The sequence below is a fragment of the Photobacterium ganghwense genome (assembly GCF_003025595.1).
Lineage (GTDB): Bacteria > Pseudomonadota > Gammaproteobacteria > Enterobacterales > Vibrionaceae > Photobacterium > Photobacterium ganghwense.
Genome location: NZ_PYMI01000002.1, coordinates 1 through 57,671 on the forward strand (window position 1 = coordinate 1; position 57,671 = coordinate 57,671).

At 51.5% G+C, this 57,671-nt stretch carries 54 protein-coding genes, 2 tRNA genes and 2 pseudogenes (1 of these 58 running past the window's edge); 28 read left to right on the plus strand and 30 right to left on the minus strand.

The window, feature by feature from the left end:
• Positions 1-283: hypothetical protein (locus C9I92_RS25570; RefSeq protein ID WP_211320519.1), on the plus strand; the 283-nt coding region annotated here is incomplete at its 5' end.
• A 111-nt stretch (positions 284-394) separates the two neighbouring features.
• A complete protein-coding gene (locus C9I92_RS25240; protein ID WP_146149666.1) occupies positions 395-985 on the plus strand; it encodes a hypothetical protein in 591 nt (196 codons plus the stop codon).
• Positions 986-1,300: 315 nt separating this feature from the next.
• On the opposite strand, the gene C9I92_RS05860 is transcribed toward C9I92_RS25240, so the two are convergent.
• From C9I92_RS05860 to C9I92_RS05890, 7 genes are all read right to left on the minus strand, one after another.
• Positions 1,301-1,377: transfer RNA gene (locus tag C9I92_RS05860), tRNA-Asp, on the minus strand.
• Positions 1,378-1,418: 41 nt separating this feature from the next.
• Positions 1,419-1,509: transfer RNA gene (locus tag C9I92_RS05865), tRNA-Ser, on the minus strand.
• A 116-nt stretch (positions 1,510-1,625) separates the two neighbouring features.
• Positions 1,626-2,318, minus strand: a complete 693-nt coding sequence (locus tag C9I92_RS05870; RefSeq protein WP_047885138.1) for a DUF4336 domain-containing protein — start codon at positions 2,316-2,318, stop codon at positions 1,626-1,628.
• Between the two features lie 185 nt (positions 2,319-2,503).
• Complete coding sequence (locus C9I92_RS05875) at positions 2,504-2,929, minus strand: universal stress protein (protein WP_047885137.1); 426 nt, start codon at positions 2,927-2,929, stop codon at positions 2,504-2,506.
• A complete protein-coding gene (locus tag C9I92_RS05880) occupies positions 2,929-4,251 on the minus strand; it encodes a TRAP transporter large permease (RefSeq protein ID WP_047885136.1) in 1,323 nt (440 codons plus the stop codon). Before C9I92_RS05880 ends, C9I92_RS05875 begins: the two co-directional genes overlap by 1 nt.
• On the minus strand, positions 4,248-4,934 hold the full coding sequence (locus C9I92_RS05885; protein WP_084712545.1) for a TRAP transporter small permease subunit: 687 nt from the start codon (positions 4,932-4,934) through the stop codon (positions 4,248-4,250). Before C9I92_RS05885 ends, C9I92_RS05880 begins: the two co-directional genes overlap by 4 nt.
• A gap of 135 nt (positions 4,935-5,069) precedes the next feature.
• Positions 5,070-6,098, minus strand: a complete 1,029-nt coding sequence (locus C9I92_RS05890; RefSeq protein ID WP_047885135.1) for a TRAP transporter substrate-binding protein — start codon at positions 6,096-6,098, stop codon at positions 5,070-5,072.
• A 114-nt stretch (positions 6,099-6,212) separates the two neighbouring features.
• Between C9I92_RS05890 and C9I92_RS25375 the strand changes: the two genes are divergently transcribed.
• The gene (locus tag C9I92_RS25375) at positions 6,213-6,362 is read left to right on the plus strand and encodes a hypothetical protein (protein ID WP_157038318.1); all 150 of its coding nucleotides are present in this window, start codon (positions 6,213-6,215) and stop codon (positions 6,360-6,362) included.
• Between the two features lie 197 nt (positions 6,363-6,559).
• Here C9I92_RS25375 and C9I92_RS05895 read toward each other — a convergent pair whose 3' ends face one another.
• Positions 6,560-8,011, minus strand: coding sequence for an NAD-dependent succinate-semialdehyde dehydrogenase (locus C9I92_RS05895; protein ID WP_047885134.1), 1,452 nt, complete (start codon positions 8,009-8,011; stop codon positions 6,560-6,562).
• Positions 8,012-8,154: 143 nt separating this feature from the next.
• Here C9I92_RS05895 and C9I92_RS05900 point away from each other — a divergent pair, with 143 nt between their 5' ends.
• Positions 8,155-9,078 carry a LysR family transcriptional regulator gene (locus C9I92_RS05900; protein WP_047885133.1) on the plus strand — a complete coding sequence of 308 codons (924 nt, stop codon included), beginning with the start codon at positions 8,155-8,157 and terminating at the stop codon, positions 9,076-9,078.
• 321 nt (positions 9,079-9,399) lie between these two features.
• Here the strand turns inward: C9I92_RS05900 and lhgO are convergent, their stop codons facing one another.
• Both lhgO and glaH read right to left on the minus strand, forming a co-directional pair.
• Positions 9,400-10,650: an L-2-hydroxyglutarate oxidase gene (gene lhgO, locus C9I92_RS05905; RefSeq protein WP_047885132.1), complete on the minus strand. Its 1,251-nt coding sequence runs from the start codon at positions 10,648-10,650 to the stop codon at positions 9,400-9,402.
• A gap of 113 nt (positions 10,651-10,763) precedes the next feature.
• Complete coding sequence (gene glaH, locus C9I92_RS05910) at positions 10,764-11,723, minus strand: glutarate dioxygenase GlaH (RefSeq protein WP_047885131.1); 960 nt, start codon at positions 11,721-11,723, stop codon at positions 10,764-10,766.
• A 246-nt stretch (positions 11,724-11,969) separates the two neighbouring features.
• On the opposite strand from glaH, the gene C9I92_RS05915 reads away from it, so the two are divergent.
• Both C9I92_RS05915 and aptA read left to right on the plus strand, forming a co-directional pair.
• Positions 11,970-12,863 carry a LysR family transcriptional regulator gene (locus C9I92_RS05915; protein ID WP_047885179.1) on the plus strand — a complete coding sequence of 298 codons (894 nt, stop codon included), beginning with the start codon at positions 11,970-11,972 and terminating at the stop codon, positions 12,861-12,863.
• 256 nt (positions 12,864-13,119) lie between these two features.
• A complete protein-coding gene (gene aptA, locus C9I92_RS05920; RefSeq protein WP_047885130.1) occupies positions 13,120-14,439 on the plus strand; it encodes an omega-aminotransferase AptA in 1,320 nt (439 codons plus the stop codon).
• Positions 14,440-14,747: 308 nt separating this feature from the next.
• Here the strand turns inward: aptA and C9I92_RS05925 are convergent, their stop codons facing one another.
• Together C9I92_RS05925 and C9I92_RS05930 are read right to left on the minus strand one after the other, a co-directional pair.
• Positions 14,748-15,230 (minus strand): DM13 domain-containing protein, encoded by a 483-nt coding sequence (locus tag C9I92_RS05925; protein WP_047885129.1) that lies wholly within the window; start codon positions 15,228-15,230, stop codon positions 14,748-14,750.
• Positions 15,231-15,431: 201 nt separating this feature from the next.
• Positions 15,432-16,325, minus strand: coding sequence for a LysR family transcriptional regulator (locus C9I92_RS05930; protein WP_047885128.1), 894 nt, complete (start codon positions 16,323-16,325; stop codon positions 15,432-15,434).
• A gap of 187 nt (positions 16,326-16,512) precedes the next feature.
• Between C9I92_RS05930 and C9I92_RS05935 the strand changes: the two genes are divergently transcribed.
• The 3 genes from C9I92_RS05935 (at position 16,513) to C9I92_RS05945 (ending at position 18,958) form a co-directional block, all read left to right on the plus strand.
• Entirely contained in the window at positions 16,513-16,950 is a 438-nt protein-coding gene (locus C9I92_RS05935) for a PACE efflux transporter (protein ID WP_047885127.1), read from the plus strand.
• A 180-nt stretch (positions 16,951-17,130) separates the two neighbouring features.
• Positions 17,131-18,345, plus strand: a complete 1,215-nt coding sequence (gene tyrS, locus C9I92_RS05940) for a tyrosine--tRNA ligase (protein ID WP_047885126.1) — start codon at positions 17,131-17,133, stop codon at positions 18,343-18,345.
• Positions 18,346-18,718: 373 nt separating this feature from the next.
• Positions 18,719-18,958: a hypothetical protein gene (locus C9I92_RS05945; protein WP_047885125.1), complete on the plus strand. Its 240-nt coding sequence runs from the start codon at positions 18,719-18,721 to the stop codon at positions 18,956-18,958.
• Between the two features lie 294 nt (positions 18,959-19,252).
• Here C9I92_RS05945 and C9I92_RS05950 read toward each other — a convergent pair whose 3' ends face one another.
• Complete coding sequence (locus C9I92_RS05950) at positions 19,253-19,909, minus strand: QnrS family quinolone resistance pentapeptide repeat protein (protein ID WP_047885124.1); 657 nt, start codon at positions 19,907-19,909, stop codon at positions 19,253-19,255.
• Positions 19,910-20,643: 734 nt separating this feature from the next.
• Positions 20,644-21,123 (minus strand): YehS family protein, encoded by a 480-nt coding sequence (locus C9I92_RS05955; RefSeq protein WP_047885123.1) that lies wholly within the window; start codon positions 21,121-21,123, stop codon positions 20,644-20,646.
• 971 nt (positions 21,124-22,094) lie between these two features.
• On the opposite strand from C9I92_RS05955, the gene C9I92_RS05960 reads away from it, so the two are divergent.
• The 7 genes and pseudogenes from C9I92_RS05960 (at position 22,095) to C9I92_RS05985 (ending at position 29,039) form a co-directional block, all read left to right on the plus strand.
• Positions 22,095-22,748: a thermostable hemolysin gene (locus tag C9I92_RS05960; protein ID WP_047885122.1), complete on the plus strand. Its 654-nt coding sequence runs from the start codon at positions 22,095-22,097 to the stop codon at positions 22,746-22,748.
• 114 nt (positions 22,749-22,862) lie between these two features.
• Positions 22,863-24,584 (plus strand): annotated as a pseudogene (locus C9I92_RS25650) (AMP-binding protein); the annotation flags it as partial.
• Positions 24,585-24,671: 87 nt separating this feature from the next.
• Positions 24,672-25,394 (plus strand): iron-containing redox enzyme family protein, encoded by a 723-nt coding sequence (locus tag C9I92_RS25655; protein WP_242551987.1) that lies wholly within the window; start codon positions 24,672-24,674, stop codon positions 25,392-25,394.
• On the plus strand, positions 25,391-26,209 hold the full coding sequence (locus C9I92_RS05970; protein WP_047885121.1) for an SDR family oxidoreductase: 819 nt from the start codon (positions 25,391-25,393) through the stop codon (positions 26,207-26,209). Before C9I92_RS25655 ends, C9I92_RS05970 begins: the two co-directional genes overlap by 4 nt.
• Before the next feature lie 25 nt (positions 26,210-26,234).
• Entirely contained in the window at positions 26,235-26,891 is a 657-nt protein-coding gene (locus tag C9I92_RS05975; RefSeq protein WP_428838599.1) for a tetratricopeptide repeat protein, read from the plus strand.
• Between the two features lie 2 nt (positions 26,892-26,893).
• Positions 26,894-27,553, plus strand: coding sequence for a response regulator (locus C9I92_RS05980; protein WP_047885120.1), 660 nt, complete (start codon positions 26,894-26,896; stop codon positions 27,551-27,553).
• A complete protein-coding gene (locus C9I92_RS05985) occupies positions 27,540-29,039 on the plus strand; it encodes a sensor histidine kinase (protein ID WP_047885119.1) in 1,500 nt (499 codons plus the stop codon). The genes C9I92_RS05980 and C9I92_RS05985 overlap by 14 nt, the downstream gene beginning before the upstream one ends.
• A gap of 213 nt (positions 29,040-29,252) precedes the next feature.
• Here C9I92_RS05985 and C9I92_RS05990 read toward each other — a convergent pair whose 3' ends face one another.
• The 5 genes from C9I92_RS05990 to C9I92_RS06010 form a co-directional block, all read right to left on the minus strand.
• Positions 29,253-30,674, minus strand: a complete 1,422-nt coding sequence (locus C9I92_RS05990) for a DUF1835 domain-containing protein (protein WP_047885118.1) — start codon at positions 30,672-30,674, stop codon at positions 29,253-29,255.
• A 337-nt stretch (positions 30,675-31,011) separates the two neighbouring features.
• Positions 31,012-31,749, minus strand: a complete 738-nt coding sequence (locus tag C9I92_RS05995) for a GntR family transcriptional regulator (RefSeq protein WP_047885117.1) — start codon at positions 31,747-31,749, stop codon at positions 31,012-31,014.
• 161 nt (positions 31,750-31,910) lie between these two features.
• A complete protein-coding gene (locus C9I92_RS06000) occupies positions 31,911-32,195 on the minus strand; it encodes a DUF1330 domain-containing protein (RefSeq protein ID WP_047885116.1) in 285 nt (94 codons plus the stop codon).
• A 190-nt stretch (positions 32,196-32,385) separates the two neighbouring features.
• A complete protein-coding gene (locus tag C9I92_RS06005) occupies positions 32,386-33,417 on the minus strand; it encodes an LLM class flavin-dependent oxidoreductase (RefSeq protein WP_047885115.1) in 1,032 nt (343 codons plus the stop codon).
• A 76-nt stretch (positions 33,418-33,493) separates the two neighbouring features.
• Positions 33,494-35,107, minus strand: a complete 1,614-nt coding sequence (locus C9I92_RS06010; RefSeq protein ID WP_047885114.1) for a BCCT family transporter — start codon at positions 35,105-35,107, stop codon at positions 33,494-33,496.
• 504 nt (positions 35,108-35,611) lie between these two features.
• On the opposite strand from C9I92_RS06010, the gene C9I92_RS06015 reads away from it, so the two are divergent.
• From C9I92_RS06015 to ribB, 8 genes and pseudogenes are all read left to right on the plus strand, one after another.
• The gene (locus C9I92_RS06015) at positions 35,612-36,214 is read left to right on the plus strand and encodes an amino acid synthesis family protein (RefSeq protein WP_047885113.1); all 603 of its coding nucleotides are present in this window, start codon (positions 35,612-35,614) and stop codon (positions 36,212-36,214) included.
• A gap of 8 nt (positions 36,215-36,222) precedes the next feature.
• Positions 36,223-37,053, plus strand: coding sequence for an alpha/beta fold hydrolase (locus C9I92_RS06020; RefSeq protein ID WP_248827374.1), 831 nt, complete (start codon positions 36,223-36,225; stop codon positions 37,051-37,053).
• Entirely contained in the window at positions 37,043-38,521 is a 1,479-nt protein-coding gene (locus C9I92_RS06025; RefSeq protein ID WP_047885111.1) for an aldehyde dehydrogenase, read from the plus strand. Before C9I92_RS06020 ends, C9I92_RS06025 begins: the two co-directional genes overlap by 11 nt.
• Before the next feature lie 13 nt (positions 38,522-38,534).
• Positions 38,535-39,047: a flavin reductase family protein gene (locus C9I92_RS06030; protein WP_047885110.1), complete on the plus strand. Its 513-nt coding sequence runs from the start codon at positions 38,535-38,537 to the stop codon at positions 39,045-39,047.
• Positions 39,048-39,069: 22 nt separating this feature from the next.
• Entirely contained in the window at positions 39,070-40,527 is a 1,458-nt protein-coding gene (locus C9I92_RS06035; RefSeq protein ID WP_047885109.1) for an NAD-dependent succinate-semialdehyde dehydrogenase, read from the plus strand.
• A 67-nt stretch (positions 40,528-40,594) separates the two neighbouring features.
• Positions 40,595-40,981, plus strand: a complete 387-nt coding sequence (locus tag C9I92_RS06040; protein ID WP_047885108.1) for a carboxymuconolactone decarboxylase family protein — start codon at positions 40,595-40,597, stop codon at positions 40,979-40,981.
• Between the two features lie 33 nt (positions 40,982-41,014).
• Positions 41,015-41,605, plus strand: coding sequence for an NUDIX hydrolase (locus C9I92_RS06045; RefSeq protein ID WP_047885107.1), 591 nt, complete (start codon positions 41,015-41,017; stop codon positions 41,603-41,605).
• Positions 41,606-41,720: 115 nt separating this feature from the next.
• Positions 41,721-42,317, plus strand: a pseudogene (gene ribB, locus C9I92_RS06050) (3,4-dihydroxy-2-butanone-4-phosphate synthase); the annotation flags it as partial.
• A 144-nt stretch (positions 42,318-42,461) separates the two neighbouring features.
• On the opposite strand, the gene C9I92_RS06055 reads toward ribB, so the two are convergent.
• Positions 42,462-43,400, minus strand: coding sequence for an arginase family protein (locus C9I92_RS06055; protein ID WP_047885106.1), 939 nt, complete (start codon positions 43,398-43,400; stop codon positions 42,462-42,464).
• A complete protein-coding gene (locus C9I92_RS06060) occupies positions 43,387-43,989 on the minus strand; it encodes a hypothetical protein (RefSeq protein WP_047885105.1) in 603 nt (200 codons plus the stop codon). The genes C9I92_RS06055 and C9I92_RS06060 overlap by 14 nt, the downstream gene beginning before the upstream one ends.
• A gap of 434 nt (positions 43,990-44,423) precedes the next feature.
• On the opposite strand from C9I92_RS06060, the gene rnk reads away from it, so the two are divergent.
• Positions 44,424-44,837 (plus strand): nucleoside diphosphate kinase regulator, encoded by a 414-nt coding sequence (rnk, locus tag C9I92_RS06065; protein WP_047885104.1) that lies wholly within the window; start codon positions 44,424-44,426, stop codon positions 44,835-44,837.
• Between the two features lie 264 nt (positions 44,838-45,101).
• On the opposite strand, the gene C9I92_RS06070 is transcribed toward rnk, so the two are convergent.
• Complete coding sequence (locus C9I92_RS06070; RefSeq protein ID WP_047885103.1) at positions 45,102-46,214, minus strand: M28 family metallopeptidase; 1,113 nt, start codon at positions 46,212-46,214, stop codon at positions 45,102-45,104.
• A gap of 551 nt (positions 46,215-46,765) precedes the next feature.
• Here C9I92_RS06070 and trpS point away from each other — a divergent pair.
• Positions 46,766-47,848, plus strand: a complete 1,083-nt coding sequence (trpS, locus tag C9I92_RS06075) for a tryptophan--tRNA ligase (protein WP_084712542.1) — start codon at positions 46,766-46,768, stop codon at positions 47,846-47,848.
• A gap of 255 nt (positions 47,849-48,103) precedes the next feature.
• On the opposite strand, the gene fliJ is transcribed toward trpS, so the two are convergent.
• Genes fliJ through C9I92_RS06115 form a run of 8 tightly spaced genes read right to left on the minus strand, consistent with a single transcriptional unit; the run spans position 48,104 to position 56,097 of the window.
• Positions 48,104-48,547, minus strand: coding sequence for a flagellar export protein FliJ (fliJ, locus tag C9I92_RS06080; RefSeq protein WP_047885102.1), 444 nt, complete (start codon positions 48,545-48,547; stop codon positions 48,104-48,106).
• A 12-nt stretch (positions 48,548-48,559) separates the two neighbouring features.
• Positions 48,560-49,933 (minus strand): flagellar protein export ATPase FliI, encoded by a 1,374-nt coding sequence (gene fliI, locus C9I92_RS06085; RefSeq protein WP_047885101.1) that lies wholly within the window; start codon positions 49,931-49,933, stop codon positions 48,560-48,562.
• Between the two features lie 4 nt (positions 49,934-49,937).
• Positions 49,938-50,723 (minus strand): flagellar assembly protein FliH, encoded by a 786-nt coding sequence (gene fliH / locus C9I92_RS06090; RefSeq protein WP_047885100.1) that lies wholly within the window; start codon positions 50,721-50,723, stop codon positions 49,938-49,940.
• Positions 50,724-50,726: 3 nt separating this feature from the next.
• A complete protein-coding gene (locus C9I92_RS06095) occupies positions 50,727-51,752 on the minus strand; it encodes a flagellar motor switch protein FliG (RefSeq protein ID WP_047885174.1) in 1,026 nt (341 codons plus the stop codon).
• Entirely contained in the window at positions 51,724-53,442 is a 1,719-nt protein-coding gene (gene fliF / locus C9I92_RS06100; protein WP_047885099.1) for a flagellar basal-body MS-ring/collar protein FliF, read from the minus strand. Before fliF ends, C9I92_RS06095 begins: the two co-directional genes overlap by 29 nt.
• Before the next feature lie 3 nt (positions 53,443-53,445).
• A complete protein-coding gene (gene fliE / locus C9I92_RS06105) occupies positions 53,446-53,832 on the minus strand; it encodes a flagellar hook-basal body complex protein FliE (RefSeq protein ID WP_047885098.1) in 387 nt (128 codons plus the stop codon).
• A 13-nt stretch (positions 53,833-53,845) separates the two neighbouring features.
• On the minus strand, positions 53,846-55,207 hold the full coding sequence (locus tag C9I92_RS06110) for a sigma-54-dependent transcriptional regulator (protein ID WP_047885097.1): 1,362 nt from the start codon (positions 55,205-55,207) through the stop codon (positions 53,846-53,848).
• A complete protein-coding gene (locus tag C9I92_RS06115) occupies positions 55,207-56,097 on the minus strand; it encodes a MotY family protein (protein WP_084712541.1) in 891 nt (296 codons plus the stop codon). The genes C9I92_RS06110 and C9I92_RS06115 overlap by 1 nt, the downstream gene beginning before the upstream one ends.
• A gap of 493 nt (positions 56,098-56,590) precedes the next feature.
• On the opposite strand from C9I92_RS06115, the gene C9I92_RS06120 reads away from it, so the two are divergent.
• Positions 56,591-57,436, plus strand: a complete 846-nt coding sequence (locus C9I92_RS06120) for a FliM/FliN family flagellar motor switch protein (protein WP_053061813.1) — start codon at positions 56,591-56,593, stop codon at positions 57,434-57,436.
• On the plus strand, positions 57,433-57,671 hold the 5' portion of the coding sequence (fliN, locus tag C9I92_RS06125; protein ID WP_047885096.1) for a flagellar motor switch protein FliN. The gene runs 139 nt beyond the window's last position; 239 of the gene's 378 nt are visible here — the first part of the coding sequence; its start codon is at positions 57,433-57,435; the stop codon falls past the right edge of the window. The genes C9I92_RS06120 and fliN overlap by 4 nt, the downstream gene beginning before the upstream one ends.

The window sequence follows — 57,671 nt, forward strand, 5'->3', positions numbered from 1 at the left end:
GGGTTGGGTTGGGTATAAGTGTGTCATTGGTTTTGCTAATTTAGCAAGCCATGAATTAGCTCAAGTATCGCAACCCTTTAGTTTATTGACCCAATTCATCTTCCCAAGGCATTTTCAAACACACTTAAGCTGCGGTAAATCATTGCTTGTTCACGTTTTCAAACAAAAGTTAAATCCACACTTGGTGATTCATAAATCGCTCAAAATCAAATGTCCCCAAATACCGTTGTGGCCTTCTGAGGGACTAAAATCGCCAAAAATGAGCCTGTTCTGGCGCATTTAACTATTGGGCACTTCACGCACCGAGTTGTTGTAATCTCCACCTGTAAGTTTCTGGTAGCATATAGGTGCGCGATTTTATCGTGGAATTCAGTGTTAACCATCCGAGGGTAAGATGAAACAATATCTATGTAAAACATATACGGCTAACTCTGGCCGAGGGGATGGTGAGCAAAAAGTCATATCTTGCTTGCTAACTTCGCCTGATGATGTTTTGGAACCTGTCAATAACCATGTATTGGAGTCACTGAGATCAGAGGGGCTATCTCGCTCGATAGGTGTTTATTTTTACCGTTTTAAAAATGAAGCATATCCCTTTATTAAAATAGGGGAGTGTACGAGAAAGGATGGTATTGAAGTTCGATTTAAAAGGGGATGGCATGGAACATATAGCTACTCTGATAGCTATTTGGGGAAGAAAGTAAATGGTGACATTGTAGACAGTGACTTTCTTTCGCAAATTAAGAAAATTTCTCCTGAGAATCCCGCATATTTTGTTTTTTACGAACACTTAACTTCTCAATCTCATCCAAAAATTGATGAGGTGTACGCATATAGAATGCATAAGCGATTGTTCAAGTGCGGCACGCTTAGCCCTGAACGCATGAATGGGAACCCATTACTAGCTAGGAAATTGTTGTGGCATAAGCCTTCATTTTCAGAGGTGTGTCGATGTGAGTTTCCCGATGGAAGCACCTATGTCTAACAATGCGGGTTAAGTAGACTCACAACGGCTTTGTATTAAACATAACCCCCGCTCTATGCACCATACATGAAGGTCTGCCAATGGCAGACCTTCTGCGTTATCCGACTCAAAAAGCAACATTAGGAAATGTATAATAAAGCAGTATTAACGACTCATGAATGAGCTTCTGCTCTAAACGACTATGGGGCATTTCCGAACCAACAGTTCTCACTATCAGCAAAAGCAAATGCTAGCTGAGTCTATACAACAACCACGAAAACATAAGTCCAACACAAACAAAAAAGCCCCGTCATTTCTGACGGGGCTTCGTTGTAGTGGCGGAGCGGACGGGACTCGAACCCGCGACCCCCGGCGTGACAGGCCGGTATTCTAACCAACTGAACTACCGCTCCAATTCTTTATGAAACTCGGCTTTCGCCCAATTTCCAGAATGTGGCGGAGAGATAGGGATTTGAACCCTAGATACGCTATTAACGTATGCCGGTTTTCAAGACCGGTGCTTTCAACCACTCAGCCATCTCTCCGTAAGTGCGGCGAATAATACGGGGTTCCCTGATGGCTGTAAAGCTTTAAAATCAGGAAATTGACCGACCGCTCACTAAAGCATCAAAATCGGCATATTTTCACTAAAAATACGCCTTTACTGAAGAAATCTGGCTGTAAGGTCAGAAAAGATCGTTTTTGCATCGTCCTCGATAATATCGCCGTGGGTCACGACAATACGTTCAAAATCCCATTGCCGGATGTGATCGATAAAACGGGCGAACGCTTGTTTGTCTTTAATGGTGAGCCCCATTTTCAGCGGCGGTGCAACACAACAGCCTTTAAAACCTATGGGCTCAAACACATACTTGGTTAACAATCCCGCCATGCCTTCGGGTTCCTGTTCAGGGTAGTTCTGGATCATGTCGGTAACGATGAGCGAGCGGGAGGGCTGATGAAAAAAGACGGTTTCGTTGAAAAGCGGGACATGTGGCATGGTTTCCCAGAGTAAGTCCTCTTTCCAGACGTTTTCCATCCCCTTCTGGAGGATATGGTAGTTTGATAGCGGCACCTTACGCGGTATGCCGGCACTGACATAGGCATCGGCGTCAGGGTAGGCTTCGCACCACTCTTGCAACCACTTGCTGTGAGCGTTATTAGCCGCGACGATGTATTTGACCTGACCAATGCCGTCGACCTGATGCTTCAGATGATCGGACATGGCTGTTGGTGAATGTACCCACACCGCCCCGTCGGCCAGCCGGATAATGGTCATTCGCAATCCCAAGCGGGTGCCCATCATCGACATCGAATCTTCGTGTACCCAAAGGTTTTCCCCAATCTGACGCATCCTGACCTCGCTTCTTGATGACCTGACGATAAATGTATATTGCCAGAGGTCATCAAAGATACCTGCCGACCCGATCACATTGCGTGCTACATCCCTGAAGTGACGAAATTTTTCGCCACTTCAGGAACCGTTACCGCAGGAACCATTCAGCATGAGTGTACAATCAGCGCACACTTAGCGCTTAATCAGCGTGCCACCAGCACCGAGCAAGGAGCATGTCGCACAACCCGGGCAGCATTGGAGCCAAGCAGGTAAGAGCGGAACTTCGGCTTGGCCGATGCCATCACAATCGCATCCACCTTGCTTTCCCGTGCCTGCGCGACGATTTCATCAGCTACCACTCCGTTGCGGATCACGCATCGCCCACGATGGGGCTCAGGCACCAGGTTGGTCAGCATCAGTTGCAACGCCTCGCGGTGAGTTTTGGCATACCCGCCAAACGTGTCGCTGGACACGGTCGGCACCATGCTGTGATGGGCACGAGCATCTTCCACATACAGCATGTCGATTTTGCCGTCGTCATCAAGCAACCGCAGCGCCATGCCCAGCTCCCGCTCCACCACGGCGGAAAAGGCCAAATCAACCGGGATCAGGATGTATTTCAGTCTCATCAGTTTTCTCCCATTAATGTATTCGGCAGCCACAACACCACTTCAGGGAACAGCATGCACAGAATCAGCACACACAGTTTCAGCAGAATAAATGGGGTAATCGAGCGGTAGATATCCATCATGGTGACTCCCGGCGGCGCAATGCCTTTGAGGTAGAACAAGGCAAAGCCGTATGGAGGTGTCTGCACGGCTATTTCAATGTTCAGAATCATCAGAATACCGAACCAGATCGGGTCATAACCCAACGACACGGCGATTGGCGTAAACAGCGGCGCGCACATCAGGACGATGATCATCTCGTCGATGATAAAGCCCAGCAGCAGCATGACCACCTGAAGCAAGATGATGACAGCGATTGGCGGCAGCCCGAGATCGTGGGTAAAGTCGGCCACCATGTTCTGCACCCCACTGAGCATATGGAAGTTACTGAACAATGATGCCCCGAGAATAATCCACATCGACACGCTCACCAGCATGGCGGTTTCAAACCCGGAGGTTTTGAACATTTCCAGCCGGAATCGCTTAAAGGCAATGGCCAGCAGAATCGCCCCGAAGACACCAATGGCACCGGATTCCGTCGGTGTAGCAATCCCGGTAATGATGCTTCCCAGCACCGCGACAATCAGCAGCAGCGAGAAAAAACCGTCCCGCGCCGTACGAACCTTCTGTTTACGGGTCATCTTCGCTTCGCTGCCGGTATCCAGCGGAGCTTTAGCCGGATTGAGCTTACAGCTGATAATCACGTAAGCCACCATCAGGACGATGGAGATCAGCGCCGGTACAATGGCCGCAATAAACATCCGCCCGACCGAGTTCTGAGTAGTGGCGGAGTACATGATCATCGGAATACTCGGCGGGATCAGAATCCCCAGACCGCCGCCAGCCATGATCACACCAAGCGCCAGACGCTTGTCGTAGCCACGTTCCAGCATCGGTTTGAGTGCGATACTGCCGGAAGTCATGATACCGGCACCGATAATCCCCACCATGGCTCCAATCATGGAGCACACGCCGATAACACTGATCGCCAGCGAACCACGTACACGGCCGATCAGCATCTGGCTGGCGTTGAACATGGCATCACCAATCCCCGAACGGGTCAACAGTTGTCCCATGTAGATATACAGCGGAATCGCCAGCAGGATAAAGCTGAAGTAACTGCTTTCAATGGTGGTCGGGATCAGGTTGAAAATTCCCTCTCCCCAGGTCAGGTAACCAATGCCCATGGCGATCCCGCCCAGTGCCAGACCAACCGGAGCCCCCAGCGCAAAGCTGGCCAGAATACAGCCAATCAAAATCAGCGTCAGAACTTCAATGCTCATGCATCCTCCATCTTGGCTGATTGATATGTGGCAGCCGTTTCCGTATGTGAGTTGTCGCTCGGGCCTGCCGCTTTACGCTGACTTGCCTGATGATTTTCCGTATTCTCAAGGGCCTGCGGATGAATATCCGGCGCTTGCTCAGCGTCATTCTGGGTCGCATTGTCGGCGATCAGGGGTTTGCCGGTGAGCAGATAGCAGACATCCTGAATCCAGTCGCTGGTGAGCTGCATAATGAAGATCGCGCTGGCTCCCATCATCATCACCCAGAAGTGAGCCATGGTCGGCGCCCACTCAGACTGACGGCGATAATTGAACTCAATCGCTTCCTCAAATTTGCCGAAGCTCATTTGTAAAATGACGGCCAGAAAAAAGATGGCCAGCGAATAGGAAAACAGGTTGAACAACGACTTCATACGCGCCGATACCGTCAGGTACAGCACGTCCACATTGATATGGGCTTTTTTCTGCTGAGCCAGTGCGCCGCCGAGTGCTGCCACATAACCGAACAGGAACAGGGACACATCGTAGGCCCAGATTGTCGGGCTCCCCAGCACATAGCGGGAGAACACCTCAAACACCACCGTTGCCGCCAGCAGCGGCATCAGCAACGATGCCGTCCAGCCAACGCCGTAGACCAGACCATTCACACCGCGGCAATAAGCCGCCAATGTCATCCTTAACATTACTTCCTCCCCTTTAGCGCGTTCCCGGGCTTCATCTCATCAAGTCCGCGTCTAAAAGTACGCCTGAAAATTTCACGCAAATAAAACAGTGACGAGGGGCCGATCAGCCCCTCGCGATTACCTTGTAAAAACGCCTTATTGTTGCTTTTGCAGAATGTCGACCATTCGGCTGCTGTATTTATCGGATTTGGCGTATTCGCTCCACAAGGAGTTAGCGGCTTCGCTCCACTGACGTTTGTCAGCTTCGCTTGGCTCTGGGCTCCACTGCATGCCTTTGGCTGCCATATCGGCAATGGCCTGCTGCTCCCACAGGCGAGACTTGGTCATCTGCTCACGGGCATGCTGAGCACTGGCAGTGCGGACGATGGCTTTCAGATCGTCAGGCAGTTTGTTCCAGGCCATTTTGTTCACCACAATCGGCAGCACCTGGGCACCGGCAATCGGCAGCGGGTACATGTATTTCGCCACTTCGACGTGGTTACCGTCACGGTGGTCAATCAGGTTACTGCCGATAGAGCCATCGATAACGCCGGTCGCCAGGCTGGTGTAGATTTCGCTCCAAGCCATAGAAGCCGGTGAGGCCCCCAGCTTGCGCAGGAACTTACCGTACGCGCCCGGCGCACGAATCTTCAGCCCTTTGAAATCTTCAATTGATTTGATTGGCTCTTTGGTCAGCACGTAAACCGGTAGCTGAATGTAAGGTTCCAGCCAGACCAGATTCTGCTTGTCGTAGGCTTCGGTCAGTACTTCGCCCCAACCACGCTCATGGAACAGCGCACTCAGCTCACCAACATCGTCAGTCATGCCCGGCAGGCCCACTTCCACCACGCCCGGAGGGAACTCACCCGCGTGCATTGGCTGGAAAGGGGCACCCATGGTTACCAGACCGGATTTCACTGAACCCAGCACCCCGGTCTGACCCACGCCTTCTCCGGCATACATCATCTGAACCGCGATACGACCGCCTGACATAGCTTCAATGTTTTCTGCAAAATGTTTGTAGACTTCACCGTAGGCAGTCCCACGTGAATAAAGGTTCACAAAACGCCAGTTATGCTCAGCCGCCGCAGCCTGCGGAACAACAGATAAACCTGCTGCAAACGCAAGTACGCACCCTGCCAGTGTGCGCTTGAGGAAATGACGTCGTTTTGGGGATTGATACATCGGTTAGGCTCCTTGTCTTAGATGTCCATTTGCTGTGTGGTACAGCGTACGTGGCTTGTTTCACTGCCACTTCTTTTGTTTCCGCTTTGTTAAAATAATTACAAGTCATTTACTATGAATAAATATGTTTTTCTCTATCTAAAGTTTTACCGCGGTCAAACCTTCTGGTGGTTCTGTGCACAACAGTCTGAAAAAACAGATAAAAAAAAGGCAACACCTGAAGGTGTTGCCAACATGCCGGATGGGGCCCTGGCGCCCCAATGACATTTCTCAAAGGACGAAATTTTACAAAATTCCTTTCTCCGAGCAGCGCACGCCGTCACGGCACGGCAGCCCGGAATTCAGGAACACACATCTACACACTTACATTTACACTCACACTTGCATGTACAACCTGTGCTTACTGGTTGCACTTACAGAAAACATTTGTCTGTCTCTTCGCGACAACAGGCCACAAGGTGTTACACCCCCACACCCAAACACAGGTATTTGATTTCCAAATAATCTTCAATGCCATAGCGAGAGCCTTCACGGCCACAGCCGGACTCTTTCACCCCGCCAAACGGCGCAACTTCAGTCGAGATTATGCCTTCGTTGATGCCGACAATGCCGTACTCCAGCGCTTCACTCACCCGCCAGATACGACTGTTGCTTTCGGTGTAGAAATACGCGGCTAAGCCGTATGGCGTGGCGTTGGCACGTTCAATCACGTCCTGCTCGTTACTAAAGCGGAACACCGTGGTCACCGGGCCAAACAGCTCCTGATGGGCGATATCCATTGTTTCATTCACATCCACCAGTACCGTCGGCTGGAAGAATTGCGGACCAACATCAGACACAGCGCCACCGGCAGCCAGTACCGCGCCCTGCTCCAGCGCGCGGCTGACCAGACCTTCCACTTTACTGACGGCTCGGGCATTAATCAGCGGCCCGATATCCGTGCCTTTTTCCAGTCCGGCACCAATCTTCATCGCAGCAACAGCTTCCAGGTAACGGGCCATGAACTCGTCATAAATCGCGTCGTGAACATACAGACGGTTGGTACAGACACAGGTCTGCCCGGCATTACGGTACTTGGCAATGATGGCGCCCTGCACGGCTTTGCCAATGTCTGCGTCATCAAACACGATGAACGGAGCATTACCGCCCAGCTCCATCGACACTTTTTTAACCGTATCGGCGGCCTGCGCCAGAATGTGCTTACCCACTGGTGTCGAGCCAGTGAAAGACACCTTGCGCACTTTAGGATGGGTACACAGCACCTCACCCACCGTCACCGGTGCCGAAGTCGTCACGATATTAACCACCCCGGCCGGAATGCCCGCCAGCTCGGCCAGCTTAACCAGCGCCAACGCGCACAATGGCGTGTCTTCGCCCGGCTTGATCACAACGGTACAACCAGCCGCCAACGCCGGTCCCACTTTGCGGGTGATCATCGCAATCGGGAAATTCCACGGGGTGATCGCCGCCACCACGCCAACCGGCTGTTTGATGGTCAGGTAACGGTTTTCCGGACGGGCCGACGGGATATGATCGCCGTAAGTGCGTTTCGCTTCTTCGGCAAACCACTCGATGAAAGATGCCCCGTACAGCACTTCGCCATAGGCTTCAGAGTATGGTTTGCCTTGTTCGGTTGTCAGCAGGGTGGCCAGCTCATCAGCATGCTCAACAATCAGATCAAACCAGGCTTTCAGCAGACCGGCGCGATGTTTGGCCGTCGTTTTTTTCCACTGTCCGAACGCCTTGTCTGCCATCAGCACAGCGCGTTCCGCTTCTGCCGCGCCCATATCCGGCACGGTCGCAATCAACTCGCCATTGGCCGGATTAAACACCGGATGCGTTGCGCCGTTGTCTGCGTTAACCCATTGACCGTCAATAAAAGCCTGAGACTGAACTAACTTTAAATCTTCCATATACCTGCCCTTAACCGAGAACTCATACCCGGCTCATAGAATGATGTTGCGATTCCGTTCATAATGCGTGAACAGAATATTATCAATCGGGACAGCTGAATAAATTTTCACTGTTAAACCTGAAGTTTTACGGGCATAAAACTATGACAAGACCCTCTATGCCGGTAGGTCAAATCGGTGATTACGAGATCAAGCAACTGAAGATTTTCAAGACAGTTGCCGACTGCGGCGGTTTTTCGGCGGCAGAAACCGAACTGAATATCAGTCGCTCGACCATCAGCATTCACATTTCCAACCTGGAATCGCGCCTTAACTTGATCCTGTGCCGACGCGGGCGGGCGGGTTTTTCGCTCACGGAAGAAGGTGCAGTGGTGTATGACGCCACAGTTAAGCTGCTGGGCGAGCTGGAGAATTTCCGCAGCACCATCCACCACCTCGGCAGTCAGCTGACCGGTTCTCTGACCGTGCTGTTCAGCGATACCATCAGTCTGGATCCCCGCGCCGGCATGCCGCAGGTATTCCGCAAATTCGCCAAGCTGGCCAGCGAGGTATATCTGACTTCCGAAGTGGCACGCATGACAGAAATCGAGCGGCAGGTGCTGAGTGAAGAGGCCGATATCGGCTTTATTCCTTATCACCGCAGTCTGGACGGGCTGGACTATCAGCATATCTACTCAGATACCTGCTATCTGTACTGCAGCAAGGACAACCCGCTTTATAGCCTGGATGAAGAAGAACTGAGTGATGAGATTATTGACGGGTTTCCGGTCGCTTATGCCGGGATGAAAACCCAGGAGAACATCAGCGGCCATCTGGCGAACATGAACCTTAAGGCCACTGCCTATAACTATGAGTCACGACTGGCGCTGATTCTGTCATCGCGCTATATCGGTTATCTGCCCGAGCATTATGCCCGCCCTTACGTGGAAGACGGTGAGCTGAAACCCGTCGCTCTTGATCGCCGGTTCTACACACTGGAGATCATGGCGATCACCAAGAAAACGTGCAGCGTTAACAAGGTGCGCTCATTGTTTATCAAAACTATGCAGGATCATTACCGGCAGTAGTGCTGCCGGTGTTAAGTCGCTGGTGTTATTTCGTCGGTACCTGAGTTTCTGTCGTCATGCTTATGGGCACCGCCGCCCCAACTAAAAAGACCAATGTAACTCGACCAATACAGCTCAAAAAAACACAGCTCAAAAATACAACAAAACCACCACCGCCATTATCAATGGCAGTGGTGGTTTTGTTTTTTTGTTTGGAAACAGCGGTGTGTTGTCGGCGCAGATTTTCTTTATCTGTTTTATCGACTTCATGTCGCTGACAACTTCACGTCACAGGCAACTTCACGTCGCTGACAACTTTACGTCACAGGCACCTTCTGCCGTTTACGCCGCCTGAGAGGTGTCAGCAGATGGGGTATCCAGTCCCTGCTTTTCAACCACTTTTTGGCAGATGTAATCCCCTATCGGCATGGCCGAGGTAGCAGCCGGTGACGGTGCGTTACACACGTGCAGGCTGCGCGGACTGTCAGCGAACAGGAAGTCATGCACCAACGTACCATCTTTAAGTACCGCCTGAGCGCGGATCCCGGCCGGATAAGGCTGCAAGTCTTCCAGTTTGATTTGCGGACAATATTTGTTGACCAACTTGAGGTAGCCCGGTTTCCACCATGAGTTCAGCGTTTCACGCAAGCCGCTCTTCAGGTGCTGGCGCGTCACTTTCCAGAATCCGCCGAAACGCAGCATTTCCGCAGTGTCTTTCATACTGAAATTGATCCTGCCGTAGCCTTCCCGCTTCCAGCCCTGCACCGCATTCGGGCCGACAGTCACCGAACCGTCGATCATCCGGGTCAAGTGCACGCCAAGGAACGGTAAATCCGGATCCGGAATCGGGTAAATCAAGTGGTTGACGATATCGTTGTATTTTTCCGGCAGACGGTAATATTCACCACGGTACGGGATGATCTGGAAATCGGTTTTAATCCCCAGCATCTTCGTTGTGCGGTCAGCCATCAGGCCGGAACAGGTGATCAGGAACTTGGCCGACAACGTAAATTCGCTGCTGTCAGCACGACAGGTCACGCTCACTGCGTCAGCGCTTTCATTCAGTGCCGTCACACAGGTATTCATCAGCACCTCGCCGCCCAATGCGGTGAACTCTTCCGCCATTTTTTCGGTGACCCGGCGGTAGTTGACGATACTGGTGGTATGTACCAGCAAAGCACCCAGCCCAACGATGTTAGGCTCTTTGGCTTTCAGTTCATACTGATCAAGGCGCTCCACCTCGATTCCGTTTTCATGGCAACGCTGATACAGGGCTTCCATGCGCTCAAGCTCAACGGCGTTGGTCGCGACCAGCAGCTTGCCGCAGTTTTCCATTGCGATATCGTGCTTTTTGCAGAACGCGACAGTGGCTTCCAACCCGGCCTTACAGAACTTGGCCTTCAGGCTGCCGGGTGCGTAATACACCCCGGCATGAATCACGCCGCTGTTGTGGCCGGTCTGGTGGGTCGACAGCCCCCCTTCTTTTTCAATGACCAGCACCGATTTCTCTGGAAACCGCTGCTTCAGCTGCCACGCCGTAGACACGCCGACAATACCGCCGCCGACAATCACATAATCGTAAACCTTACTCAAAACTCATACTCCAGACAGACGAAAAAACTCGCCGCAAACCTGCGGCGAGTGCTCAACAGGGACCGTTAACAGCATAACTCGCGGTTAGCGGACTGTTCGCGGATAACGGGCTGTTAGCGGGTAAAATGACCGCGCTGACGCAGCAGTTCACGAGTAAGGCCAGGGTTAGAAACAAATTTGTCACGGCCATGTAGCCAGCGGTGGTTATGAACCACCAGCATCGCACCCACCTGAACACGTACATTGAAGCAGTTGGTGTCGTTTTCCAGTGACTCGCCCATTTCGTAAAGGTACAGACCCTGTTGCATGTTTTGTGGCTGAGCAAACTGATCGATAAACAGCATGTGCGGCTTACCTTCGCTGTCTTCTTCAAAGAAAACCGGGTGTTCGATGGAGTAGCCAATGTTCTTACTTGGCGGTGCGCTCCAAACAATGTTTTGTTTCGCCATCGGGTGGTGGTAGAAACGTTCCAGATCCTGCCATTCATCCACATGCAGCAGCAGCGAGTCACCCATTTCCATATTTTTCTCGTCCATCTTCATCATCAGGACAAAGTCGGTGCGCTCATTGACGTATGTACCGTCGTTGTGCAGTTCCATACGGCGGTGCGCCTGACGCAGGTAGCTGTCGCTGTTGTCTTCGTTACGCACGGTGAAACGAGCGTAGAACTTGCCGTACATGGCATCAAAGTTCGGCAGACCGATCAGGTGAGAGATGGCTGTTGACAGTTTTACGAAGAAATCGCGCTGCTCGTCGGTATCTTCAAATTGTGCCTGAGCCTGCTCGTCACCTTCCAGCAGGAATGCCCCCGTGGTGCGATCCAGCATGATCTGGTTCAGCATTTTGCCCAGCTGGTAGTCACAGCTTTTATCCAGCGCATCCGCAACCGCAAAACGCAGGAATGGCTTGTATTCGATCGACTGTACGCTCCAGTTCGCGGTCAGATCAACAAAACGATCCAGCGTGTGTTTGGCAAGAGTGACGACCTGAAGGCGGGCATTTACCGAATGCGGGGCCACAGTGAATCCCGAAAATTCCTGAGTCTTAAGATAGTTTGCAGAAGCAATGGTCATAGCTGTAATCCTTGTAATACGTGGCTGTTTGCCGGTTCCATTCACAGTGTGTCGCCGCCTCCTGGCAGGCAACAAAACATTAACAAGGTCGTGACGATATTAACAATATATGGTAGAGATAGTTTCCATATATATTTTAGATAGCAAACCAGATACCTTGCTTAATACATTGTCAGTAAAGGAAAAAATCTGGCAAGCGGAAGCCTGACCTCCCAACATTTCACCCGAAAAAAGGATTTCGTGATGATTGATCTCAAGCGACTGCACTACTTCAACGTGCTGGCCGAGACCGCCAACTTCACCCGCGCAGCGGATCAGCTTGGCATTGCACAATCGGCACTCAGCATCAGCATTCAGAAACTGGAACAGCAGCTCGGCCTGAAGCTGATTAACCGCAGCGACCGGCAAATGAGCCTGACCAGCGACGGCCAGGTGTTGCTGCGTCATACCCGCCAGATCCTTGAAAACGTCGAACAAGCCGAAAAGGAGCTCCAGGAACGAAAAGGGCTGGAAAGCGGCGTGATTACGTTTGGTGTGCCGGCCATGCTGGGGTCTTACTACCTGCCCGATGCGCTGGCGCTGTTTAAGCAGACCTATCCAGGGATTCAGATCAACATCCACGAAGCCGGTACTGCGACGCTGGAGAAGATGCTGCTCGACGGCCAGCTCGATCTGGCGCTGATCCGTTCAGACCGCAGCCATGATCAGATCCGCCATGTCACGCTGGCCAAAGAGCAGATTGTTGCCTGTGTACGCCGGGAGCACCCGTTTGCCAGCGAAGGTAAAGTCACACTGGAAGCGTTCTGCCGCCAGCCGCTGGTACTGTTTCGTAACGGGTATTTTCTGCGGGAATCCGTCAGCCGCTACTGCCAGCAACACAAAATCACGCCGGATCTACGGTTTGAAACCAACCTGATTGAACTGCTCAAGTCACTGGTGCGCAAAAACATCGGGATCAGTACCTGCCTGCCCATTATCGTGCGTGATGAACCGGATCTGGTGACGGTACCGTTTGACCCGCCGATCCCGCTGCATCTCGGACTGGGGTGGAAATCCAGCCACTACCTGTCGAGCGCGGCGCAGGCGTTAGTGAAGTTTTTGCAAGCCGAGTTGCAGGCCGAATTGCCAATCCCGTCGTAATCCTCGTTGCACACCTCGTGGCAATTCTCGTTGCAAAAATCGTTAAAAACCCCATTGCAATCATAGTGATACCTGGGTGGCAAACTTCGCGTCAATCGAGCAGAGGCTCGATTGAGCGCAAAACGGTAAACCCGGCTGGCCTGTGGCACATTGGTTTGTTTGAAGGAATTAAAACTTTATATTTAATCGCCGTCATTTTCCTTTTTCACACACCTCGATAACCTTTACGCAACAACCAACAACACAGAGCCAGGACATGAAAAAGAAAGTGAGCTATGACGCCTTCTGGATGCCATTTACGGCAAACCGCGATTTCAAAGCCAACCCGCGCATTATTAATCGTGCCGAAGGCATGTATTGCTATTCAGATAACGGGACTCAGCTGCTGGATGCCACGGCGGGTCTGTGGTGTGTGAACGCTGGTCACGCCCGTCAGGAAATCGGTGAAGCCATGGCTCGCCAGGTCGCCGAGCTGGACTACAGTTCACCGTTTAACTTCGGTCACGACATCGGCTTTGAATTTGCTGAGCGTCTGGTTGAGTTCACGCCAACCGGCCTGAACAAAGTATTCTTCACCAACTCAGGTTCTGAAGCGGTAGAAAGTGCGCTGAAAATTGCGCTGGCTTATCAGAGAGCCAAGGGCAACACCACGAAATTCAAACTGATTGGCCGCGAACTGGCTTACCACGGTGTGAACTTCGGTGGCCTGTCTGTGGGTGGTCTGACACCAAACCGTACCGGTTTTGGTCCGCTGCTGCCAGCCGATCACCTGAGCCACACCCTGGATGTTGAACGCAATGCCTTCAGCAAAGGGCTGCCAGAGCACGGCGTAGAAAAAGCAGAGCAACTGGAACAACTGATTCAGTTCCACGGTGCCGAGAGCGTTGCTGCCGTGATCGTTGAGCCTATTTCCGGTGCCGGCGGTGTCATTCTGCCACCGAAAGGCTACCTGAAACGCCTGCGTGAAATCTGTGACCGTCATGATGTGGTGCTGATTTTCGATGAAGTGATCACCGGCTGGGGCCGTCTGGGTTCACCGTTTGCTGCTCAGGAATTCGAGGTTACCCCTGATCTGATCACCTCTGCAAAAGGTATCACCAGTGGCGTGGTGCCTCTGGGAGCGGTATTTGCCAAAGATGAGATTTACGAGACAGTGGTGAACAGCGCCGCAGAAGGCAGCGTCGAGTTCTACCACGGTTACACCTACTCAGGCCACCCTGTTGCCTGTGCTGCCGGTCTGGCAACCATGGACATCTACCAGCGTGAAGGTCTGCTGGAGCGTGGCCGCGGTGAAATCGGTCAGTACTTTGCAGACGGCCTGCATTCTCTGAAAGGCATTCAATCTATCGTGGATATCCGTAACTACGGCCTGATCGGTGCGGTGCAGTTTGCCGCTCCGGCAGATGGCAAGCCAATCGGTTTTGATATTCTGAAACGCTGCTACGACAAGGGCCTGCTGGTACGCAGCATGGGTAACACCATCGCCTTGTCACCACCACTGATCATTGAGAAATCACACGTTGATCAGATTATCGACACGCTGGCAGCGGTCGCTAAAGATATTCCAGCCAAATAAGTAAAACGATTCACCCCCCGATTCGCCAGGATGTAACCTTTCGGCATCCTGGCGTTTTTTTGTCTGCATTTTCTGGCGCTAATCCAAGCCGTGTAAACACCATCTAAACAGCATCCACACCAGATACACCACTATGCTGATCGCTGAGGGACAAAGAGCCAGAGAGAAAATAACCAGGCAGCAAAAAAGAGAGATTAAAAGAAAACAAATAGAAAATAGAAAATAGAAAATAGACAAATAAAGAGGGAAAGGTACCAAGCAACAGGCAAGCCCAACCCGCGAAGCAAATCACTGCCTGCTGAGGCCACTTAATGAGAGCGGTATTTGGCAGAGGTAATAAACTGACTGAATGCCTCGCACCAGATAATCACCGTATTGTACTGTTCAATATCTACCGACGGCGGCACATAAACCACAAAACTTTTAAAGTTTTTCACCGATCCGATATCTACCATCTGAGGTTTGAGCGTGTTAAACGCCGCTTCTGTCTCAACAAATTGAGGAGACAGATATACCCGATAGTCCGGCCCCGGTGCCATATCGCCGATAAAACTGATTGCATCCGGAGCAACCGCCACGGCACCTTCGCCCCAGTGCAGAAAATCACTGTCCTCCCTGTCCCGCACGAACAGGGTCAGATAACGCGCATTGAGCACCACCTGCTGCACGGCCTTCTGCGGCGGCGGTGGCGGTGCCGTCATCACCGGTAACAAGTAAATACCCAGCATAAAGCCGATAGCCAGCATCAGACTGTGGCTGACAATGTTAGGTATCCATTTCATGGCCTTCATGAACGCTCCTTCACGGTAGCTCGTATGCGGTAACCCCTGCTCGGAAGCCCCTTTACAGCAACCCCTTCGGATCACTCATTTATAATAGCTCTTTCAGCATTTCCCCGTCATATCCGCCCTGATACAAAGACCCAATTCGAGACAGCCATTTATTTCATAATCACGCTCGATTTCTTAAACACTCTTGCTGGGTGAAAAGATTTACTGCGTCATCCGGCGGCTGAACCATTTTGTGATCTGCTCAACCACAGCCTGCCGAACCGGACCACCGGTATGGCTGCGGGTCTGCAGCAGGTCAACCGTCGTCATCCAGCCGTTCGGTTCATACTCCACCTGCAACAGGGTAAGATCGCCCTTGGTCAGAAACGGCTGCGACAGAGATTCCGGCACAATCGCCCAGCCCAGCCCCTGCGTCGCCATATCTAACAGCAGCTGATGGGTATTGGCATACCAGACCTGAGGGCTGATTGCGTAGCTGAACCACAGTTCCTTACCGGCTGAAGACCGCTGGGCCAACTGGCGATAATTGCGCAGATCGGCATCATTAATCTGGGCCATGCCCGCCAACGGATGTGAAGGCGCAGCTAAGGTGATAAACCGCTCATAGCCTAACGTGACAAAATCCACGTTCTCCTGCATGCTGCCGTCTGCATAGACCACCCCGATATGGGCATCGCCCCCCTTCACTAGATCATAGATATCAAATGTTGATGCCGTCGTAATCTCAATCGTGGTCATCGGGTACTGCGCATTAATAACATCCAGATAGTGAAATAAAGAGGGAGCCATCAGACTTTCTTCCACCGCAATGGTCAGCGCGTGCTCCTCTGCTGCCTCCAGCGCCAGCACTTTCTGATCCAGCCGCTGCTGCTGTAACAGTACTGAACGGGCAATGGGCAGCAGGGCTTTTCCGGCCTCGGTCAGCACCGGCACATTGCCGCTGCGATCAAACAACGTCTGATTCAGAGCAATTTCCAGATTAGCCACGGCCTGACTGACCCCAGACTGCGCCCGCTTTAACTTACGGGCTGCTGCCGAGAACGATCCGCACTCGCACACTGCCGAAAACATTTTCAGCTGTTCAAAACTGTACACCTATCCTCCTGCGGCCACGGCGCATGTCGCACATCAATTTACACCTCGATTCACGCTTCAATTCGAACATCAGTTCACGCATCAATTCGCACATTTAAGGTATCACACATCGTGATGACTGCTAACTTTTCCTGTGAATTGGGATTGTTATGATGTCAGACAATTAACATTCATTTTTGAGAACACAATGACACTGCGAGAACGGTTATTCCATGCGGCTTTGTTTGAACTGCTGGCGATTATATTTTCAGTGATAGGTTTGATGCTGCTGACCGAGCACTCGGTTTCATCACTATCAGGATCAATGATAGCAGTCGCCTTTATCGCCATGGTGTGGAACATGGCATTTAATGCTGCTTTCGACCGACTTGTGCCCGGAAAACGGGAAAACCGCGGCTGGCTGCTGCGCATTGGCCATGTCGCGGCGTTCGAAGGTGGCCTGCTGCTGTTCACCGTTCCGGTGATGGCCTGGATCCTTCAGGTCAGCCTGTGGCAGGCTTTCATTCTGGATATTGGGGTCACTCTGTTTATTACCTTATACGCCCTGATTTTTAACTATTGCTACGACCACTCCCGCGCCTATCTGATCCGCAAGGGTCACTATCAGCCTGTTACGGCTTACTAGCTTACGCCGTAACGCGCAGCCTAATACAAACAGTCAGTACAACAAGCAGCTAAAACTAGCAGTCTGAAACAGGCTTTTTCAAAAAACAGCTTCCCGCAGACTGAATGACAAAACCCAAATCCCATACCAACGCATAACAGACTTGTGCCATCCGGCCTGAAACATTGATGAGGAAAGATCATGCCTGCTAATCACCAGCTATCTACACACCTGTCAGTCGACGAAGCCTTTGCCCTGCTTAAGCGGGGCGTCGATAGCATTACCCCAGAAGTGGCACTAAAAGAAAAACTCCAGCTGAACCGCCCGTTAATTGTGAAGCTCGGGGCAGATCCGACGGCGCCGGATATTCACCTGGGCCACACCGTGATCCTGAATAAGCTCCGCCAGTTTCAGGATCTCGGCCATCAGGTGATTTTCCTGATTGGCGATTTCACCGGCCGGATCGGCGACCCATCAGGTAAAAACACAACCCGCCCGCCCCTGACGACCGAACAGGTGATGGCGAATGCCGAAACCTACCAGCAACAGGTCTTCAAAATTCTCGACCCGGCCAAAACCCAGATTGTGTTCAACTCACAATGGCTATCGAAGCTGGGCGCGGAAGGCATGCTGAAGCTGGCTGCCAGCCAGACTGTCGCCCGAATGATGGAACGTGAAGATTTCAAACAGCGCTTTGCCGCAAACCGCTCCATCGGCATTCATGAATTTATTTACCCGCTGCTGCAAGCGCACGATTCAGTAGAACTGAAAGCTGACATTGAACTGGGCGGCACCGACCAGACGTTCAACCTGCTGATGGGACGTGAACTTCAGAAACAGCAAGGTATGGCACCACAGGTAGTCATTACCATGCCGCTGTTGGTCGGTCTGGACGGCGATAAAAAGATGTCGAAATCAGCCCATAACTACATCGGGGTGACAGAATCACCGGATGAAATGTTCGGCAAAATCATGTCGATTTCTGACGATTTGATGTGGAATTACTTCGAATTGCTCTCATTCCGCCCAATGGAAGACATTGAACAGCTGAAAGCCGAAATTGCCGAAGGCCGCAACCCGAAAACCGTTAAAGTGCTGCTGGCAAAAGAAATTGTTGCCCGTTTCCACAGCGATGCTGACGCCGAAGCCGCCGAACAGGCTTTTGAACAGCGCTTTAAACATCAGGTACTGCCGGACGATCTCGACGTTCTACCCCTGCCGCAAGGTGCCGCCATTCCTAACGTGCTGAAAGACGCCGGATTGGTCAGCTCAACGTCAGAAGCACTTCGCCTGATCCGTCAGGGTGCAGTAAAAATTGATGGCGAACGCCTCGACGATCCGCAGTTTATCCCGGCCACGGGCAGCGCCATTTATCAGGTTGGAAAACGCCGTGTAGCCAAAATCGCCTTAAGCTGATTGGTCGACTCTGTCTCATCAAACAACCCAACAGGCGCGTGAAAGGCACGCCTGTTGGGTTTGTGTAAAAGCCATAAGTTCATTACTGGACAGAAATGTGCCAGTGTTTTTGCTAATTTAGCAAACCACCAATAACTAAACCATCAGTAGAAGTTCAGCTAGAAGGAGATACCTTCAGGTACATATTTGACTGCGCTTTTCTCCCTATGGACGATGCAGAGCTGGATTACGCATTTTTGAATGCCAACCGGAAAGCCCTTCAGGCGATCTACACAAACAATGAAAATGTCCATGTTTAACGATAAAAAAGAATAAACATGAACCTTTGGCTATGCTACCGTAAATTCGCTATTTAATTTGGTGGAGATAGATAATGAGCGGCAGTTGGGCTGACGTCTTTCCGTATTTTGCTGGAGCTTTAAAGCTTATTGTATTAGGTATTGGAGGCTACTTAGCTATTAAGTGGCATTTTGATGAAGAGGCAAGGGTGAGGGAAGAACAAGGCGTTGTATTTGATAGGTCAAGCTACATGAAAAAGATGGCAATGATACTAGTCTTTCTAGTCACCCTAGTGATTCTAGTGATTTATGCCACTAACTGGTTGCTCTACTGACGGGCTTTGCTGTTACGAACGATGTTTGGCGATTTCCAATTGAATAGCCATTTAATCAGTAGACACTTCGTATCATTACTAAAATTTGAGTACAGTCGAACTCTTATATGTATATTGCACCTGTTCGAAATACATAATGGGGTATAAACGTGCTAGCGATGACTCGGCTGGCACGTCTCTGGACAAAAGTGAGCTAGAGGCATTGCTCTAGCTCGGGTGATTTAGATTAGAAAATGTATTGATGCCGTATATAGTCTATCTAGTATGCTGCCTTCAGCAGGTATTCATAAGCATCTAGTCAGGAAAAACAACAATACCCAGCGCTTCGAGAAGCTGTTCTTGCTGCCAAGCCGCAATTTTGATACCTGATGTATCGACTTTGCGGGGATCTAAACCGTCGAGTTCGGCGTGGCATAAATTGGCACCCTGTAGGCTAAATTGCCCCCAGACATCTTCGGAAAAAACACCTCGACTTAAGTCTGACTCTTTCAGTGATGCACCCGTTAGGTGAGTTCCTATCCAGCGATTTTCAAACAACTCACATTTTTCTAAACAAACCCTCTCCATATTGGCATAGGAAAGGTTAGATCCAGTAATAAAGACTGAGCAAAAGTACATACGATTACTCACTTGATTGGCAAAGTTTGCTCGGGAAAAGTTGGCACCTTTTAAATCACACTCACGTAACTCAATACCGTAGCAATTGGCGTTACTGAAGTTTGCCATCGCAAGTTGGCATTGTTGGAAACTTGCATCGCGAAGATCTGCGACATCAAAGTGGCAGCCTTCGATATCACCCTGTTCAATGAACTTGCAGTTAACGAATGTCGTATCGCGCAAGTTAGCACGTCGAAAGTCGCAGCGAATGAAAGTGCAAGCAGTGAACGTGAGAGCACTTAAGTCTTTATGTGAAAAGTTGTGGTACCGATATGTATGATTGTAGGTTTCCATGAGGGCTCCTTGCTGAACTGAAAGCAAGACTACCATTATGCTTATGCGAAGACATTAAAATAAAATCCTATAAAATCAATATATTAAAACCCCTCAATTTGCCTGTTTTAAGGGGTCAAATTGGTACGTAGCGCGCCTATCGCTATGGCCTTAATACGCGGCGCTGTTGAAAAAAGTTATTAGCTTTACATTGGGGTAGGCGAGCTGTGCTTTATTAGGTGGCGTTGGCCGCAGTTTCTTTTTTATCTTTTGTGAATCTTCATCTAGAAACTCGACAGCCCCAAGTTCAGGTTAAGAAAGGTATGGCAAAGATTGGTTTACATATTGCAACTGATCTTTAGTTCTAAATAGCTTTGGGGCAAATTCGTGTTACCAATGGCGTCAGTCGTGACTCTGCACGCATGACCAAAAGTATGGAAAAACTCTATATACGTGGCCAGTTTTAGTTAATCACTACAAGATGTTTGGAACATCTTGACCAGAATAGTGGCCCCTAACTGGCTTAAGGTTTTAGCTTGGGTTTATCTTGGTAGGGTCATAGGGGGCGGTGTGTGTCTTGATTCTAAAAGCCGACCAGATTTCAGCGTGGTTTGATAGGTATCTACTGAAGAAAGACAAAGAGTAGACGTGATTGTGAAGCTCTAATATCGGTCTTTAGCATGATAAAAGCGAGTAGCCAAATAAAATGGTTCTCGCTTTTTTAATCAATTACCACGTTCGATTCGAGATAAAAATTACCCAGTAAACTCTTCAGAATCGGGACGATTGGTAAACTGCACACCATTTAAGAAGTCGCACAGCAGTTGGTCTTCACACTGTTTGTAGTTTTTGTTGTTTGGCTTGCGGAAATACGCACCAATTTCGTATTTACTTAAACTAATACCAACCACTTCTAATACGTCCAACACATCTTCTGCTTTCATGTCTAGCGCAATGCGCAGCTTCATGAGAATCATGTTGTTGGTCAACGTGACTTCTGGCTTAGGTTGCTCGCCGTCTTTTTTTCCTCTCTTGAGGTTAATAAAGCCATTTAAGAATACCGCTAACTCTTGATCCTTCATCTTAACGCAAGATTTGTCGCTTTCATCTTTTAACCAGTTTGCCACTTTATCGTGAGCCACAGTGACTTCGGCCTGCCAGAAAGCTTTCATTATCTGCGCGTTTTTAAGGTTTAACGCGTGTTGGATACGACGTAAAATTTCGTTGTTAGTCACTAGGGATTCCTAAAATGAGTTCTAAGGGTGAATAAAAATCCATCAATGACATGCGATCTGTGGGTGTCTTTATTCAATAGCGTAGTTGACGGTGACTCTAACAGAGAACACGTTTCTTCGGTAGGTTAAAAAATAGAAATAAGACGGCCTATTCGAACTAGTTGGCTAAGTTGGTAAGACCCCACTTTCATAGACACTATGCTGATTAGAAGAAGTAGGTCAAACCACCTCACTGTTATTTGTGAGGTAGAAGGTTACTGGCAAGGAATGGGGCATAAATGAGTTAAACATTATCAATTATAAACTTCATTTATGTCTTCTTACGTTCCCCTCTCCTCATCTTAAAAAAGCCCGCAGCTAAACCAGAGTTCTATCAAGAACTCCATCAATCACAACTCCCATCACTTAATAAAATTCTTTTCTTAAGATTTCTTCAGCCCCTACGACCAGAGTAAAAATTACACGGTAAAAGCCCCACAACGTGAAGAATATTTGGTTGAATACGCATTACACTTTAGAGATTTTTAAATATTTAAAACAAAATTTTAGACAAATACTCTTTATAAGAACACTTCATATCCTGTCATGTGCATAGAAAAGACAAAGATTTCCGACATTAATCGCACCAATTTGTCAGTACTGGCAATCATTCGCTGAACACAAGCTGACAACGAGTTTAAAACCCGATACGGCAAGTTTTCGGGACATCTTTCTGTCGTATCCAGTCGCAACATAAACAAACAAAACACTGATAAATAAGAAAATAAATCATGTTTCTTAATCACTGATTTCTCTTTTTATTTTACAGCCCAACACTGCCAGCGTTGTCGGTGATGAGCCAAGTGTCCGTAATCAATAAATAATCCGGTTTATGAGAATTTTACTTTTTTCTTTGGCAGATTTTCTTTCTTAAGGCTTTCTTAAGTTTTTCTCTCTAAGTTAGCAGTAACACCGCTTTCAGGGGAAAAGCCATGAGCAAGACACTTCAGCTTCGCGTGATTGACCGTCAACATCCGGAGCGCTCAAAAGTAGAAGAACACATTGCGCAACGTTACGAGAAAGCGTTTCATGCCCAGCTGTCAGAATTTATGCCGGTGTTGCTTGCAGTATATGGCGAACACGATGAGCTGCTGTCAGCCTGTGGCTTTCGGGTTGCCAGTGAAGAACCATTGTTTCTGGAACAATACCTGACGAAGCCTGCAGACGAACTCATGTCTGATGTTTTCCAACTGCCTGTTGGCCGCCATTCTCTGATTGAGATCGGCCAGCTGGCTTCTTTTTCTCAGGGCTCTGCCCCACAGCATTTCTTTTTGTTAAGCCAGTACCTGCTGGAACAGGGGTATCAGTGGTGCATTTTCACGGCGACCGACCCGCTACATGCCATGATGCACCGACTGGGACTCACCCCGATTCAGCTCAGCCTCGCCAGTGCCGACCACGTGCCGAACGCTGAAAAAATCTGGGGAAGCTACTACCAGCATCAGCCTCGGGTGTGCGGCGGCCAACTGCTGGCCGGTTACCAGCAACTCGCCAAGCGTTTCATGCGACTTCAGTCGTTGGCACAGGCGAGTTCAGGTGACATGTCTTCCGGCCATGCCGAGCCACCCCAACAGGCGCAAATGTGAACCTGATACAGATGCCGACAGCTACAACGCAATAAATGCACGGCAATTAACAACAAATTCATCACCACAGGCAGGGAAGCCACCCTCCGGCTATCTGTACTAAAGGGGAATCGGATGCACAATATTCAGCCAGCAACACTACCAGCCACCGTTCTGGCTGCCATTGAGAATCAGGTCAGACTGGCTCCTCATTCACCGGCGATCGTAGGCAATGTGAACGCTCAGCCACCCGGTGAAAGGGTCAGCCTGACCTACCAACAACTGTCCCAGGCGGTCAATACCGCTCGCGATGCCTTGCTTGCCTTTGGTGGCAGGCGGCTCGCGCTTCGTGCCGAAAACGGCCTGGAGTGGGCTATCGCGGATCTGGCGGCAATGGCTGCCGGACTGGTTCTTGTGCCGGTACCGCTGTTTTTCAGTCCGAGCCAGGTTGATCACCTGCTACAGGAAGCCGACATTGACACCCTGTGGGGACACTGGCCGTCTGACCTGCTGAATACCCTTAGCGGAGCCGCAGGCAAACACGTACGCAATGAAAAAGTAACCACTGAAAAAGTAACCAGTGCAAAATCCAGCAATGACATAGACAGAGAAGTGAACGCCGAGGCAGCCAAAACGGCGGAATACCCAGCCATCGCGGGATTAACGGTGCGCCGCTACGTTGCTCAGCCCAATACTGGCAACTCAAGCCCTGACAAAAGCCAGGACAATGTGGCACTGCCTGAGGGTACAGCAAAAATCACGTTTACCTCCGGCTCGACCGGGCACCCCAAAGGGGTTTGCCTAAGTCAGGCGCATCTGGATAAAACCAGCCATACGCTGGCTTCACAACTGGTACTGGCCGCAAACGGGGATACCGCAGCCCTGCCGCAACACCACATGGTGCTGCTGCCGCTGACCACTCTGCTGGAAAATATCACCGGTTTGTATGTCCCGCTGATGATGGGGATTCCGACCACGATTCTGCACGGCAGCCAGCTTGGCCTGAACGGCTCAAGCCAGTTTGATATCCGTCAGTTTGCAGCCGCCCTGTTCGAGTTGCAGCCGCAGAGTCTGGTGATCACACCAGCCTTATTGGGTGCCCTGTGCCATCTGGCCGCGGCCTCACCCTCGGTTGCCAAACCGCTGAAGTTCGTCGCCGTCGGAGGCGCACGGGTTTCAGAGAAATTGCTGATGCAGGCACACCATTTGGGTATTCCGGCTTTCGAGGGATACGGTCTGTCAGAATGCGGTTCCGTGGTCAGCCTGAATACGCCTAGGTATAACCGACCAGGGTGCAGCGGTATGCCGTTGCCTCATTGCCGGGTCAGCATCAGCGACGACGGCGAAGTAGTAGTACACCACGCCGGGATGCTTGGCTATGCAGGTACCGATCCGTCTTCACATCATCCCGACACCATTCATACCGGTGATCTGGGTTATTTAGACGATGACGGCTTTCTGCATATCACCGGCCGCCGGAAAAATGTGCTGATCACCAGCTTCGGCCGCAACATTTCTCCGGAATGGGTCGAATCAGAAGCTCAGCCTTATCCGGCGTTGCAACAAATGTTGGTTGCCGGTGATGGCATGGAGCGCCTGATCGCCATCGTCGGCTTACCCGCCGTTCAGAGGCTTCATACAACCGATCTGCAGCACAACACGACATCGCAGGATGAAGATGCGCGTCAGATTCAGGCACAAGCCGTTATCACCGCCATCGAAGCACTTAACAGCCAGCTACCTGATTATGCCCGTCTGGGGGCTGTGATTCTGACCGACGATTTCCGCCAGTCCCCAGACTTATTTACCGCCAATGGCCGTCCGAAACGCCAGGCTTTCCATGACCGTTTTCAGCATGTTCTGGCCGAATTAGCCACCGAGCAGGTCAACCTGACACACGATTTTCAGCCCATTGTGAAATGGCAGCTCAACAAGGATACGACTATGACCAACGAAACCGCTTTCTTTGACCAGCTGGTGCAACACACCCAGCCTGCCCGCGACACCATGTATCGTGCGCCGGTCTTTGCTGCCTGCGCGCAGGGAAATGTCACCCTTAACACGTATACCGCGTTTCTAACTCAGGCATACCATCACGTAAAACACACAGTCCCACTGCTGATGGCCTGCGGCTCCCGATTGCCGGAACGCTATGAATGGCTGCGTCAGGCCATCGGTGAATATATTGAAGAGGAAAAAGGCCACCATGAGTGGATCCTCAACGACCTGACGGCCTGCGGTGCTGACGCCGATGCCGTTCGTGCCAATCAGGGCAAAGGCCGGGTCGGCAGCGATATTGAACTAATGGTCGCATACCTGTATCACCAGATTGACCGCTGCAACCCGCTGGCTTTCTTCGGCATGGTGTGGGTACTGGAAGGCACCAGTGTGGCCTCCGGCGGTGAAATGGCAGCGATGATCCAGAAAACCCTGAACCTGCCTAACAGCGCTATGAGCTACCTGATTTCTCACAGCTCGCTCGATCAGGAGCACATTCAGCTGTTTGAAGGGCTGATGAACCGCATTACGGATCCGGCTGACCAGCAAGCCATTCTTGACGGTGCCGACATGGTTTACCGCCTGTACGGGCAGATGCTGCACAACTTGCCAATTAGTGACAATAGCGCTGAGCAGGCCACCCAAGATACGCAGGGAGCATGTGCATGAAACTGACCAATAAACGGATACTGCTGACAGGCGCGACCGGCGGCATCGGGTCCGCCCTTGCCCGCCAGCTGGCTGCCAAGGGGGCTAACCTGATTCTTGTCGGCCGCAACCAGAGTAAGCTGGGCGCCCTGCTGCACCAGATCAGCCGGGGGGAATCGGTCACTCCAGCGCAACACCTGAGCCTGTGCGCCGACCTTTCGCAGCCGGACGACATAGAAGCGCTGCATCGCCAGTGCCTGACATGGCGCGATCAGGGAATCACCATCGACATGCTGATTAACAACGCCGGCAGCAACGAGTTTGCTTATCTGGCGCAGCGCAGCAGCGAAGCGATCACCCGGGAACTTCAGCTCAACCTGCTGGCCCCGATCCTGCTGTGTCAGAAGGCGATGTCATGGCTGAACCACCCCGGCCAGATCATGAATATCGGCTCGACATTCGGGGCGATCGGCTATCCCGGCTATACCACTTACTGTGCCGGTAAGGCCGGATTGTATCGGTTCAGCGAAGCCCTGAACCGGGAGCTGTCCGACAGCGGTATCACAGTGCAGTACCTTGGCCCACGCGCCACCGATACGGACCTCAATGATCAGCGGGTCACCGAATTAAACCAGCAACTGGGCAATAAAACAGACAGTCCGGAGGCGGTCGCGACGGCTATCGTGCATAGCCTCGAGCAGGAAACCCCTGCCCGCTGGCTGGGCTGGCCGGAAAAACTGTTTGTCAGACTGAACCAGTTGATCCCGAAGGTTGTGACAGCATCGATTCGTAAGCAACACGCAACCATCACTGATTTTGCAAGAAAACTGCCGTAACAGCGGCGAATGCACAGGAGATAAGATGATGAAACGTCATTCACGGATTTCTGCTTTGGCACCCGTCGCCGTAGCCCTGAGCCTGTTGGCAATGTCAGCCCTGACGCAAGCGGCAGACGACAACACGCTGAGCGATATTCAGCATCAGTGGGCAAAATGTAAATATGACACCTTCAACAACGACAATCAGGTAGAATGTCTGGAAAAGCTGATTGATATCAACCAGAAAGCGGTAAGTCGTCAGCCTAAACGAGACGATCTGAAAGTCTGGCTGGCGATCAACAAAAGTACGCTGGCCGGGGTAGATGGCGGACTGAGTGCCCTGTCGCTGGTGAAAGAGTCTAAGTCTTTGCTGGAAAGCGTGATCCAGTCGAATCCAAACGTGCTGGAAGGTTCCGCTTATACCAGTTTGGGTACACTATACTACCAGGTACCTGGCTGGCCGATTGGCTTTGGCGATGATGACAAAGCCGAATCCATGCTAAAACGAGCCCTGGCGATTAACCCCAACGGCATCGACCCGAACTTTTTCTACGGTGATTTTCTGGCCCAGGACGGACGCAAATCCGAAGCCATTGCATACCTGAAGAAAGCCCAGAAGGCGAGCCCTCGTACCGGTCGCCAGCTGGCTGACAAAGGACGGCAGATGGAAATTGCCAACAAGTTGAAGGAACTGCAATAACCATGCGCATTCTGTTAGTAGAAGACGATGCCATGCTCGGTCAATCCATGGTGGCTTCCCTTAGCCGCCATGGCTATACCGTGGACTGGTTACAGCTCGGCAATGGTGTCGAGCTGGCGCTCAAAACCGAGTCTTTCATGGCCATTATTCTGGATTTAACCCTGCCCGATACCGACGGGCTGGATGTGCTGCGCCGCGTGCGTCGCAGTGGCCACACCCTGCCGATTCTGATCCTTACCGCCCGCGATGACATTGATGACCGAGTCAAAGGGCTTGATGGCGGTGCCGATGACTATCTGGTCAAGCCGTTCGCGCTGGAAGAACTGCTGGCTCGCCTGCGGGTATTAATCCGTCGGGTGGCAGGCAGTACCGATCCGGTGCTGGAAATCGGCGATCTCACCCTGTCGCTGAAAAACAATGACGTGTATGTACAGGGCAACCCGATCAAACTGACCAAAAATGAATTTAAGCTGCTGGCGACGCTGGCGACCCAATCCGGTCGGGTACTCAGTAAAGAAGCGCTGCAGCAGGCATTGCACGGCTGGGATGAACTGGCCAGCGATAACGCCATCGAAGTGCACATTCATAACCTGCGCAAAAAAGTCGGCAGTAAGCTGATTAAAAATATCCGCGGTGTGGGGTACATCATTGAAAACAGCTGACGCCAAGCCTTTTTCCATCAAACGCAGACTGATCCTCACCTCGGTGGGGGTCGCTGCGTTTTTGGTACTCATCTCTTGGGTGTCGATTTTCTTTGAAGCCCACCACGAGATTGATGAAGTGTACGATGCCAGGCTTGGTCAGTCGGCCAAAATTCTGGCCCTGAGCATGCCGCATCTGCTGCGCGAGCCTGCTGATATCCGAGCCCAGGCGTATTCGGGCTGGTATCAGAACATTCAGCGCTACGGCGGCGGCGATGACGATACCCTCACCCCTTACGGGCACCCTTACGAACAGAACCTGATGTTTCAGTTCTACAGTCAGGGCGAGATTCTGATCAAATCACCCGGCGCACCGGATACTCTGATCGGAGAGCCCGGTACGCTGGGTTATGGTAAAGTCGAGATTAACGGTGAGCCGTGGCGGCGCTTTCAGATTGAGTTACCCCCTCAGCACGGCCTGCTGAAACCGGCCTATCTGGTGGTGGCCGAGAAACAGGCGATTCGCCGTGAGCTGATCAACGAAATCGCGGTATCCACCGCCGCCCCGCAGCTGATACTGATAGCCGTACTGGCTGTCACGCTGATTCTGATCACCAACAAATTTTTCCGTCCGATCAATGAACTGCGTCAGGCGATCTCCGAACGACATATCAACCGGCTAGACGCCATCAGCGTCAAACACCCGACCATCGAGCTGGAACCATTGGTCCGGCAGCTCAACTACATGCTGGGCGAGGTAGAAAAAGCCTGGAGCCGGGAAAAACGGCTGACCCAGACTGCGGCCCATGAGCTGAAAACCCCGCTGGCAGTATTACGCCTGAATGCGGAAAATGCCCTAGATGCCCTGAGCCGCCAGCAACACCATGAGCTGCGCTCTGACCTGCAACAGATTTTGCGCGGTATTGAGCGTACCGACCGGGTTATTCAGCAACTGCTTATGCTGTCCCGTGTTGAAGCGCACCATAATCAGCACATCGAATCGCTGGATCTGGCTGAAAACCTGCGTAACGTTATTGCCAATCTGGTGCCGCTGGCGCTGAAAAATGACCAGCATCTGGCCCTCGACGGACCGGAATCCGTCCGCATCATGGGCTACCCGATCCTCCTGTCGGTGTTGTTCAGTAACCTGATGGACAATGCGATTCGCTACGCCGGTAAAGAGGCTGACATTACCGTTACCCTGTCCACCACCAAAGACTGGGTAGAAGTCACGGTCAGTGACAGCGGAGAAGCCATTCCGGATAGCCTGAGGGATAAGATTTTCGAAAAGTTCTTTCGTGCCCATACCGAACGCGGTGACGGAGCCGGACTGGGCATGTCGATCATCAAAGATATTGCGTCGCTGCATGGCGGCAGCATCGAACTGTTACCGGCCTCCGGCCCTCGAGGCAACCAGTTTCGGGTGAAATTACCGGCCCGCTCAGCTCAGATTGCACCGGTAAATGTCATCGCCAAAACCCGGAATGAGCCCCATCCTGCGGGTTAACCGCTGAACGTCAGACACAAAGCGCGCAATATCTGCGCGCTTTTTTTATGTCTTTTCAGGGCAATTTTGCCTCTGAACGGTGCCGATATTAAGCACAAGATAGCCGTCACAAGCTAGCAGGCACCAAATTAAGTGACCAAAAAATAAGTGACACCAAAGTAAGTGACAGAAAGTTAAGCCGCACAAAGAGGCCACACAGACAAAAAGGCGGGGTCAGCCCGACTTCAGCGTCAGGGTCGACAGATTCTGGTGATCCCAAATCCACGCACGGTCAGGGCGAACCGGTATACCGCCCACGGCGTACTCACCCCAACTGGCAGTTTGGCGATGCCTGACGACTTGCCAGCCCAGCGCTGTCAGTGCCAGCTTGTGGCGCATCCAGTCAGACTCCGTCAGGGGTTGTTGCCCAGTATTATCAACATTGTTCGCACTGTCCGGGTTGCTCTCTGCGATGCTGACACGCTGCACTAAAGCATTGTCTCCCACCAGCAGCGGCTTAATTACCGCCCAGAGCATGACATCCCCCAGAAAAGGCAGCGGCTCCAAAGCCTGATAGCGTTGGAACAGGGTCGTAAAAGGCACTCCTGTGTGGTGCTCTTTGTCCTGTATTAACTTGCTGTCGCCTGTCTGCCCGGTCAGAGCATCCCCTTCAGTTGCCAGCGCCTCCAGTGCCAGCCACTGGGTCAGTCCCAGCCCGGAGTTCTGATGCGGTAGTTCCTGAAGATGACGACGCAATACCGCAGCCAGATTGGGCAACTGAGCCCATTGCCCTGACGAGGAGAGTAACCGCACTAACGACATGGGTGACTCATCACACAGCGCATCCCAAACCCGACTCGCCGTGGTCATCATTGCTTCACTGACAGATCGTCGCGACTGCCACAATGCCCGCAAACCCTCCGCCGGTAATTGTCCCAGCCCGATAAACCTGTCCTGTCCCGGGAACCGGTTCACCTCAATTAGCTCAAGCACAGGCTGCGGTTTTTGATCCGCCCCGGGCGACACCATATGTGCACACCACTCGGCCAACACCCGCACCATCATCAGCTGATCATAATTGTCGTGTTCAACCCATAGCACCAGCCGTTCATAGGTCGAGTCGAGCAACTGAGCGCGCTTTTGCTGCCCGTCGGCAAGTAACATGGCTTCCGTCGTGATCGTATCGCCCATCGCCGTCAGTAAATGCTGACGAACAAAGCGCGCTCGCACAGCCTCGCAGCGCCGGGGATCGCGGTCGAGAGGTCCCAGACAAAACGGGTCGATATAGGGCAGGAAATCGCCGGTGAATCCGGCTTCCGTCAGTCGATGCTGAATGTCGTGACCACACCGCACATGCAAAGTGCGTTGGTCATTGTCAAGCGGGGCGACCTTGTGCGCAATCTGCTGCCGGTGATAATCCAACTGGTCAGTGTGCACTTTCAACTGGGCCCAACTGGGCAAACCCAGCTCACGAGCAATAACCAGCTGAATATCAGCCAGCCGAATATTGTCCGTATTCAGCGACATTGCTTTGGGGTGATGCGCCCGCACCTGCTGCCATTCTTGCGAATCGCTGTGCTTAAGGGCTTTCAGACGTTGCTTGGCTCGGCGTTTCAACACGTCGAGACGCAAGGAAAAAGCGTTGTGAGTTGTCATGATTTCACCTGTCTCATGCTTCTGTGCTCGCCCGGCAGAAGAGAAGGCAAAACAAGTTGTAGGCAGCGGCACAATCTGCCGCTCTCAGTTAAAGTTACCTTGGATTTCATCCTTTCCGCGAGCCGGTGGCGCAGGTAGCGCCTGCGGAAAGGATATAACACCCGCCAAACGTTGCAAAGCGGGACGAGCGAGTAAAACCCAAAAACGTGAACGACCAACACATCACGCCGTGCGTTGCCGCGCGACTGGAATTTGCTTGCTTTTCAGCGACATTGCGACTTGCAGGCTCGATTTTTGAGCCTTAAGTGAATCTGAGCTACCCGGAACAAAACAGCCGTTATGCACTAATCAGCGACTGCTCACTGACAAAAATTGTCGGGACAACAGACACGCCTTCCTTTGCCGCCATCGCCGTCAACGCCACTTCCGAGGCGCGCTGAATATGTTTTACGCAGGCTCGGTGTGCCGCGGCAACATCACGCTGCACAATGGCATCAACGATCGCGCTCATCTCTTCAATACTCTCCATGTATCGATTTTCCTGGGAAATCGATGTGGCACGTAGCAGGTTGATACGCGCCTGTTGCTGGCGCAGCAGTTTCGCCGCCGTCTGGTTACCGCACCCTTCATACAGCAGCTCGTAAAAATCATTGACGCTGTCGAGGATGTTGGAAACATTCCCCTGTGTCAGGCGACGCGTCAGCAGATGAAGTGTGGTTTCCAGCATCTGCAGGTGCTTGTCAGACGCATTGATGGTGTACAGCTGAACAATCAGGCTTTCTAAGCTGGCTCGCAGCTCGTAAATCTCTTTCGCGGTTTCCAGCGTTAACTTGGTAACAATCGGCCCTTTGTTTTCCAGGTAATCAACCAGCCCTTCGGATTCGAGGTGGCGCAGTGCTTCACGTACCGACGTCCGGCTGACTCCCAGCATGTCACAGAGATCCCGTTCAACCAGGCGATCTCCGGGAAGAAGCTGAAAATTCATAATGGCACTGCGTAAGGTTGCCAGCACTTTCTCGCGCAACGGAATCCGACTGTTTTCTATCTTCATTAGTTGCGTGGGTTGCCTGATCATCTTGATATCCTACTGGTCGTGGGATGGCATAGACCGAAGTAAACTACAGCACCATGCATCCATATATTTAGTGTGGGCGGGGCTCATTATAAGTGATAGCAAATAACGATTTAAGGTAATTTTTGTGCTAGGCATGGCCTTTTCCACACATAACACTTTGATTATACACCTTCGACAATGACAACTTGTGCCGTGGCGATGCCAGCCCGGTGTACTTTGGCCTTCTGATAGCTGTCGGAATGGTAGCAGTTCAGCGCCTGTTCAAACGACGGGAATTCAATGATGACATTCCGTTGATGTTCGTTTCCTTCCAACTGCGTAAAACGTCCGCCGCGGGCCAGTAACTGGCCATTAAATTGCTGAAATGCCGCCGGTGCCAGGTCGGTATAAGAACGATATTTTTCAGGATGATGAACGGTGACATGAGCGATCCAATACCCTTTCATGATTCCTCCTAACCGCTTTGGGTTGCTGTCGAGTGATTTGTTAAGTTAAGTGTTGAGGCGCTTGCTGAGTGAACCACTTGGGTTAATGCCTGAATGAATGATTCGGTAAACAAGCGGGTCAAAATAAAGTCGTCAAAAAAGCCCCACCAGGCAGTGGGGCAAGGCAGAAAGAAACTGTCAGTCAAACCGTTTACTGAAAGGCAGGCATTACCTTTTCGATGAACAACTGCAGGGACTTTTTCTTCTCCTCAAAACTTAAACTGTTATCAGCCCAGTAGCTGTACTGGCTTACCCCCAGCGACTCGTAGTATTTCAAACGCGCGATGACCTCGTCCGGGGTGCCCACAGCCAGATTGTTACGCAATGCCGACGGGCTGAAGCTCTCGCCGAGATCTTCGGTGCTCAAGCGGTTTACAAACCCATTGTCTGGGGTCTGTGTGTTTTTCGCCCAGGCCATGAACATGGCATACCAGTGGTGCAGAGCGTCTGTACCCGCTTGCAACTCCTGCTCATTTTCGCCGACGAACGTATGGCGAAGCAGCATGATATCGGGACGACTCACCTGCGGATTGTTCGCAATCGCGTCATTGAATTTGTGCATAAGATCCTGAACTTCTTCATCATCTTTTTGCAGCGGAGTCACCATGACATTGCAGCCGGCGCTGACGGCAAAATTGTGCGAATCCGGATCCCGGGCAGCAATCCACATTGGCGGATGCGGCTGCTGAAGCGGCTTAGGCACGCTGGTCGTGGTTGGGAACTGGAACAGCTCACCGTCATGGGCATAATCACCCGCCCATAACTTCTGCAGCGCAGGCACCATTTCACGCAGGTATTTGCCGCCATCTGCAGATGGCATACCATTCATGACCCGATCAAATTCTGCCTGATACGCGCCACGGGCAATCCCGAATTCCAGGCGTCCGTTACACATGATATCGGCCAGCGCCGCTTCACCAGCCAGCTTCACCGGATGCCAGAACGGAGCGATAAACGTTCCTGCGCCTAAGCGGATAGTGCTCGTTTTATCCGCCAGATAAGCAATGAAATTAAGCGGGTTCGGGGCAATGGTAAACTCCATAGCATGGTGTTCACCAATCCAGGCCATTTCAAAACCACCTTGCTCAGCAATTTGCACAAGCTCCGTCAGTTCAGCCAGTGACTGCTGGTGAGTTTTGCTCTCATCGTAGCGTTCCATGTGAAGGAATAAGGAGAATTTCATGTCAAGTTTCCTTTCTTGTCGTTTTGTTTGCTTGGGCTTGTCTTGTGATTGATAGCCCGCCATTGGATTGCCCTGATCACTTAGAAAGTGCCGGGGCGGGCTTAAATTTGTTCACTTTGGGTGCCGGGTCTTGGCTTGGTGATGCCTGGTATTCAGTGCTGGTATACAAATCTTTCATCAGGCAATACCCCATGACGATCAATACCAGGGAAAAAGGGAGTGCCGCGGCGATTGAAGCAGCCTGAAGCCCTTGTAAACCGCCAGCCATCAACAGAATACCGGCTACCACACCTAAACCTGCTCCCCATACCACGCGCATGCGAATTGGCGGATGGTCATCACCCATCGACAGAATGGTGCAAATCACCAGCGTGGCCGAATCAGCGGAAGTAACGAACCAGGAGATAATCATCAAGGTTGCCAGCGCAGCCATTGGCCAAGTCAGCCAGTGCACATTAATGGCTTCGATGGTGCTGTACAGAACCATGGTCAGGTTTTCATTCACGACATCAGTCAGACCACCCACGCCATGCAGTTCGATAAAGCTGGCTGTCCCGCCCATAATAGTGATCCAGGTGAAGGCACCCAGGGTGCTGCTCACGATGCCGCCCAGCATCAGTTCGCGGATGGTGCGCCCTTTTGAAATACGGGCAATGAAAATCCCCACATATGGGCCCCAGCTCAGCCACCATGCCCAGTAGAAAATCGTCCACCAGCCCTGCCACTGACGTTCAGGTTGAGGATCAACCCACAGCGACATGGATACGAAGTTCGCCAGGTAATCCCCCAAGTTGGTAAAGAATGCGCCAAATAAGTACGCCGTTGGACCGGCAATCACAAAGAACAGAAACAGGATTGAGCTGATGCGCACATTCCACTGGCTGAGCAGCTTAATGCCTTTTTGCAGACCGGAGACCGCAGAGAACGTAGCGACCGAACCCACCACGACAATCAGAATCAGCTGATTTACGGAGTTAATCTCGATACCGAACAGGTAGTTAAGCCCGGCGTTCATTTGAGAAACCCCCAGCCCCAGGGTTGTCGCCGTACCAAACAAAGTGCTGAAAATAGCCAGTAGATCAACAGCATGCCCAATTGGCCCGTAAATACGTTTGCCAAGAATGGGGTATAACGCAGAACGGATGGTCAGCGGCAACCCTTTACGGTACGCAAAATAAGCGAGAATCAACCCGACCAGTACATAGACGCTCCAGGCGTTGAATCCCCAGTGAAAAATGGTGATTCGCATGGCGATTTGCGCAGCTTCCTGCGTTCCAGGTGCAACCTGCGCCATTTCAGCAAAGGGATTCCCCTGAAGATAAGTCAGTGGCTCAGCGATGCTCCAGAACATCAGCCCCGTCCCCACGGCCGCACTGAACAGCATGGCAAACCAGGTGAAGTTATTGAATTCCGGGCGATCGGTATCTTTTCCTAACCGGACATCCCCGAATTTACTGAAAGTTACCCAGACCGAAAAAACAAAAATAACGGCAACGGCGGCAATGTAATACCAGCCAAAGTTAGCGGTAATCCACTGCTTAACCCCGTTGTAGACCGTGTTTGCCAGATCGATCTGCAGAACGGAAAAAAGCACAAATGCTGACACCATAGCCAGAGAGGCTATGGTCATGGTCTGGTTAACCCCTCGAAATATCCCTTTCCTGTTAACCATGTTGTTATTGGAAATCATGCCGGATTGCTCCATATCACGCTGTTAATTGTGCCTTAGCCGAACTGCAGTAACCCTGTGGCCACTTCAACTTTGGACACCCCTTGTTATCTCACCAGCATCTGCGGTGAATATTTTAATGTGTTTCTTGGTATACCATAACACCAAAAAACCATGCTTCAAGGCATACAATTAACAAACACTTAACACACACGAACCTATCAAATTATTGTTTTTATTAAGATTAATTTAAATAACAATAATAAAAACGAACACTTCAACAGATTATCTTTTTTAACATTCTGTGATCATTGATCACTTTTTGATAATTTAGTAAATATCTTAAGATACAGAACATAACGATATAAATAATTGATTTTTAATCATAAAATGTAAATCAACATCAACCAGAGCCGCAGTTTATGGTTTAATAACGCTTTCTTTTTGACCCCTAAGTTTGGTATACCATAATACAACAAGCGGGAGCAGGTTCTCGCAATGACCTAACCAAAGAGGAAAACGGCAATGGCTTTTAACATCAGAAAGGTGTGCACCTATATCGAAGAAACCCATATCGAAGGCGGTAAAGCTGGGGAAAAACCGATCAGAATGGCTGGCGTTGCCGTCGTTATTGAAAACCCTTGGCACGGAAAAGGATTTGTTGAAAACCTGCGTCCGGAAATCATTGATGGCTGTTCAGAACTGGGGGCCTTGATTGTCGATAAGTTATGCGCCGTCATGGGCGGCAGTGAAAACATTGAGGCCTATGGCAAAGCGGCAGTTGTCGGCGTTGAGGGTGAGATTGAACACGCATCAGCGGTCATCCACACCCTGCGTTTTGGCAACCACTATCGCGAAGCTGTGAATGCCAAAAGCTACCTGAGCTTTACCAACAAACGCGGCTCGGCGGGAACGTCCATCCAGATTCCGATGATGCACAAAGATGACGAAGGCATGCGCTCTCACTACATCACCCTGGAAATGAAGATCGAAGATGCACCGGCAGCAAATGAAATTGTGGTGGTGCTGGGTGCATCTGACGGCGGCCGCGTGCATCCCCGAATTGGCAACCGATACATTGACCTTGAAGAGCTGGCACAAGAAAAAGCCGCTCGTGAACAGCAATAAGGATGCCTATGGAAAGCATGAAATTAGTTGATGGAACCAGCTACTTTTCATGTGGAGATGGCGACACCGTTATCTTCATACATGGTGTAGGACTGGATAAATCCATGTGGGGCGGTCAGATCGCCGGGCTGAAACAGCACTTTCATCTGATTGGGTACGACATGCTCGGACACGGTGACAGCCCGGAGCCACCCGACGCTGCCTGTATTGAGGATTATGCCGATCAACTGGAACGCCTGATCAGTACTCTGGCATTGAACAAGCCTGTCACTGTGGTGGGCTTTTCGATGGGCGGGCTGGTCGCCAGAGCTTTTGCCCTGAAATACCCCCACCGTATCGACAGAATGGTGATTTTAAACAGCGTCTTTGACCGTACCGAGCAACAACGGAATAACGTGTTGTCCCGCTGTGACGAAGTGAAAGCAAAAGGGCCGGGTGCCAACGTTGAGGCTGCGATTGAGCGCTGGTTCAGCAAAGAGTACCGCGGCGCTAGCCCGGCACAGGTTGCCGCCTTTAAAAAGCGCATTATCACTAACAGCCCGACGGGTTACTTACAGACCTATCAGTTATTCGGACAACATGATAATTATGGACGTGAGCGTCTTAAATCACTGCATATTCCAGTGTTGGTTGCCACCGGGGAACAAGATGTCGGTTCGACACCCCGTATGGCAAAAATGCTGGCCAGTTATCTGCCAAACGCAGACGTTGTGATTTTAGATGGTCAGCGACACATGATGCCTGTGGAATCTCCACAGATGATCAACGACATGTTGATGTCGTTCTTAACCCGCCAGCGTGAGCAAGTGACACTACAGGAGGTCGTTCATGGCGCTTGAGAAATTTCAGATGCTGATCGACGGGCAATGGGTACCCGCTCAGAGCGGCAAGACCTTTGACAGCTACAACCCGGCCACTGAACAGCCGTGGGCTACCTTCCCGTTTGCTGATGAGCAGGATGTGGATCGTGCGGTTCAATCGGCGCATAACACTTTTCTGTCTGCGGCGTGGGCATTGACCACTGCGGCACAGCGCGGAAAACTGCTGCGCCGCCTGGGTGATCTTATTGCAGACAACACCTCGCAACTGGCCGAACTGGAAAGCCGTGATAACGGCAAGCTGATCCGAGAGACCCTTGCCCAGGTCCGTTACTTACCGGAGTTTTTCTATTACTTCGCCGGACTGGCTGACAAAACCGAAGGGGAAACGCTGGCACTGGATAAACCCGACATGTTCGCCTACACCGTTCGTGAACCGCTCGGGGTAATCGCCGGTATCATTCCCTGGAACTCACCGTTGTATCTGACCGCTATCAAGATCGCCCCGGCACTGGCAGCCGGGAACACTGTGGTACTCAAGCCATCAGAACACGCATCTGCCACCTTGCTGGAACTGGGACGTCTGGTAATGGAAGCCGGTTTCCCGGCAGGCGCTGTCAATGTGATCACCGGGTACGGCCTGCCGTGCGGCGACGCACTGACCCGTCACCCATTAGTACGCAAAGTGGCTTTCACCGGCGGCGGTGAAAGTGCCCGGCATGTGATTCGTAACTCTGCTGAAAACTACGCCAAACTCTCGCTGGAGCTGGGCGGGAAATCCCCCAATATCATTTTCAGTGATGCGGATATCGACAGTGCGGTCAACGGAGCCGTTGCCGGAATTTTCGCGGCCGCAGGGCAAAGCTGTGTGTCAGGCTCACGCCTGCTGGTACAGCAGGATATCTACGACGAGTTCGTCAGCAAGCTGACTGCCCGGGCGGAACGTATCGTCATCGGTGACCCGGCTCAGCCTGAGACGGAAATGGGGCCGATGGCCACGAAAGCACAGCTGGAAACCGTTGAGAAATACGTCGATATCGCGTTAACAGAAGGGGCTCGATTGAGAACCGGCGGTAAACGTGCCGATCTCGCCGCAGGCTGGTACTACACCCCAACCATTCTGGAATGCACCCGCCATAGCGACACTGTCGTGCAGGAAGAAATTTTCGGCCCCGTCGCCACCGTCATTCCGTTTGCCGATGAAGCCGAAGCACTGGCGCTGGCGAACGATACCCAATACGGTTTGGCCGCTGGAATCTGGACGCAGAATCTGGCCAAAGCACATCGCATGATCAAGGGGATTCGTTCAGGCATTGTGTGGGTCAATACCTATCGTGCCGTTTCGGCGGCCGCCCCGATTGGCGGTTATGGCCAGAGCGGCTATGGCCGGGAGTGTGGCAGCGATGCCATTAATGACTTTACCCAGCTCAAAACGGTGTGGATTAACACCTCATCCGAACCGATGGCTGACCCGTTTATTATGCGTTAAGAAGGGACTCAACATGTCTATTGAACAAGCGACCACCGCCGTTTCTCCGGATCTGTACAAAAATATCATGGGGCAATTCCCTACCGGCGTCACTGTCATCACCGCGTATAACGATCTGGGTGATGTCGTGGGCTTTACCGCCAGTGCGTTCAGCGCATTGTCGATGGACCCGGCCCTAGTGCTGGTTTGCCCTAGTTACAACTCAGATTCATACCCGGTGATCAAAGACACCCAAAAGTTTGCCATCCACATTCTGGCCGATGATCAACAAGCCATTGCCTACCAATTTGCCAAAAAAGGCATCGATAAGTCGCAAGGGCTCGACATCGAGAAGAGTGCCAATGGCCTGCCAGTCATTCAGGGGGCACTCGCGGTCATGGAATGCGAACTGTGGAATGACTATCCCGGCGGCGATCACGCCATTCTAGTCGGGCAGATTCTCCACGCCGAGCTGGCGGATACCAACACCGTGTCACCGCTGTTGTACTGTCGCAGCAAAATGGGATCGCTGCCTGAAATGGGCTAATTACTCAAGCACGTTGAAAAGGATGACCACCGTGAAACTACATGATTCAAGCTTGTTCCAGACACATTGCTACGTTGCCGGACAATGGGTAAATGCCGCCGATGGCGCCGCTCTGCCGGTCACGAATCCGGCCAACGGCGAGGTGATTGCGCACGTCCCTTCCCTTGGCGAATCTGAAACCCTGGCTGCAATCGAAGCCGCCGAACAAGCGCAGAAAGCCTGGAAAACGCTGACGGCGAAAGCTCGCTCGGCAGTGTTGAGAAACTGGTATCAGTTAATCCTCGATAACACCGATGATCTGGCCACGATCCTGACAACAGAGCAAGGTAAACCACTGGCCGAGGCCAAAGGCGAAATTGCTTATGCCGCCAGCTTTATTGAATGGTTTGCCGAAGAGGCCAAACGCACTTATGGCGAAGTCATTCCCAGCCACAAACCGGACGCACGCATCGTGGTTAGCCGTGAACCGATTGGCGTCGTTGGGGCAATTACGCCTTGGAACTTTCCTGCAGCAATGATCACCCGCAAATGCGGTCCGGCCTTTGCCGCAGGATGTGCTGTGGTGCTGAAACCAGCCCCGGAAACCCCATTGACGGCTTTGGCGCTGGCACTTCTGGCAGAACGGGCTGGCATTCCGGCCGGGCTGTTTAGTGTATTAACCGGAGATGCTGTCGCCATTGGTGGAGCCCTTACCCGTAGTAAAACGGTGAAGAAGATTTCATTCACCGGTTCAACCGCTATTGGCAAACTGCTAATGGAGCAATCAGCTCACTCCGTGAAAAAACTTTCACTAGAGCTGGGCGGAAACGCGCCGTTTATTGTGTTCGATGATGCCGATCTTGACGCTGCGATTGACGGTGTCATGGTAGCCAAATTCCGCAATGCCGGACAAACCTGCGTGTGCGCCAACCGCCTGTATGTCCACGATGCCGTCTACGACGCTTTTGTCGACAAGCTGATTGAGCGCGTGGCAGCCCTGAAAGTCGCCGACGGCTTCGAACCCGGTGCAACCATCGGGCCATTGATCAATGCCTCCGCGGTAGCAAAAGTACAAAGCCATATTGATGATGCATTGGCCAAAGGAGCAACCAAGCGCTTTGGACAGACCCCTCTTGCGGGATCAGGATTCTTTCCGCCACACATCCTGACCAATGTCACTGACGATATGCGCGTCGCACATGAGGAAACCTTTGGTCCGTTGGCTGCCATTTTCCGCTTTAGCTCAGATGATGAAGTCATCGCCCGTGCGAACAACACAGATTCCGGGCTGGCCGCTTACGCTTATACCCGTTCACTCAAACGGGCCTGGTATGTCAGTGAAGCACTGGAATCCGGCATGGTTGGGATTAACGAAGGGCTGATCTCCACGGAAGTCGCACCGTTCGGCGGAGTGAAAGAGTCTGGGTTAGGCCGCGAAGGGGCCCGTCAAGGCATTGAAGATTACCTTGAAACCAAATACGTGCTGATGGGTGGCCTGTAAGCGGCCCCCCAGAGATCCATTAAAAGTGATGCGATAAGAAGTAACGCAATAAGAAAAGGATGACCGCATGACAGATAAATTCGAACAAGGACTGGCCATTCGCCGTCAGGTACTTGGCGCCGACTATGTCGACAACGCCATCAACAATGCCACTGATTTCACCCGCCCGATGCAGGAGTTGGTAACAACTTACTGCTGGGGTGAAGTCTGGGGCCGAGATACATTACCGCTGAAAACCCGCAGCTTAATCAACCTGGCGATGATTACCGCCCTGAATCGTCCGCACGAGCTCAAGCTGCATGTTTGTGGAGCCCTGAATAACGGTTGCTCAGAAGAAGAAATTCGTGAAGTTCTGCTGCAAACGGCCATTTATTGTGGTGTGCCGGCTGCCATGGATGCATTCCGTACGGCCAAAGAAGTGATCGATAACTATGAACCTGCGGTAAGCGCTTAGTACCCGGCGGACTTACCATCATCAGGAGGATGTATGTTGCATAAAACAATCCGGTATTGCTCACAGTGTGGCGCTGACGCGATCAGGCAACAGCAGCCTCCTGGTGACACACATTTACGGCCGGTCTGCCAGCAGTGCGGCCATGTTATCTACCAAAACCCGACAGTCATTGCCGGTTGTATTATTGAGCACCAGGGGAAATTTCTGCTGGGACGACGAGCCATTGAACCAATGGCTGGCAAATGGAGCATTCCAGCAGGGTTTATGGAGAATGGCGAGACCGTTGAACAGGCCGCTGCCCGTGAAGTACTGGAAGAAACCGGGGCGAAAGTGGATCTCCTCAGCCCTTACTCTATTTTCAGCGTTCCTCAGATGAATCAGGTCTACATCATTTTCCGTGCGCGTTTTGACGGCTTTGTACAACCGTTTGGTGATGAAACCGCCGAGTTGGCCTTCATGGCAAAAGATGAGGTGCCCTGGCACCACCTGACCTATCCGGCCATCGGCCAGATTCTGAGTCGGTATATCCATGAAGAAAGCCACGGCCAGTTTGGCCTGTATATGGGTAATTTCGATGTGGGTTTGGTACACCCTTTTGGCACCGCGAACTCGTGTTTCAACTGAACACCACCCGAGATTAAACACGGCCAATGCCTAAACACCAGGCACTAAACACTAAGTACTAAACCCTGGGTACTAAACACTAGGCCAGGCACCAAAACGTAAGAAGGAAGACAACATGGCAATCAGCAGTATCGAAGCAATCATTGAAGATATTCGCCAAGGAAAAATGGTCATTTTGATGGACGATGAAGGGCGCGAGAATGAAGGTGATCTCGTCATGGCCGCCGAGTGTGTCACCCCCGCCCACATCAACTTTATGGCACGTAATGCCTGTGGCTTGATTTGCCTGACATTGACGCCAGAGCGCTGCGATCAGTTAGGTTTGCCTCTGATGGTGACCAACAGCACTGATCCACAAGGCACCGGCTTTACCATTACCATTGAAGCCGCATCGGGCGTCACAACCGGCATTTCAGCCGCTGACAGGGCACATACCATTCAGACCGCTGTTCGCCAGGATGCAATACCTTCCGATTTAACCCGGCCCGGGCACATTTTTCCTCTGCGGGCGAAGCCCGGCGGAGTCTTAGAGCGTGACGGTCATACCGAAGCAGGCTGCGATCTGGCACGTCTGGCTGGATACGAACCAGCCAGCGTCATCGTCGAAATCATGAATGAAGACGGAACCATGGCCAGACGCCCGGACCTCGAAATTTATGCACAAAAGCACGGCCTAAAGCTGGGGCTCATATCTGATCTAATTCAGTACCGCCTCAGCCTGGCTTCATGCCAGAACCATGAGCAGGAAACCGATCCAAAGCTGACTCGGGCACAAGCACAAATGCGTAAAGACACCATCGCCGCGTAATCCGCTCCGCCACTCCCGATATAACAGAATGTAGGTGCGGCTTCTCCCCTACATTCTGAACCCCCAGACGGCATCAATCAGCTTAATCATCAGCTCTTTAGACACGCCGTTATCATCTTTTTCCGGCAGATATTCCACCAAATCCATGCCGACAAATTTAGGATGGGCTGCCAGCGTATGCACCAGCGTCAGTGCTTCGCGGGCCGTTAAACCGCCGACATTCGGGGTGGCACAGGCCCGATAAATTGCACCGTCCAGGCTGTCGTAATCAAAGGAGACAAAAAAGCGGTCATAGTGAATTTCTAATTGCTCAACTAATGTGCTCAGCATCTGTCGGAAACCATGACGGTCGATGTATTCCATGTTGTAGTTAGTTATTCCGTGACGCTCAAGCAATGCGGCTTCATTTGGCATCAGATCCCTGACTCCAACGTAATAGACCGATTCAGGCTTCAGTAGGCTGTCCGACGCCACCTGCCAACCGTTGTAGCAGTACTCCCCCATCAGCATTGCCAACGGTTTTCCGTGAAGATTACTGGCCGGGCTATCATTGCAATCAGCATGGGCATCAATCCAGACCACCGCGACACTCTCGTTTCGCGGTTGGAAATAGTCCAGCGTCGCCTGCAGCGTACCGACAGTAATACTGTGATCGCCGCCAAGAATAATTGGCACTCTTCCCTGCTGATAGGTTGCCAAAACCTGCGGGTGTAGCAACTGACAATAGGCCGCCAGAGCCTGCTCCTTCTTGCCATCATGCAGATGTTGTCGAACCCGCGCATCAGGCAGCACGTCACCCATATCTCGGATATCACCGCCCCACCGCTGATTTCTGACCGCTATCCACTCAGTCAGCCCCAGCCAGCAGCGCTCATCTGGCTCCCGCAATGGCTGCACTGTATTGTTATCAGTCGGTACAAAACCCAACTGGTTAAACGGTGCGCCGATAATATCAAACGGCTTGCGTTCCGGTTTAGCTGTCGTCATGACTCTCCTCCTGCCCTTCGGGCTCCGGCAGAGCGGCTGCCAGCTTTTTCAGGTATTGCTTGGCAGCGTTGGCTTCTCCGCGACTGAGCCATTTCATGCAGGTTAGCAGTTCCCACATCAGCCCTTCGTCACCGTACGGATAGACCGGAAACGTTGCATGTTGCGGAGCGGGATCATCCGTCAACTTGCTGTTCACCACCCCCGCTTTATCAAACAGCACCACGCAAGGCTGGCTCAGAGAAATTGCTTCCGCCACATCGGCACAGTGAATCTCGGCGCTGGTAAGGTCTTCGAACAGGTATTTTCTGAAGCAGGCTTTATCGTTATGCTCCCCGATCAGTCGATAAAAAATGGCTTTTCCGGCTTCAAACGCAGCAAAATATGACGCCGTCTGGCGATGAAATCCGTTCCGAGTAAAAAACAGAATATCGGCATCGGACACCCGGTCTCCCGTCCCACCCGCCAGCGATCCCACCAGCACGCCAGCCAGCACATCCTCATGACAGGCAAAAACCTCGACCGAGGAAGCAACCAACTGCTGTTGATGCGGTAAATCTTTTAAAAGCTGCGTATCCCATTCCCTGTTCACCTTACTCTCCCTTTTCTTGTGTTCTTGTGTTCTTGTGCGGCTGATTCTTAAGCAATAATTCAGTGCTTTACTGGCGCAAGCGGTTTACCTCATCACCATAAAAGGATGAAAGATTCATTGTCTATAAAACATTCTCTCGCCTGAGACTCATTCGTCATTATTTTTAATCATTACCCATCATTTTATTTATCAATAATGTTTATTTTGTTCATAAAAACGGTTGTTTTTTCCGCGTTTCAGAAGAGATTTTTTTCCGGATTGCCAACCCGGATGACTTGGAGTAGTATCAATATTGTTATATCAATTTTGGTTTTGAGTTTTTTGAGTCAGGTAAATCCTATACCTGGCTTTTTTTATTGCGCGCTTTTTATTTGTTCAGTCTGAATCCCTTTAATTCAGGGGTTAAAATGCGCCTTGTTTGATAGGAGTAACCAATGAGTTTAAAACCAAATATTATTATTTCCTCTCTGGATGCCGAACGCCTGGATAACCTGCTGGAGTCAATGGCTAACAGTGATCTGCCAGGACTGGCGGATCTGGAAGATGAGCTGGATCGTGCGACGATTGTCGCCCCGGAAGAAGTTCCCCCAACAGTGGTGACCATGAACTCAACCGTGCGTTTTTCTGTTGCCTCATCCAAGGAAACCTTTTGTTATACATTGGTTTACCCAAGTGATGTGAAGAAAGACGCCAAAAACATCTCAATTCTGGCTCCCGTCGGCAGCGCCCTGCTGGGGATGTCGCAAGGGGATGAAATCGAATGGCCAAAACCGGGCGGCGGTATTTTAAAAGTGCGAATTGAAGAGATTGTTGATCAGCCTGAGCGTAATGGTGATTTCCAACGCTGACAGCCGGTTCAACTGACTTTTCTGATGCCTAGCAGACAGTGAGTTTTTCGTTTCCGCCGAGGTCACTCTGTGGTTGACGAAATCTGAAACTTGATGTTCCGCTAATGTTAGGCATCACAGGGTTCCCTTCTGTTTTTCCCCGCATTCAACCGCTTACAAAAAATAACCACCACAGTGGTGTGGTGGTCGCAGAAAATAGCTGCACTTATCACGATATTAATTAATATTTTGAAACAAATGCAGCCAGATAAAAATAAACTTTATTTAATTCACATTAATATATTTATCACTGGTCAATAAGTTAAGAACAATATTGACATTATCACTCACTTGCTGATTAACGCGCCCAGGGAATAACGTTTCCAGCTTATCGAGGCGATCAAATTCGGTATGCCAGATTTTTCCCCACTTCGTTTCTGTCTCACGATCGCAGGCAGTTTTTTGTTCCGCGTCATAACAGTCCCAAGCTGCCGGGTTAGTGGTTTGTGAGTAACCATCAAATCCCCATTCGCCGTTGATATTAAAATTTGTCGCTTCGACATAAGCGATCGGAATACCGGCACAGGCAAAACCCGCATGATCTGACCATGAGCCAGTTTCACCTTCCGGATAGCCAGGAAACGCCGGGTGCACAACGTATTTCCCGTCTTCTCCTTTCACATCAATTGATGACTGAAGCATGGCATCACGCAAAGACGGCTGATAACTGTAATTGGCACCTGTCAGTCCCAGTTTTTCACACTTAGACTGGTACTCGGCGTAATCGGAGTGCGCGGCGTGCACATAAACGATGTCACCACCACCTACAGTGTCATAGTTAATCATGCCGATCACATTATCCAGTTTGCCGTTTTTCAGTGCATCCTGAACATAATGCAGTGACCCATTCAGGCCATTTTCCTCCGCCCCTGGCAGTAAAATGCGGACATTAAAAGGCAGGTCTGTCTGCTGAATTTTTTCCGCAATGGCAATAGCGGCCGCCAGACCGGCCCCGTTATCGGTCGCACCCAGCGAGCCGTGATCGGCGCCGGTTGAGTCATAGTGTGCAGCCAGCACGATGGTTTTATCTACCTTGCCTGCTTTTTCTACAATGAAATTGCGTGAGTTGAGTGTCTTGCCGCCTTTCTCATACGAAAAACTTTGTACTTCAACGTTATAGCCAAAGCCAGTTAATTTGTCGTAAATCCAGTCTCCGGTTTCCGTTTCTTTGGCTGTACCCGCTTCACGCGCGCCGATTCCTTCCGCTTCGTGAGCGACTTCCAGCAAATAGCCTGTGGCTTTCTGACCAAAATCGACAGCGGCGTCGTCATCACTGTTGCATCCAGACAGGGCGACGGCCACAGACAAAGCCGTCAACGCAAAAATTCCTTGTTTCATCGTTATTATCCTTGTTTTGTATTGGCTAAATAATGCTTTGCGGCCCTATTATCTGGTTAATTGCGCAACAAAACGTGAGATATCTCTAAGAGAGTGATTTATTTATAGCCAGGTTTTCTTTTTGAGCATCAGATCATGTTACCGGCCACACACGCTTCCGGAGATTTCAGATTTACAATGTAAACCTGCATCCTTCCCCAGCTTCCATTACCAACGGCCCATCAGCTTCGCCACCACAACCGCACCAAGCACCAAGCACCAAGCACCAAGCACCAAGCAGGCCAGAGACCTCCTCGCAAACAAAACCGGATTTTCTGCCAATTTAAGGCGCTCATTTTGCTTTCATTCGATGGGCTTTAATGCTAGCTTGTCGCATATGCAAAATGTTTATCACTTCGCGGATACCACCGCATTCAACACTACATCTTGGTGGCACTCTCTTTTTTAAGAGCGGTGCTGAATACTTTTGTTCAAAGCCGCCGGCAGGCAGGCTAATGAATAAACGTAGTTTCCCCTTGTCTCCGGCGCACCAAAACTAACCGGAGTTTCTCATGACCCAATCCAACTCATTGCCACCGACAACCAAACCGTTTCATCAGGCATACGAGCCATTGAGCCCGCAACCGCCTTTGTCTGTCGGCCATAAGATCCTGACCGGCGATCGGGCAACCGGCCAATTACACCTTGGCCATTATGTCGGTTCGCTGCAACAACGGGTGGCCCTACAGGCTCATAATGATCAGACCATACTGGTCGCCGACATGCAGGGGCTAACCGATAACGGGAACACTCCGGCGAAAGTGGCCGGCAACATTCTCAACGTGGTCGCCGATTACCTTGCCGCAGGTATCGATCCGTCACAAACGACTATCTGCCTGCAATCCGGTTTACCTGCCCTGGCCGAACTCACCATGTTTTACTCAAATCTGGTTACCATCGCCCGACTGGAGCGCAATCCGACGGTAAAAAATGAAATTCAGGGCAAAGGGTTTGGCCGTTCTATTCCGGCCGGTTTTCTGACCTACCCTATCAGTCAGGCAGCCGATATCACGGCTTTTCAGGCCACTCTGATCCCGGTTGGCGATGACCAATTGCCGATGCTGGAACAAACCAACGAAATTGTCAGGAAGATCAATAGCCTTGCCGGGAAACCTATCCTCACGGAGTGCCAACCCATGCTGAGTAATATGCCAAGACTACCGAGTGTGGACGGCAAAGCTAAAATGTCGAAATCACTTGGTAATGCCATCACCCTTGATGCCTCTGATGCCGACATCGCAAAAGCCGTCAAAGCCATGTATACCGATCCGAACCACCTGACCGTTGATGCACCGGGACAGGTTGAAGGCAATGTCGTGTTCACATACCTGGACGCCTTTTATCCGGATCCTGCTTTTGTGGAAAGCCTGAAAGCGCATTACCGCCGCGGTGGCCTGGGGGATGGCAAAACCAAAGCTATTCTGACCGAGTGCCTGCAGGCCATGATTGCGCCGATGCGTGAGAAAAGGCAGGCGCTGATTGCCGATAAGCAATACCTGATTGACGTGTTGAAAGCCGGGACAGAAAAAGCCCGAGAGGAATCGAGCCAGACTCTGACTCAGGTAAAACAGGCTTTTGGATTAAACATTTTCTGAAAGAAGGGTTGCTCTGCCGGGCATCATCTCAGCGCGGCTGGCACACAGTTAGCGCGGCCAGTTCTGCAAGCTGCTCGCTTCAGGAGCAGCTTGCTTTAGGAACGATTGGCATCAGGAAGAGATCGTTTCATAAGTTGCTCGCTTCAAGAGCGGCCTCTTCAGGCACAGGCCGCGCTTTAATGCTGTCAGCTGTCATGCTGCGGTGACTCACAAGCCTAAACCCTCCGAGGTGAATGGTCATTCCGAGGTGGAGGGTCATAAAGGTTTTCGGCGATACCGGGCATTGATCAGATCTTCAACCTGTTTCTGCTCACGACGCGCCTGCTCATACTGCTGCTTCGCTTTCCAGCGTTCCAGCACCGTTTCCAGACTTTTCACTTTTGCCTGACTGGCTTCCAACTGCTGGCGGCTACGCTGACATTCCGCTTCCATCAGCGCCTGCTCGTGCTGATGGTGATGCAACATACGATTCAGCAGACCTTGTACTCGGGTACTGTTCATCAACATGGTACTGTTAACCCCTTGCTGGGTAACATGAGACTGCCACTGGCAGCCGGATTTCAACATACCCAGCGCTTCCAGCTGTTGCTGAAAGTAATCAGCCTGTTGCCGCTGCTGAACAAACAGCTGCCCCTGACGATCTCTTTGCTGCTCGGCCATTTGTTGCAGTTTACCTACCGCCCTGACTTTCGCTTTCATTTAGTAGCCTTATCAGTAACCGTTGGACGAGTTTGCTGGTTGAGCCGAACTGAACATTTGTGCCAGTTGAGACAGGCTTGCAGGGTAGTCAGAGACTTCCTGCACCGACTGTTGCAGATACGCTTTCAGCATCGGTTGCATCGCGACCGCCTGATCCAATTCCGGATCCTGGCCGGGTTGATAGCCCCCCAGTGGCAGCAACTCCTTCACCTGCTGATAGCTGGCATTGAGCTGACGAAACTGGTTGGCTACGGTCACATGGGAAATCTCAGTACAACTACTCATACAACGGCTGATTGAAGCATTGATATCAATCGCCGGATAATGGCCTTGCTCCGCCAGCTGGCGAGACAGCACAACATGGCCATCAAGGATGGCACGGGCAGAATCCACCACCGGATCCTGCTGGTCGTCTCCTTCCGCCAATACGGTATAAATGGCAGTTAGGCTGCCATCGGGGTGTTCACCGTTACCGGCTCGCTCCAGCAACTGCGGTAACAGGCTGAACACTGACGGCGGATAACCACGTGACGCCGGCGGTTCACCCAACGATAACGCAATTTCGCGCTGTGCCATGGCATAACGGGTGAGCGAATCCATCATCAACAGAACATCTTTGCCCTGATCACGGAAATATTCAGCGACCCGGTGACACAGTTTCGTGGCCCGCAAGCGCATCAGCGGTGATTCGTCGGCAGGAGCAGCCACAATGACAGCCCGACGACGGCCTTCTTCACCCAAATTACGTTCGATAAACTCCCGGACTTCACGCCCCCGTTCACCAATCAACCCCACCACAATCACATCTGCGGTGGTATTTTTGGTGATCATGCCCATCAGCACACTTTTGCCGACACCGCTCCCGGCCATCAGACCGATCCGTTGCCCTTTTCCCAGAGTTAGCAAGCCGTTGATCGCTCGGATCCCCACATCCAGCGGGGTATCAACCGGACGGCGTTTCAACGGGTTAATCGGGCGGGGATCCAGTGCGACCCGATCTCCCCCTTTCAGTGGCTCCCCATCATCCAGCGGCTCACCCAGCCCGTTAACCACCCGGCCTAGCCAGTGCTCTCCCATCTGCACGGTGCTGTCGCCATCCAGAGGGATCACTTTGGCACCGGCATAAAGACCGCCTAACTGGCGAATAGGCATCAGATATGCGACCGTATGATCAAAACCGACCACCTGCGCTTCAATCATTTCACCGTCATCGGCTTCCACCAGACAACGTTGCTCCAGCTTAAAGCGGCACCCGACGGCCTGCAGCATCAAACCGCTGACTTTGACCAGTCGCCCCGTGACTCGAGCCACCGGAATTGACTCCAAAGACGCCAGCGCATCACTGAGTTTGTCAGCCAATCCACTGCGGCTCATCTGATTCGGCATGACGTTACTCAACCAGCATGTCCTCAGCCACCAGGTCCTCAACCACCGCGTCCTGAACGGTCTGGGCGTCGCCATCCAGTAAGTGCTCACGGACATTTTCCATGCACGCTTCCAGACGTGCATCACAACTAGCGTCCGCTTCGGCATGATCCGTAACCAGCTGACAACCACCAATCGGCAACGCGCTGTCCGGCACCAGTTTCCAATGAGCCGGCAAGTCAGGATGAATATTGGTAATGCGCTCCAAATCCTGTGGGTTGAGGTGCACCACCACTTTTTCGGTCTTGCCCGGCAGGGCATCCAGCGTCTCTTCAACCAGCGCCAGAATCTGTTGCGGCATCAGGGTCAGCTCAGCACGAATGACCTGCTGAGCAACCTTCTGTACCAGCTCACAGATCAACTGGCGCTGCTCGCGTTCTTTTTCCTGCTGCCACCGGGACAAGCTAGTAAACAGTTCGTTTACCGGTTTTGCCGCCGCCAGGAAAGCTGCCCGGCCGGTTTGCTCACCGCTGGCATAGCCTTTTTCGAACCCTTCTTTCTGTCCTTCCAGCAGACCTTGCTGAACACCCTGATCCAGGCCTTGCTTGAAGCCTTCTGAATGACCTTGCTGAAGACCCTGTTGAAAACCTTCTTCCAGCTTTTGCTGCACATCAAACTGCGTCTGCTGCCAGTTATCTTCCATATCCAGATCCAGCAGACCCGGCTCCCGGCTGATCTGTTCAGCCACCGGTGGAAAGCGATGCAGGCGATATTGTCCTGGCTGGAGACGCATGACTTTGGTTGTCTTCATCCGTTACTCCACCGTCTGTTCCTGATAAAGCAGCAGCTCGATATCACCGTTTTCTGCCATTTCACGCGCAATCTGCATGATGTCCTGGCGGGCTTTTTCTACCCGGCTCAGTGGAACTGCTCCTTTCAAGGCCATTTCATCTTCCAGGTTCTTCACCATCCGCTGCGGCATCGCGCGTTTGATGGCCTGTTGCAACTGAATTTCCGAACCTTTCAGCGCCATCGCCCACAATTCAACCGCAACCGCCTGAACCAGCACATCCATGGTGTTGTCGCGCTGACGTCCCAGCACCATGAAATCAAACATGTTTTCTTCAATGTCGGACACCACGCTTTCATCATGCAATTTAAGCATTTCCATCAGCTGCCCCCGATCGCCGTCGAAACGGTTAATGATGTCAGCGGCCTGCTTCGCCCCATCGATCGGTGCGCTGTGACTGACAGAAACATGGTCGATACAGCGTTCAATCAGTTCCTGCAAGTCCCGCGCGACTTCGTGATCGATCTCCTGCAAGCGGGCAATCCGGTAGACCAGTTCATCATGGTAATCCGGCGGCATTTTCGACAGTACCCGCGATGAGCTTTCCGGTGGCAGATAAGCCAGGAAAATTGCCTGCATCTGCGGGTGTTCCTGCGCGATAAACTTGGCCAGTACCTCCGGGTCAACCCATTGCAGACGCTGGATATTGTTACGCAGTTCATCGCCGTAAATATTATTCAGCAAGCCCTTGGCAAGATCGTTACCCAGGGCTTTTCGCAGTGTGTTGGACAGGTATTCTTTGGACGCTCCGCGAATCCCGCTGTGGGCACGAAAGTCATCAAAGAATCGTTGAATCACACCTTTGGCTTTTTCACTTTTGATGCCGGAGAGGTTAGCCATGGCACGCGTCACCCGCTGAACTTCGTCACGAGAGAAGTGCTGCAGCACCTGCGCGGCAGCGTCCTCTCCCATGCCAAGCAAAACCAGAGCGGTTTTTTCAACGCTGCTGAACGCCTTCGCCTCAGCCATTTTTGCTTGTGTTTTGTTCATTTGCATTTACCCATTGTTTCAGGACTTCGGCCACCCGGACCGGCTCTTCATTTGCGATCAGCTGCAAGTGTTTCAGCTGAATTTCCAGCGGTGATCCCGGTGGAGGCAACAGCAGTTCATGGTGAGAATCCAGTGCGGAGCTGGTGCTTTCCAGCCCTTTCTCTGCCAGACGCTGGTTCAGGCGTTTTTCATGCTCACGCTCGGCCAGCGTCTGCACATCGGCGTTATAATCGTCCTGCTCTTCCTGCGGCGGTGCAAATTCCAGCTCTGTCCGGCGGCGATCAATCCCGGTAAGGTGAGCAATCAGGGGACGCAGGACAAAGAAGATCATGGCCAGCCCCAGAATCCCGCCAATCACGTAGCGAAGCGGCTGCTGCACGGTCGGATCCTGCCACCACGGAATGGCGGGCGGCGCATCGATTTCAATCGGGGTAAAGTTGAAACTGAGCAGACTGAGGCTGTCGCCACGCGCTGCAGAGATACCAACAGCATCTTTTACCATGGTACTGATCTGCTGCTTTTCCTCTTCCGTCCAGGCCGTACCGTTTGGCGCCGCCGCTGCATTCAGCAGAACGGAAACGGTCAGCTTATTGACCTTACCCTGCTGATGCTGGGTATGTCGCACACTGCTGCCCAGCGCGTATTGGCGATTCACTTCAGAGCGCTCGTTAGTGTTTTTACTGTCTTTGGGATCTTCCTTGCCGGTCACAGGCGGCTTATTACTCAGCGAACCCGGCACACCCAGTGCGATCTTATCAATCGAGTTATTCTGGATGCTGTGTTCCGTGCGAACCACCGGTGACGGATCAATGGATTCCCGGGTTTCTTCCACACGACTGAAATCCATATCCGCCGCGACCTGAACCCGGAAATTACTTGGCCCGACAATCGGTGTCAGCATATCTGCCGCGCGCTGAATCACCTGCTTTTCGAGGTTCTTCTGGTAATCGAGGAACTTGGCGTTCACCTTGCCGACTTCAGCACTGCCGATATCGGCACTCAGTAGGCGACCGTACTGATCGACCACCGACACGTTTTCCATTTTCATGCCGGTAACGCTGCCGACAATCAAATTGATAATGGCTTCAACCTGTTCATTTTTCAGGTCTTCCCCGGCTTTCAGCTCAACCATGACCGATGCTGACGGGGCTTCCGCCTGCTGTCGGACAAACAGTGTCTGACGGGGAATCGCCAGGTGCACCCTGGCATTGTTAACGGCATCCAGCGCGATAATGGTGCGAACCAGCTCGCCTTCCAGTCCATGGCGGTAGCGGGCCGTTTCCATAAACTGGCTGGTGCCCAGTGAAGAGTCGTCTTTCAGGGAGTCCAGCCCGGTCGGTAGCTTAGCCTTGATACCTTTGGCCGCCAGCAGCATCCGGATACGGGCCACTTCGCCTTCCTCGACCAGAACCTGACCATTTTCTTCCTGTAAGCGGTATGGGATACCTTCCCCTTCCAGTACCGAGATGATCTCCCCGGTATCAAAACGCTCTTGCTGACCGTAGAGCGGGCGATAATTCTGGCTGGAACTCCACAATGCAACAACGATGATGGCCGCCACAATCGCCGCCATCACCGCAGAAAGAACCAGATTTCGCTGGTTGCTGTGCCACAGGGATTTGGCCCTGGCCACCATAGCCTCAGCAGACGGTGCTGAGGCGGAAGTAGGTTGAGCAATAACTTCTGACATAACTTACACCGGCATTTTCATGACTTCATCGAACGAGGCGACGACCTTGTTGCGTACCTGCATCAGGGCCGAGAAAGACAAACTGGCTTTCTGGCTGGCGATCATCGCCCCGACCAGATCGTCACTTTGCCCGGTTTCCACCGCGGTCATTTTGGCACTGGCATCCGCCTGATGGGCATTGACACTGTCCAGTACCTGACGCATGGCTCCGGAGAAGGAAAGCGGCGGGTTGAGCGCTCCATCGGCGATCCGATTCTCCGTCACGATACGGGTATCGAGGGGATTTGCTGACACCACAAAGTCAGGCGCAATCCGTTGTTGCATATTCTGCATTTTGCTCAGCATCATCTGCTCAGACGAAGCCAGCTGAACTAAAGTGTTATTTGCCATTTTTCATCTCCTTTCAGGCGGCTGATCCAAGCTCAGCGTCCAGGTCTATTCCCTGCTCACGCATGGCTGCCAATTTGTATCGCAACGCCCGGGTCGACACCCCCAGCGCCTCAGCCGTCTGGGTACGGTTCCCGCCGAACTGCTTTAAAATGTCGAGAATGTACTGGAACTCCGCCATTTTTTTCGCTTCTTTATGGCCTTTGTCAGCTTCCGCCGGTCGACTCAGCGCCTGTCCATTCAAGACTTCAACCTTCGTCACCTCCACCGGCAACATCAGATCCTGAGCCGTAATGAAGTCACCATGACGCATCACCAGCGCACGCTGAATAACGTTTTCCAGTTCGCGAATATTGCCCGGCCAGTGGTACTGCACCAGTGCATTGCGTGCATCTTCCGACAACTGGCAGTTGCCCTGCTCGAGGTATTTGGAAATGAAGAATTGACCGAGAGGCAGAATGTCTTCCGGACGCTCACGAAGTGGTGGCCAATGCAGCGGCAGAACATCCAGACGATAATAGAGATCTTCCCGGAATGTCCCTTCCTGAACGGCTTTGCGTAAATCTTTATTGGTGGCAGCAATCACCCGGATATCCAGTTGAATGGATTTATGGCTGCCGATTCGCTCCACTTCCCGCTCCTGCAGTACTCGCAGCAACTTCGCCTGCAGCGCCGGTGCCATTTCTGCGATTTCATCGAGCAAAATCGTACCGCCATTTGCTTCTTCGAACTTGCCGCTCTGGGATTGGATAGCTCCGGTGAAAGCCCCTTTGGTGTGACCAAACAGCACCGCTTCCAGCATGGACTCCGGGATTGCCGCACAGTTAACCGCCACAAACGGTTTATCTGCCCTCAGCGAATGCTGGTGCACATACTGGGCCAACACTTCCTTTCCGGTTCCTGATTCGCCCGTGATCAGCACGGTGGCACTGGTACAGGCAGCCCGGTGCGCCAGTTGCAGTATCTGCTTACTGCGCCAGGATTCCGCCACGATATCGTCCATGGGTTTTTCCAGCGCTTCGACCCGCTGCAATAAACTCAGCAGTTGCGAGGCTTCAAACGGCCTTAGCAGGTAATCAGTGGCTCCCGCTTTCATCGCGTCGGCCGCCAGCAGTCCCTGATCCTGATCGACAATAGCAATCGCCACCGGCGTGTTACCTTTGGCATCCGGATTCAGCTGGCTGTGACGAATCCACTCGGTCAGACTAATGTCGTGCAAGTTAGAGCTGACCAGAGTGATCCCCCCCAGCCGGTTATGCAAAACAGCCCGGCCTGAAGTGAAATGACTGACGGTATAACCGGCCAGTTCCAGTACTTCAATCACCGGGCGGGCAAGATGAAAATCAGGTTCTATGAGTTGAATAGATTGGTGGCGCATTAGTCTGACTGGCTCCCTTTATCGTCCTGACGACGAATAACACGAACGGTCACCCGGCGATTATTCGCCTGGCCCAGCTCCGAGTCGTTACCGGCAACGGGATAACGCGCCCCGTGTGCACGAACCTGGATTAGCGATGCCGGCACACCGGCTTCTTCCAGTACACTGGCCACATCATCAGCCCGAACTCTGGCAATTTGCAGATTCGCCAGTGAAGAGCCGACATTGTCGGTATGCCCGTCAATCAGAATCCGCTTCACCGATTTATCCAGTCGGACGTACTCTGCAATGTCACGCAGGATTTGCTGCTGTTGCGATGAAGCAACACGCTGACCGGACTCAAACGGTAAGGTTAAATCCCTTGCCTGCTGGTACGACATTGCAGGCAACGCGGCTCGGCAACGCGTGAATTCGGTCAATGCGTCACGCAGGTGAACGCCCGGCAACTGCACCAGTACCGGAGATTCCAATGTTTGCGAAGAAACAGACAGCTGAAGCCATGCGCCTTCAGACATCGCTCGAAGCACATCATCCATTGCGCCATTAAAAATCAGCTCATGATTGGATACCTGGCGAGCCTCACCGACCGGCAGCAACTGCTCGTTGCGGCTCCACGGCGATTCCCACTGGTACAGTTTGGCAATCTGAATGGATTGAGGCAGCTGAAAACTTTCCACTTTAAAAGCCAATTTCTGACTTGGTTCAGCGATAAATGACACCTGCCCAAAATTATTTATCTTTTGATTTAATAAACACTGAAAATGGTCGCCTTTATATTCCCATTTAACTAAATCAATAGGAACTGCAATATTTTGAGCGTTTACCTGGCCAACTTGAAATGCCAAAAGAAATATCCATGAATTCTTACAGCACTTATTAATCATGAGCATTCCCTCTCTTGCCCATATTCTTTTTCATCTTTATTAGTATTCTGTACAAAATTCATTCAGTGTTTTACCAATGAATGAGATTGAATATTTTCATCAGATTTATAAATCAATAAGAAAACCCTCACCTTTTCCTGCCAATCGTGAATTATTGACACTCAGAGACGAGAATTTGACACTTCTCATTTTATTTCATAAGCCTAACGGCAATTGGAGCCAAACAAACAAACCATTTATTAACAATAAGTTAAACAATTTGCATAATAATTATAAGGTTAATTTGGTGAGGCACCTAAAAATTGCACTAAATGGAAAAGATGAAAACCAATAATTCTTAACGCTTTATATTATGTGGACTAAAGTCACAAATTTGAATTTGTAATATCATTGAATATAAAAATGACGGGGTAGACTGACCGCATTAACTTTTCTAGTTACATATATATTAATAATAAAAATAACTAAATGAGTTTCATATCATTAACCGGATGTAAAAATGAAATCTATTGAATTAGAGGGCGACCACCAATATCCGACGCTGAATACGGATTTGTTGGGCAGGCCAATCCATACGATACGGGAGGAACTCAGAAAGATTCTTGAAGGTTCAGTCTCAGGCATTCAAAACCAGATTCAGAAATGGCTGCTGAACTATTCCGTATCATTTCATTTCAATGAGATAACCTTACATTTCCCTGAACATGCCGAGGCGATGCAGACAGCGTCAACATTTTGTCACCAACAAGGCGGCCTGCTGAGCATTCAGTTGGAAAAAGCCTCGCTGCTGGGCCTGTCAGATCACTTCTACGGAGCGGCCATTCACCGGGCAAACGCGTCAGACACAAGTGCGCTTGCAGGTATCGCTCTGTCCAACAGTGACCTGCGTTTACAACAACGTCTTGGCCGCCTGATCGCCGATGCCATTGCGCCTGATGATATGTGGCAGAGCATGGAGGCAATCCCAAGCAACGATGTGGGTTTGCTAGTCAGGTTTACTCTGACTTGCGAGTCCCAGAGCGGCACATTGTCCGTGCTGCTTGACGGACATCTGATTCAAACCCTGATCAATGAACTGGAGCTGCAACCCCAGGATCCGGCCATTCCCCACCGATTCCGTCACGCCCTGGAAAAAACCCCGGTCAGTCTGCAAGCCGTGTTAAGCCGTAAGGTCATGCCGCTCAGCCAGGTTCTTGCCCTGCAACCCGGCGACATCATTCCGATCGATCTGCTAACCCAGGCACCGGTCAGTATTGGCCAGGAACATTTATTCAACGGACAAGTCGCTGATCAGAACGGTCAGCTGGTCCTGATACTGAAAGAAACCAAGGATTCCCATTCATGAGTGAGATGAACGAACAAACCGCATTCAATGCCGAGGATTTGAACTTCAATGATCTGCAACTTGAAGATTTCGATACCGACCTGGCTGCCTCCGCGCCAGCCATGGCATCGATGCCTGAGCGGGATCTGAGCTTCTTCCGCAAAATTCCGGTCACGGTGACACTGGAAGTGTCCAGTACTGAAATCTCTCTCGGTGAGCTGATGAAAGCCGGAGAAGGCACGGTTATCGAACTGGA

Coding starts and splice junctions, on each gene's coding strand:
- C9I92_RS25240 (WP_146149666.1), top strand. CDS start 395: ATGAAACAATATCTATGTAAAACATATACGGCTAACTCTGGCCGAGGG.
- C9I92_RS05870 (WP_047885138.1), bottom strand. CDS start 2,318: ATGCGTCAGATTGGGGAAAACCTTTGGGTACACGAAGATTCGATGTCG.
- C9I92_RS05875 (WP_047885137.1), bottom strand. CDS start 2,929: ATGAGACTGAAATACATCCTGATCCCGGTTGATTTGGCCTTTTCCGCC.
- C9I92_RS05880 (WP_047885136.1), bottom strand. CDS start 4,251: ATGAGCATTGAAGTTCTGACGCTGATTTTGATTGGCTGTATTCTGGCC.
- C9I92_RS05885 (WP_084712545.1), bottom strand. CDS start 4,934: ATGTTAAGGATGACATTGGCGGCTTATTGCCGCGGTGTGAATGGTCTG.
- C9I92_RS05890 (WP_047885135.1), bottom strand. CDS start 6,098: ATGTATCAATCCCCAAAACGACGTCATTTCCTCAAGCGCACACTGGCA.
- C9I92_RS25375 (WP_157038318.1), top strand. CDS start 6,213: ATGAATAAATATGTTTTTCTCTATCTAAAGTTTTACCGCGGTCAAACC.
- C9I92_RS05895 (WP_047885134.1), bottom strand. CDS start 8,011: ATGGAAGATTTAAAGTTAGTTCAGTCTCAGGCTTTTATTGACGGTCAA.
- C9I92_RS05900 (WP_047885133.1), top strand. CDS start 8,155: ATGACAAGACCCTCTATGCCGGTAGGTCAAATCGGTGATTACGAGATC.
- glaH (WP_047885131.1), bottom strand. CDS start 11,723: ATGACCATTGCTTCTGCAAACTATCTTAAGACTCAGGAATTTTCGGGA.
- aptA (WP_047885130.1), top strand. CDS start 13,120: ATGAAAAAGAAAGTGAGCTATGACGCCTTCTGGATGCCATTTACGGCA.
- C9I92_RS05925 (WP_047885129.1), bottom strand. CDS start 15,230: ATGAAGGCCATGAAATGGATACCTAACATTGTCAGCCACAGTCTGATG.
- C9I92_RS05935 (WP_047885127.1), top strand. CDS start 16,513: ATGACACTGCGAGAACGGTTATTCCATGCGGCTTTGTTTGAACTGCTG.
- tyrS (WP_047885126.1), top strand. CDS start 17,131: ATGCCTGCTAATCACCAGCTATCTACACACCTGTCAGTCGACGAAGCC.
- C9I92_RS05945 (WP_047885125.1), top strand. CDS start 18,719: ATGAGCGGCAGTTGGGCTGACGTCTTTCCGTATTTTGCTGGAGCTTTA.
- C9I92_RS05950 (WP_047885124.1), bottom strand. CDS start 19,909: ATGGAAACCTACAATCATACATATCGGTACCACAACTTTTCACATAAA.
- C9I92_RS05960 (WP_047885122.1), top strand. CDS start 22,095: ATGAGCAAGACACTTCAGCTTCGCGTGATTGACCGTCAACATCCGGAG.
- C9I92_RS25655 (WP_242551987.1), top strand. CDS start 24,672: ATGACCAACGAAACCGCTTTCTTTGACCAGCTGGTGCAACACACCCAG.
- C9I92_RS05970 (WP_047885121.1), top strand. CDS start 25,391: ATGAAACTGACCAATAAACGGATACTGCTGACAGGCGCGACCGGCGGC.
- C9I92_RS05975 (WP_428838599.1), top strand. CDS start 26,235: ATGATGAAACGTCATTCACGGATTTCTGCTTTGGCACCCGTCGCCGTA.
- C9I92_RS05980 (WP_047885120.1), top strand. CDS start 26,894: ATGCGCATTCTGTTAGTAGAAGACGATGCCATGCTCGGTCAATCCATG.
- C9I92_RS05990 (WP_047885118.1), bottom strand. CDS start 30,674: ATGACAACTCACAACGCTTTTTCCTTGCGTCTCGACGTGTTGAAACGC.
- C9I92_RS05995 (WP_047885117.1), bottom strand. CDS start 31,749: ATGATCAGGCAACCCACGCAACTAATGAAGATAGAAAACAGTCGGATT.
- C9I92_RS06000 (WP_047885116.1), bottom strand. CDS start 32,195: ATGAAAGGGTATTGGATCGCTCATGTCACCGTTCATCATCCTGAAAAA.
- C9I92_RS06005 (WP_047885115.1), bottom strand. CDS start 33,417: ATGAAATTCTCCTTATTCCTTCACATGGAACGCTACGATGAGAGCAAA.
- C9I92_RS06010 (WP_047885114.1), bottom strand. CDS start 35,107: ATGATTTCCAATAACAACATGGTTAACAGGAAAGGGATATTTCGAGGG.
- C9I92_RS06015 (WP_047885113.1), top strand. CDS start 35,612: ATGGCTTTTAACATCAGAAAGGTGTGCACCTATATCGAAGAAACCCAT.
- C9I92_RS06020 (WP_248827374.1), top strand. CDS start 36,223: ATGGAAAGCATGAAATTAGTTGATGGAACCAGCTACTTTTCATGTGGA.
- C9I92_RS06025 (WP_047885111.1), top strand. CDS start 37,043: ATGGCGCTTGAGAAATTTCAGATGCTGATCGACGGGCAATGGGTACCC.
- C9I92_RS06030 (WP_047885110.1), top strand. CDS start 38,535: ATGTCTATTGAACAAGCGACCACCGCCGTTTCTCCGGATCTGTACAAA.
- C9I92_RS06035 (WP_047885109.1), top strand. CDS start 39,070: ATGACCACCGTGAAACTACATGATTCAAGCTTGTTCCAGACACATTGC.
- C9I92_RS06040 (WP_047885108.1), top strand. CDS start 40,595: ATGACAGATAAATTCGAACAAGGACTGGCCATTCGCCGTCAGGTACTT.
- C9I92_RS06045 (WP_047885107.1), top strand. CDS start 41,015: ATGTTGCATAAAACAATCCGGTATTGCTCACAGTGTGGCGCTGACGCG.
- C9I92_RS06055 (WP_047885106.1), bottom strand. CDS start 43,400: ATGACGACAGCTAAACCGGAACGCAAGCCGTTTGATATTATCGGCGCA.
- rnk (WP_047885104.1), top strand. CDS start 44,424: ATGAGTTTAAAACCAAATATTATTATTTCCTCTCTGGATGCCGAACGC.
- C9I92_RS06070 (WP_047885103.1), bottom strand. CDS start 46,214: ATGAAACAAGGAATTTTTGCGTTGACGGCTTTGTCTGTGGCCGTCGCC.
- trpS (WP_084712542.1), top strand. CDS start 46,766: ATGACCCAATCCAACTCATTGCCACCGACAACCAAACCGTTTCATCAG.
- fliJ (WP_047885102.1), bottom strand. CDS start 48,547: ATGAAAGCGAAAGTCAGGGCGGTAGGTAAACTGCAACAAATGGCCGAG.
- fliI (WP_047885101.1), bottom strand. CDS start 49,933: ATGCCGAATCAGATGAGCCGCAGTGGATTGGCTGACAAACTCAGTGAT.
- fliH (WP_047885100.1), bottom strand. CDS start 50,723: ATGAAGACAACCAAAGTCATGCGTCTCCAGCCAGGACAATATCGCCTG.
- C9I92_RS06095 (WP_047885174.1), bottom strand. CDS start 51,752: ATGAACAAAACACAAGCAAAAATGGCTGAGGCGAAGGCGTTCAGCAGC.
- fliF (WP_047885099.1), bottom strand. CDS start 53,442: ATGTCAGAAGTTATTGCTCAACCTACTTCCGCCTCAGCACCGTCTGCT.
- fliE (WP_047885098.1), bottom strand. CDS start 53,832: ATGGCAAATAACACTTTAGTTCAGCTGGCTTCGTCTGAGCAGATGATG.
- C9I92_RS06110 (WP_047885097.1), bottom strand. CDS start 55,207: ATGCGCCACCAATCTATTCAACTCATAGAACCTGATTTTCATCTTGCC.
- C9I92_RS06115 (WP_084712541.1), bottom strand. CDS start 56,097: ATGCTCATGATTAATAAGTGCTGTAAGAATTCATGGATATTTCTTTTG.
- C9I92_RS06120 (WP_053061813.1), top strand. CDS start 56,591: ATGAAATCTATTGAATTAGAGGGCGACCACCAATATCCGACGCTGAAT.